44 protein-coding genes are annotated in these 51006 nt (G+C 40.1%); 10 read left to right on the forward strand and 34 right to left on the reverse strand.

All coding sequences use genetic code 11. The annotated features are described in order from the left end of the window. Positions 1–122: 122 nt before the first annotated feature. Complete coding sequence (locus tag EAF07_RS07220; RefSeq protein ID WP_121835910.1) at positions 123–3227, reverse strand: DNA polymerase III subunit alpha; 3105 nt, start codon at positions 3225–3227, stop codon at positions 123–125. 343 nt (positions 3228–3570) lie between these two features. Between EAF07_RS07220 and EAF07_RS07225 the strand changes: the two genes are divergently transcribed. From EAF07_RS07225 to EAF07_RS07235, 3 genes are read left to right on the forward strand one after another with little or no spacing between them, the layout of a single operon-like run. Next, positions 3571–3945, forward strand: a complete 375-nt coding sequence (locus tag EAF07_RS07225; protein WP_121835911.1) for a GntR family transcriptional regulator — start codon at positions 3571–3573, stop codon at positions 3943–3945. Then, the gene (locus EAF07_RS07230) at positions 3938–4636 is read left to right on the forward strand and encodes an ABC transporter ATP-binding protein (protein WP_121835912.1); all 699 of its coding nucleotides are present in this window, start codon (positions 3938–3940) and stop codon (positions 4634–4636) included. Before EAF07_RS07225 ends, EAF07_RS07230 begins: the two co-directional genes overlap by 8 nt. A 9-nt stretch (positions 4637–4645) precedes the next feature. Then, positions 4646–5434: a hypothetical protein gene (locus tag EAF07_RS07235; protein ID WP_121835913.1), complete on the forward strand. Its 789-nt coding sequence runs from the start codon at positions 4646–4648 to the stop codon at positions 5432–5434. Between the two features lie 92 nt (positions 5435–5526). On the opposite strand, the gene EAF07_RS07240 is transcribed toward EAF07_RS07235, so the two are convergent. The 4 genes from EAF07_RS07240 to eno form a co-directional block, all read right to left on the reverse strand. Next, complete coding sequence (locus EAF07_RS07240) at positions 5527–6867, reverse strand: hemolysin family protein (protein ID WP_121835914.1); 1341 nt, start codon at positions 6865–6867, stop codon at positions 5527–5529. Positions 6868–7533: 666 nt separating this feature from the next. After that, positions 7534–7740 carry a cold-shock protein gene (locus EAF07_RS07245; RefSeq protein WP_121835915.1) on the reverse strand — a complete coding sequence of 69 codons (207 nt, stop codon included), beginning with the start codon at positions 7738–7740 and terminating at the stop codon, positions 7534–7536. Between the two features lie 685 nt (positions 7741–8425). Continuing rightward, positions 8426–8515, reverse strand: coding sequence for a type I toxin-antitoxin system Fst family toxin (locus EAF07_RS10870; protein ID WP_121835916.1), 90 nt, complete (start codon positions 8513–8515; stop codon positions 8426–8428). A gap of 273 nt (positions 8516–8788) precedes the next feature. Further along, the gene (gene eno, locus EAF07_RS07255) at positions 8789–10096 is read right to left on the reverse strand and encodes a surface-displayed alpha-enolase (protein ID WP_121835917.1); all 1308 of its coding nucleotides are present in this window, start codon (positions 10094–10096) and stop codon (positions 8789–8791) included. A 183-nt stretch (positions 10097–10279) separates the two neighbouring features. On the opposite strand from eno, the gene EAF07_RS07260 reads away from it, so the two are divergent. After that, positions 10280–11065: an ABC transporter ATP-binding protein gene (locus EAF07_RS07260; RefSeq protein WP_121835918.1), complete on the forward strand. Its 786-nt coding sequence runs from the start codon at positions 10280–10282 to the stop codon at positions 11063–11065. Between the two features lie 11 nt (positions 11066–11076). Here the strand turns inward: EAF07_RS07260 and EAF07_RS07265 are convergent, their stop codons facing one another. From EAF07_RS07265 to EAF07_RS07335, 15 genes are all read right to left on the reverse strand, one after another. Then, complete coding sequence (locus tag EAF07_RS07265) at positions 11077–11364, reverse strand: bacteriocin immunity family protein (protein WP_121835919.1); 288 nt, start codon at positions 11362–11364, stop codon at positions 11077–11079. Positions 11365–11369: 5 nt separating this feature from the next. Next, the gene (gene mnmM / locus EAF07_RS07270; protein ID WP_121835920.1) at positions 11370–11924 is read right to left on the reverse strand and encodes a tRNA 5-(aminomethyl)-2-thiouridylate-methyltransferase MnmM; all 555 of its coding nucleotides are present in this window, start codon (positions 11922–11924) and stop codon (positions 11370–11372) included. 25 nt (positions 11925–11949) lie between these two features. Continuing rightward, a complete protein-coding gene (gloB, locus tag EAF07_RS07275) occupies positions 11950–12651 on the reverse strand; it encodes a hydroxyacylglutathione hydrolase (RefSeq protein WP_121835921.1) in 702 nt (233 codons plus the stop codon). A gap of 9 nt (positions 12652–12660) precedes the next feature. Next, complete coding sequence (locus EAF07_RS07280; RefSeq protein WP_121835922.1) at positions 12661–13446, reverse strand: aminoglycoside 3'-phosphotransferase; 786 nt, start codon at positions 13444–13446, stop codon at positions 12661–12663. A 55-nt stretch (positions 13447–13501) separates the two neighbouring features. Continuing rightward, positions 13502–14440 (reverse strand): tRNA modification radical SAM protein MnmL/YtqA, encoded by a 939-nt coding sequence (mnmL, locus tag EAF07_RS07285; protein WP_121835923.1) that lies wholly within the window; start codon positions 14438–14440, stop codon positions 13502–13504. A gap of 69 nt (positions 14441–14509) precedes the next feature. Then, entirely contained in the window at positions 14510–14698 is a 189-nt protein-coding gene (locus EAF07_RS07290; RefSeq protein ID WP_121835924.1) for a hypothetical protein, read from the reverse strand. 27 nt (positions 14699–14725) lie between these two features. Next, positions 14726–15679: a competence protein CoiA gene (locus tag EAF07_RS07295; RefSeq protein WP_121835925.1), complete on the reverse strand. Its 954-nt coding sequence runs from the start codon at positions 15677–15679 to the stop codon at positions 14726–14728. Between the two features lie 58 nt (positions 15680–15737). After that, positions 15738–16088, reverse strand: coding sequence for a 30S ribosome-binding factor RbfA (rbfA, locus tag EAF07_RS07300; RefSeq protein WP_161978674.1), 351 nt, complete (start codon positions 16086–16088; stop codon positions 15738–15740). Positions 16089–16336: 248 nt separating this feature from the next. Then, a complete protein-coding gene (infB, locus tag EAF07_RS07305; protein ID WP_121835927.1) occupies positions 16337–19072 on the reverse strand; it encodes a translation initiation factor IF-2 in 2736 nt (911 codons plus the stop codon). Positions 19073–19090: 18 nt separating this feature from the next. After that, complete coding sequence (locus tag EAF07_RS07310) at positions 19091–19393, reverse strand: YlxQ-related RNA-binding protein (protein ID WP_121835928.1); 303 nt, start codon at positions 19391–19393, stop codon at positions 19091–19093. 23 nt (positions 19394–19416) lie between these two features. Continuing rightward, the gene (gene rnpM / locus EAF07_RS07315; RefSeq protein ID WP_121835929.1) at positions 19417–19713 is read right to left on the reverse strand and encodes an RNase P modulator RnpM; all 297 of its coding nucleotides are present in this window, start codon (positions 19711–19713) and stop codon (positions 19417–19419) included. Between the two features lie 73 nt (positions 19714–19786). Continuing rightward, positions 19787–20980: a transcription termination factor NusA gene (gene nusA / locus EAF07_RS07320; RefSeq protein WP_121835930.1), complete on the reverse strand. Its 1194-nt coding sequence runs from the start codon at positions 20978–20980 to the stop codon at positions 19787–19789. 460 nt (positions 20981–21440) lie between these two features. Next, positions 21441–21926: a ribosome maturation factor RimP gene (gene rimP / locus EAF07_RS07325; protein ID WP_121835931.1), complete on the reverse strand. Its 486-nt coding sequence runs from the start codon at positions 21924–21926 to the stop codon at positions 21441–21443. A 130-nt stretch (positions 21927–22056) separates the two neighbouring features. Next, entirely contained in the window at positions 22057–22938 is an 882-nt protein-coding gene (gene scrK / locus EAF07_RS07330) for a fructokinase ScrK (protein WP_121835952.1), read from the reverse strand. 104 nt (positions 22939–23042) lie between these two features. Beyond that, positions 23043–24977, reverse strand: a complete 1935-nt coding sequence (locus EAF07_RS07335) for a sucrose-specific PTS transporter subunit IIBC (RefSeq protein ID WP_121835932.1) — start codon at positions 24975–24977, stop codon at positions 23043–23045. A 319-nt stretch (positions 24978–25296) separates the two neighbouring features. Here EAF07_RS07335 and EAF07_RS07340 point away from each other — a divergent pair, with 319 nt between their 5' ends. From EAF07_RS07340 to EAF07_RS07360, 5 genes are all read left to right on the forward strand, one after another. Further along, positions 25297–26730 carry a sucrose-6-phosphate hydrolase gene (locus EAF07_RS07340; RefSeq protein ID WP_121835933.1) on the forward strand — a complete coding sequence of 478 codons (1434 nt, stop codon included), beginning with the start codon at positions 25297–25299 and terminating at the stop codon, positions 26728–26730. A 3-nt stretch (positions 26731–26733) separates the two neighbouring features. Continuing rightward, positions 26734–27696, forward strand: a complete 963-nt coding sequence (locus tag EAF07_RS07345; protein WP_121835934.1) for a LacI family DNA-binding transcriptional regulator — start codon at positions 26734–26736, stop codon at positions 27694–27696. Between the two features lie 67 nt (positions 27697–27763). Then, the gene (locus tag EAF07_RS07350; protein WP_121835935.1) at positions 27764–28930 is read left to right on the forward strand and encodes a D-alanyl-D-alanine carboxypeptidase; all 1167 of its coding nucleotides are present in this window, start codon (positions 27764–27766) and stop codon (positions 28928–28930) included. Positions 28931–28945: 15 nt separating this feature from the next. Further along, on the forward strand, positions 28946–29821 hold the full coding sequence (locus EAF07_RS07355) for an RluA family pseudouridine synthase (protein ID WP_121835936.1): 876 nt from the start codon (positions 28946–28948) through the stop codon (positions 29819–29821). Between the two features lie 251 nt (positions 29822–30072). Continuing rightward, positions 30073–32856 carry a serum opacification factor gene (locus tag EAF07_RS07360; RefSeq protein ID WP_183121674.1) on the forward strand — a complete coding sequence of 928 codons (2784 nt, stop codon included), beginning with the start codon at positions 30073–30075 and terminating at the stop codon, positions 32854–32856. A 234-nt stretch (positions 32857–33090) separates the two neighbouring features. Here EAF07_RS07360 and ulaG read toward each other — a convergent pair whose 3' ends face one another. Further along, on the reverse strand, positions 33091–34182 hold the full coding sequence (gene ulaG, locus EAF07_RS07365; protein WP_121835938.1) for an L-ascorbate 6-phosphate lactonase: 1092 nt from the start codon (positions 34180–34182) through the stop codon (positions 33091–33093). A gap of 248 nt (positions 34183–34430) precedes the next feature. On the opposite strand from ulaG, the gene EAF07_RS07370 reads away from it, so the two are divergent. After that, on the forward strand, positions 34431–35291 hold the full coding sequence (locus tag EAF07_RS07370; protein ID WP_121835939.1) for a 5'-nucleotidase, lipoprotein e(P4) family: 861 nt from the start codon (positions 34431–34433) through the stop codon (positions 35289–35291). Positions 35292–35582: 291 nt separating this feature from the next. On the opposite strand, the gene EAF07_RS10790 is transcribed toward EAF07_RS07370, so the two are convergent. The 13 genes from EAF07_RS10790 to EAF07_RS07435 all read right to left on the reverse strand — a co-directional run bounded on the left by EAF07_RS10790 (position 35583) and on the right by EAF07_RS07435 (position 50795). Continuing rightward, complete coding sequence (locus tag EAF07_RS10790; RefSeq protein WP_245962711.1) at positions 35583–37487, reverse strand: transglutaminase domain-containing protein; 1905 nt, start codon at positions 37485–37487, stop codon at positions 35583–35585. A gap of 1183 nt (positions 37488–38670) precedes the next feature. Further along, entirely contained in the window at positions 38671–40332 is a 1662-nt protein-coding gene (locus tag EAF07_RS07380; protein ID WP_121835940.1) for a BglG family transcription antiterminator, read from the reverse strand. A gap of 686 nt (positions 40333–41018) precedes the next feature. Further along, positions 41019–41735: an L-ribulose-5-phosphate 4-epimerase gene (locus tag EAF07_RS07385; protein ID WP_121835941.1), complete on the reverse strand. Its 717-nt coding sequence runs from the start codon at positions 41733–41735 to the stop codon at positions 41019–41021. Further along, entirely contained in the window at positions 41735–42598 is an 864-nt protein-coding gene (locus EAF07_RS07390; protein ID WP_121835942.1) for an L-ribulose-5-phosphate 3-epimerase, read from the reverse strand. Before EAF07_RS07390 ends, EAF07_RS07385 begins: the two co-directional genes overlap by 1 nt. Positions 42599–42601: 3 nt before the next feature. Beyond that, on the reverse strand, positions 42602–43267 hold the full coding sequence (locus tag EAF07_RS07395; RefSeq protein WP_121835943.1) for a 3-keto-L-gulonate-6-phosphate decarboxylase UlaD: 666 nt from the start codon (positions 43265–43267) through the stop codon (positions 42602–42604). Between the two features lie 30 nt (positions 43268–43297). Then, positions 43298–43783: a PTS sugar transporter subunit IIA gene (locus EAF07_RS07400; RefSeq protein ID WP_121835944.1), complete on the reverse strand. Its 486-nt coding sequence runs from the start codon at positions 43781–43783 to the stop codon at positions 43298–43300. Positions 43784–43859: 76 nt separating this feature from the next. Beyond that, the gene (locus tag EAF07_RS07405) at positions 43860–44138 is read right to left on the reverse strand and encodes a PTS sugar transporter subunit IIB (RefSeq protein WP_121835945.1); all 279 of its coding nucleotides are present in this window, start codon (positions 44136–44138) and stop codon (positions 43860–43862) included. A gap of 56 nt (positions 44139–44194) precedes the next feature. Next, positions 44195–45625 carry a PTS sugar transporter subunit IIC gene (locus EAF07_RS07410; RefSeq protein WP_121835946.1) on the reverse strand — a complete coding sequence of 477 codons (1431 nt, stop codon included), beginning with the start codon at positions 45623–45625 and terminating at the stop codon, positions 44195–44197. A 297-nt stretch (positions 45626–45922) separates the two neighbouring features. Further along, complete coding sequence (locus tag EAF07_RS07415) at positions 45923–46564, reverse strand: YczE/YyaS/YitT family protein (protein WP_121835947.1); 642 nt, start codon at positions 46562–46564, stop codon at positions 45923–45925. 329 nt (positions 46565–46893) lie between these two features. Beyond that, positions 46894–48516, reverse strand: coding sequence for a chaperonin GroEL (gene groL / locus EAF07_RS07420; protein ID WP_121835948.1), 1623 nt, complete (start codon positions 48514–48516; stop codon positions 46894–46896). A gap of 164 nt (positions 48517–48680) precedes the next feature. Then, positions 48681–48965 carry a co-chaperone GroES gene (gene groES, locus EAF07_RS07425; RefSeq protein WP_121835949.1) on the reverse strand — a complete coding sequence of 95 codons (285 nt, stop codon included), beginning with the start codon at positions 48963–48965 and terminating at the stop codon, positions 48681–48683. Between the two features lie 162 nt (positions 48966–49127). Next, positions 49128–50054, reverse strand: coding sequence for a serine hydrolase domain-containing protein (locus EAF07_RS07430; RefSeq protein WP_121835950.1), 927 nt, complete (start codon positions 50052–50054; stop codon positions 49128–49130). Beyond that, positions 50055–50795, reverse strand: a complete 741-nt coding sequence (locus EAF07_RS07435; protein ID WP_121835951.1) for a CppA N-terminal domain-containing protein — start codon at positions 50793–50795, stop codon at positions 50055–50057. It abuts the gene before it with no gap. Positions 50796–51006 lie beyond the last annotated feature (211 nt).

A 51006-nucleotide genomic window follows, 5' to 3' on the forward strand; every position in this document is an offset into this window, starting at 1 on the left:
GCAATAAAATCAACCATTATAAAAACCAGTGGAACTTACCCTGACACGGATTTCCACTGGTTGTTAGAGGTTTTATCAGATTAACTTCCACTTTAACAGACGGTGGAAGTTAGTTTGGGAATTTAGCGAAAAATCGTTTTCATAACAAATGGTTTGAGCTCTTCGATTAATTTTTGAGATTTTCGGACACGGTAAGCATTACTTTGCAAGGTTTTTTTACTGTCAACGTAATGAAGAACGACTGGTATTTCACCTTCATATTTGCTCAAAATTTCTGAAATGTGCTTATCCTGTTCATGATTGGCAATCTGGAGCCAACATTTTTCAAGACTAGGTGGATTAAGGCTCTGCAAAATCATTTGTACCCTGTCGTCACGGACTTGCATGCGTCCTTTGAAAAGGAAGATTGCTCCTTCTTGTAAGGCGCTCTGCCATTTTCCATAAGTCTCAGGAAAGAGAGTAATATCGAGCTTATGGCGGGCATCGCTGACTGTGAGAAAGGCCATCTGCTCACCTTTTGTCTTGGTCCGAATAATGCGAATGGTCTCAATCTGAGCGAGGACTGTCCCTTCAGTGTCTGCGACTAATTGCTCAATAGGTGTAAAACTTCCCTGTAACTCTCTGCGCAAAGCATCAAGCGGATGAGGGCTAATCCCGACTCCTAAAAGCTCTTGCTCCATACGGTATTTTTCAGTGACAGAATAATCCTCAGCTATCAACCAAGAATAGGAAGAATCCGCAAAGAGACTACCCAATTCGTTGACAAAGGTAAAGAGGTGTTCCAAATTCACTTCAACTTTACGACGGTTAGGTTCAAACTCATCAAACAGACCAATATGAACTAAAGGCAACAATACTTCTACCTTCTGATATTTGCTCGGTAATTTTTCTAAAAAGTTTTCAATACTCTGATAAGGACGATTATCAACAATCCAAAGGGCTAAATCTCTTGGAATTCCCTTGACTGTTTTTAGTCCCAAAATAATTTGCCCATCCGAAATTTTATCGTGATAAGGCGCTGAGTTAAGCGATAATTTTCCAAGTTTAAAATCGGCTTGGAGAGCATCCGTGATATAATCACTGCTTGAATAATTCAGCATCACATCATAGAAAATATCTGGGTAATGCACCTTGAAATAAGCCAGTTGAAAAGCAAGAGCTGAGTAGGCATAAGCGTGACTGCGGTTAAAACCATAGCCAGCAAATTTTGCCATTCGTTCAAATAACTCACGCGCCACCTGTTCAGGTCTACCCAGTTCTCTCGCACCTGCTAAGAAATCAGCTTCCATTAGCTGCATCTCATTTTTATCCTTTTTAGACATAGCACGGCGCAACAAGTCTGATTTTCCTAGCGTAAATCCTGCATAAACCTGTGCAATCTGCATGACCTGTTCTTGATACAGCATGATACCATAGGTTGGTTCTAAAATAGGAGCCACAATCGGGTCAATCAAGTCTACCTGTTCACGACCAAACTTTCGCTTGATAAAATTATCAATATAGTCACTAGCTCCTGGACGGTTCAAACTGGTCGTGGCAACCACTTCCTCAAATTTTTCAGGCTTAACCCTCTTCAAGAGCGAAATAGCTCCTGGTTGTTCAAATTGGAAAATCCCCTTGGTCTTACCAGCTGCAAACAATTCTAGCGTTGCTTTATCTTCAAGGTCTATGGCTTTGATATCAATGTCCTGACCATAATCTGACAAGACTTTTTCCTGCATTTTTTGGACAAAGGTCAGATTTCTCAGCCCCAAGAAGTCCATTTTAAGCAGTCCATTGGCCTCAATAGATGGCGCATCATACTGCGTAATCATCATATCCTCGCCAGATTTCAGCGGAATGTGATTGGTCAAATCATCGTCACTCATCACGATACCCGCCGCATGGATAGAGGTCTGTCTAGGCTGTCCTTCGATTTTTTTGGCAATGGCAAAGCTTTTAACATATTCTGCCTTACTATTGATCAATTGTCTGAAAGACATATTTTTTTCATAGACACTTGTCAAGGTATCTCTGAAACCAATTTTTTTAGTCACATTGGACAATTCGTATTCTGGCACACCGAATCGTTTTAAGACATCGCGAATGGCCTGCTTAGCACCAAAGGTTGAAAAGGTCACAATCTGGGCAGAATGTTGACTACCGTAACGGTCACGAACGTAATGTAAAAATTCAGAGCGATAAATATCTGGCAAATCAATATCAATATCAGGCATAGAATAGCGTTCTTCATTGAGGAAACGTTCAAAAAGAAGGTTATTTTTAACCGGATCAATCCCTGTGATGTCTAAAGCAAAGGCAACAAGACTACCAGCTGCAGACCCACGCCCCATCCCCATATAATAACCTTGACTACGCCCAAACCACAGAAGATCCCAGACAATCAAAAAATAGTCGTCAAAGCCCATTTTATGAATAATGGAAAGCTCTTGGTCTAGACGTTCTTGGTAAATCGAACTGATCAAACCTTTCGCCACTAGACCAGCTTCCGCACGCTCACGTAGTTCTTCTACTGCTGCTCGTTCACGATTAAACCGTGGCAATTTGAGATTTCTATCAAACTCATAGGAAATATCCTTGACTAATTCTGATAAATTCTCCAATGCCGTTGGAAAGCGTTCCGCAAAAATCTGTTCCATGGTCTCTGGAGCGTATAAGCATTGATTGGCAGCTGGCGGTTCCACATCTTTTAGGGCAACATTTTCCCTAATCGCGTGTAAAACTTGTAAGGTTTCACGGTCTTCATTTGAAAAATAGCGAACGGTATGAAGAGGGATAAGTGGTTTTTCATAAGTCACTTGAGGACTATCCGCGTCCACACCAATCATATAGTCACAATTTAAAGAGGCACCAACATCCAAAAATGCCACTGGTAGGATAACCGTAACTCCCTGCAATAGCTCTGAAAAAACAGTCCAGTCCGTTTCCCCCATCATCCGCTGACTGGATATTTTCAAAAGACTATGATAGCCCGCAGTATTTTTAGCAATGAGCTTGAGAGAAATTTTCTGCTCTGCTATGACCACGGACAAGTCTAATCCTAAAACGGGAGTGAGGCCCGCTCTTGTTGCCTCCTGTATAAAAGAATAGGCACCATAAAGGCTATCTTTATCCATGACGCCGATGTGCGTATAGCCCAGTTCCTTGGCTTTACGAATGTAAGTTGGCAAGTCAACCAAACTATCTAAAAAACTATAAACGGTTTTCGTATCTAAAGGGACAAACATGCCAACCTCCTCTTTGTTTTTACTTCATTATACTACAAAGCAAGCCCCTCATAAAGTAATAGCTCACCCGTTTTGGAGCAAGACGCCACAATAGCAGTCATTTCCCCACAACTGATAATAGCCGTTCAAATAACTAGTACAATAGCGATATTATATTTGACAAATGCACTCCTAATACGTATTATAGATATAGTACAAAAATAGTTTCACTAACCCAATTATTTTATAAAAATCTAATAGAAAGGAAAGAGACTATCATTGTCTTAAGACTTGAGATTTTGAAGTATACACTTCTTATCACACAATCCCTAGACAATTTAACCATCTCTTTGTGACTTGCTTTATGGCTTGGAAATTCGACGAAAAGTCTCCTATCTATGCCCAAATTGCTCAGCATGTCAAAATGCAAATCATCAGCAATCAGGTTAAAAGTGGTGACCAACTCCCAACTGTCCGCGAATATGCTGAAGAAGCTGGGGTTAATCCTAATACTATGCAACGCGCTTTTACAGAATTAGAACGTGAAGGTATGGTCTATTCGCAACGCACTTCTGGACGCTTCGTCACCGAAGATACCGATCTCATTGCTGAAAAACGGTTAGAAGTTGCTCAATTAGAATTGAAAAACTTTGTCAATAACATGCAAAAAATCGGTTTTTCAACAGAAGATATTGTCCCTGAATTAACGCGTTTTTTGAAGGAGAATGCATATGAGTGATTTATTAAAACTACACCATGTTACAAAAACATATGGTTATCAGGTTGCTTTAGACGATGTGACCTTTAGCCTACCAGCAGGAAAAATCATTGGACTTCTCGGGCCAAACGGTAGTGGGAAAACCACTCTCATCAAACTCATTAATGGCCTACTGCAACCGGATAGCGGTGAAGTCGTGATTGACGGATACCATCCTTCAATTGAAACTAAAAAGATCATCTCCTATCTTCCTGATACGACTTATCTTGATGAAAATATGACTACCAAAGCAACACTTAATCTCTTCCAAGATTTTTATGCTGATTTTGACCGCGAGCGTGCTGAAAAACTGTTGAGCGATTTAGGGATTGATCCTAATAAACGCATTAAGACACTCTCTAAAGGAAACAAAGAAAAGGTTCAACTCATCCTTGTCATGAGCCGTCGAGCAAAACTTTATGTCCTTGATGAGCCAATCGCAGGTGTTGACCCTGCTGCTAGAGATTACATCTTGCGTACCATTATCAATAACTACTCTGAAGAAGCTTCTGTGATTATCTCAACACACCTTATCGCAGATGTGGAACAAATCCTTGATGAAGTGGTCTTTCTACATAATGGTCAAATCACCTTACAAGGAAATACGGACGATCTCCGCTTTGAACACGGTCAGTCCATCGATGCTCTCTTTAGAGAACACTTTAGAGCTTAGGGGGTCACTATGTTTGGAAAACTATTAAAATATGAAATCAGATCAATCAGCAAATGGTACCTCGGGTTACTATTCATCACCTCTTTAGTTGCTATTGCTGCAGGCAATTACTTGAAAAATTTTATTACCACTATCACCAATGCTTCTACTAACTATAGCGTTGGTTATCAATTTGGAAGCTATTTAAGAGATGAGGTCATGTTTCTTCTCTTATTAGCTACTTTATTTGGTTTAGTGATTGCAATCACGATAGCGTCTTATGTGATTATCATTCGTCGCTTCCACGCCAGCATTTTTAGCAGACAGGGTTATCTCACCATGACACTTCCTGTCTCTACCCATGCCATTATTTTAAGCAAATTACTAGTCGCAACACTCTTATTTGTCTTCTCTTATCTCATCTTTGCTATTATTATTTTAGCATTCGTCATCCCAAATATTGGATGGAATAATATTATAGAAGGATTCAAGGAAATCATGTCTCAAATTCTTCCATATTACTCCCCTCTCTGGGTTGCTCTTTGGAATCTGGATGCTTTCCTATCTACCATTGCGGCTGTTTTATTAATCTATCTTGCTATCTCTATCGGGCAACTCTTTAATAGCCATCGTACTTTAATGGGATTTGTTAGTTATGGTGTTATTATGCTAATTCATACACTCATTTCTCTTCTTCTCTCATTTACGTTCGCTGGTACCAGCTTGATTTTAGCTCAACTGGTTTTCACGATTGCACTAATGATTAGTACATACTTTGTGACACACGCTATTGTCAAATACAAACTCAATCTTGAGTAATAAACTTAACAAGCTAATAATAAAAGGCCTGTGGTCAATGTTCAAAGAAACAGTGACCATAGGTCTTTTTATAATATAAATTGTTGTTAAACTTATTTCTGACTGTCTTCTTCCAAAACTTCAATTTCGGTTAAAATCAGTTTCAACTTGGTAACACGGCCGTCTTTAACCTTATCGTTAACCAATATTAAATGCCTATTGCCGTTATCTAATTCGTAGATTTCTTTGCTCTCTTGACTTGGAATAGTTCCAACACCAGTTAGGTAGAAGCCAGCAATAGTATCCACACTATCACTCTCAAGTTCTGTTTCAAAATATTCATTAAACTCATTGAGTGTCATGTTTCCTTGAACAATGTAGGTATTTTCAGCAATTTCACGGACGAAAACTTCAGATTTATCACTCTCATCATCAATCTCACCCACAATTTCTTCTAACAGATCTTCTAAAGTCACCAAGCCAGCCACTCCACCATATTCATCTAATAAAATAGCTAACTGCCTCTGGCTATTTCTAAAAGCCGTCAAAAGATCATCAATGAAAATCGTTTCAGGGACAAAGAGAGGCTCCTGCATGATGCGACGAAAATTCAAGTTTTCAAATCCTTGATTAAACGCAGCATTGAGAAGATTTTTAGTGTGAATTAGACCAATTACCTTGTCCTTATCACCATCGTAGACAGGGACGCGTGAAAAGTTTTGCTTGAGAATTTCTTGAATGCTTTCTTGAGTGTCCGCATTAATATCAACCATGAAGGCATCCGTACGAGGTACCATCACCTCTCTTGCCAACATTTCATCTAACGAGAAGACCCCTTGAAGCATTTCAATTTCATCAGCATCCAAACTTGCCTCACTTTTAGTCAATATGTACTCAATCTCATCACGGGTCATCTGCTCATCCGCATCATCAAAATCCATCGGAGTAATACGACTTAAAAGATTGGTCGATGCCGACAAGAGCCAAACAAAGGGACTCACAATTTTACCGATAAAAAGGATAATCGGTGCGGAAATCACCGCCAGATTTTCCTTTAAATTCATGGCGATACGCTTAGGATAAAGTTCACCAAGAACGATTGAAATATAGGTTAAAAAGATAAGCGATATCGCAGAACCAAGCGGTGCAGCATATTGAAAATTCCCCAACCATCCTGCAATAACTTGACCAAGAGAGGCTGACAAACTAGCCCCTTGTAAAAGCGAAATGAAGGTAATCCCGACTTGAATGGTCGATAAAAAGTTATTCGGATTTTCCAAAACCTTGACAAGACGGATATACTTCGCCTCCCCCTCTTCAGCTTTCTGTTCAACACGAGAGCGATTAAGAGAGACTAGCGCCATCTCAGAAGCTGAGAAAAAGGCATTAAGAAATGTTAAAAAAATCAATAAAATAAATTGAATAACTAAGGACTGACTACTAGGGTCTTCCATGAAAACTACTCCTAAAAAATAATATAGTATTGTCATTATAGCATATTTCTACTATTTTTGATAATTTTTCATAGCAATAATCAGCAAAAACAACTTTTCCTTAGAACATAAATGAAACATGTAAACCACCATTAAGTGTGATATAGTGTTTTAGCTTTAAAATAGTAAACTCGTTTAAGATAAAATGTCTCAGTCACAATGAATTCTTCTTCAATATATGGTTGCTTTATAATATTTTATTGCTGATATTTTCTGCAATCATTACGAGCGACGAAGTCGCCACAACTAGCACTTTCCGCAGTGGTGATAACACTAAAACTAATAAGTTTTAGTGTGAAGGGGTTGGCAAGACCTAGGCTTGCCAAGAAGGAATGGAACTCTGTAGGAGGTCGCTTCCGCCCCACACCACATTAGGAGAAGTGCTAACAAAAATACTAAATAAAAACTAATTGACTTTAATCCCCGTTAGAAGGTACTTGTTTTTATTCTAGTGTACAAGCCAAACACAAGTTCTCAACTACGGGCTCTACCTATTGCCTCTAGCAGTCTTACTCTAAGGAAGAATACTGCTACATCAAATTGTCAAATATCTAAAAGACTGAATATTATTTTTCCCGCTTCAAACTCATCATAAAAGAGCTCAGAATTTTCTAAGCTCTCTATTGATTATTTAGCAATTTTAGTGATATTAACAGCTTGCAATCCACGTTGCCCTTGCTCAACTTCAAACGTCACTTTTTCACCATCTTCTAGGAATTTAAAGCCATCAGTTTGAATTTGTGAGAAGTGTGCAAAAACATCTGCTCCCTCTTCTTGTTGGATAAAACCAAAACCTTTTTCTTTATCGAACCATTTTACTGTACCATTTACCATTTTGAGTTACCTCTTTAAAAATTATTTGCAAAAATATTTAAGAGGAAAAACAAAAGATAACTAATACTTAAACTCAAAAAAATTATTTACATCCTCTAGTATAACGGTATATTATTTAAAAGTCAAAGATTTTACCTGTTGTGCTAATTATTTTCTTTTTTAGCAATTATCTTTGTGTGATACGGGGCTCTTCAAAGATCTGGAAGACCTTTGAAGATGGGAAATGAAGCTGGCAAAGTCAACATCAAAACCTCCTACGGAGTTCCATTCCTTTTTAGCAAGCCTAAGTCTCCTTCGCTCTCTTGTTTCTAAGCTTAGGCTGAAAGTGATGAGTGTGGCGATTTTGTCGTCCTTGATTACTACTTCTGCATATAGCTATGCTGTTTAAGTGATATCTATGTAAAATAATAGTGTTCGGCAGCTTCAGATACCTCTATTATTTGTATCGCAAGTTTGTTAAAATCAATTAAACTAGCACAATAAGTAGATTTTATCTTTATCATCTCATACTCCATTAAATAGCAATTTCTCAAATTATGAAACAGCAATCAATAATCTTTAATTATTTGACAAATAAAAGCCTTGTGGGGTATAATACAGATAAGAAAGTTGTGAAGGACGTTCTTATATAACTCAAAAAACCCCAACGTTGCAGCGTTGAGGGTTTTATTTTTGCCCCTAAGGGTTACTTGTCACGGTTATTTAACCAGTATTCAAACAGTACAATAACAATACCGCTTGATACGGTGACAAGAAAGGATGTGAAGGCATCCATATATAACTCACCTCCCTTCTAGTTTGAGGGGGCAAGGCTTATTATAACAAAACACTAACCATTAAACAATATCATATCAAGGGGGGCTTAGTCTAAAAGTTACCCTCTTACTATACCCAATTTTCGTTAGGGGTAGTAAAAAGGGTAGTAAATTATAAAAAACACCCTAGGATGACGCCCTAGAGTGTTGATTTATCAAGTTTTCTAGCCCTTTTTTACTATTCCTCACTCGCTTATTTTCAAGCTCGGGATAAAATAGTCTAACAGACTATTTTATTTTTTAAGGTTGTAGAATGATTTGATTCCTTTGTATTGAGCAACTTCACCAAGTTGATCTTCGATACGAAGCAATTGGTTATATTTAGCAATACGGTCTGTACGTGACAATGAACCAGTTTTGATTTGTCCTGCGTTAGTTGCAACTGCGATGTCAGCGATTGTTGAATCTTCAGTTTCACCTGAACGGTGTGATACTACTGCAGTGTATCCAGCTTCTTTAGCCATTTCGATAGCTTCAAAAGTTTCTGTCAAAGTACCGATTTGGTTAACTTTGATAAGGATTGAGTTAGCAGCATTTTCTTTGATACCTTTTGCAAGGTATTCAGTGTTTGTAACGAAGAAGTCGTCACCAACCAATTGAACACGTCCGCCAAGGCGCTCAGTAAGAGCTTTCCAACCATCCCAGTCGTTTTCATCCATACCGTCTTCGATAGTGATGATTGGGTATTTGTTAACCAATTCTTCAAGGTAGTCGATTTGTTCTGCAGATGTACGAACAGCAGCGCCTTCACCTTCGAATTTAGTGTAGTCATAAACACCACGCTCTTTGTCGTAGAATTCTGATGACGCACAGTCAAATCCGATCATGATTCCGTTTTCGCCAGCTTCGTAACCAGCAGCTTCGATAGCTTTAAGGATAGTTTCTACACCGTCCTCAGTTCCTTCAAATTTAGGAGCGAAACCACCTTCGTCACCAACAGCTGTAACAAGTCCGCGTTCTTTAAGGATTTTCTTAAGAGCGTGGAAGACTTCAGCACCCCAACGAAGACCTTCTTTGAAAGTAGGTGCACCAACTGGCATGATCATGAACTCTTGGAATGCGATTGGAGCATCTGAGTGAGATCCACCGTTGATGATGTTCATCATAGGAGTTGGAAGAACTTTAGTGTTGAATCCACCAAGGTAAGTGTAAAGTGGCACTTCAAGGTAGTCAGCAGCAGCACGAGCTACAGCGATAGACACACCAAGGATAGCGTTGGCACCAAGTTTACCTTTGTTTGGAGTACCATCAAGAGCGATCATTGCACGGTCAATACCTTGTTGGTCGCGAACATCGAAACCGATGATTGCTTCAGCGATAACGTTGTTTACGTTGTCAACTGCTTTTTGTGTACCAAGACCAAGGTAACGTGATTTGTCACCATCGCGAAGTTCAACTGCTTCGTGCTCACCAGTAGAAGCTCCTGAAGGAACCATACCGCGTCCGAAAGCACCTGATTCAGTGTAAACTTCAACTTCAAGTGTAGGGTTACCGCGTGAGTCTAGGACTTCGCGAGCGTAAACATCAGTAATAATTGACATGTTATTACTCTCCTTATAGGTTTTTATTTTACTTGCCTATTTTATCATAATGTGAGACTTTTAGCAAATTAAAAAAACTAGCGATAAAATTCCTGTATTTTATATTTGCCTTATTTCCCAACCTTTTTTCTGGATTATGATACAATGAGAATCAATCTATCTGAGATTTAATAGGGGTGTTTTATGGCAATTATTTCATTTGACAATGTCAGCTTTAGACAACAAGGAAAAACTATTTTAAAAAATATAGACTGGCAAGTTGAAAGCGGACAAACATGGGCTATTTTAGGATTAAATGGTTCTGGTAAAACAACTTTACTCAAACTACTTATGGCTGAGCACTGGGCTAGTCAGGGGCAAATCAGTGTTCTTGGAAAACAATTTGGTAAAGAAGATATGACTGCTATTCGGACTAAAATTGGCATTGTTGGTTCTTTCATTTCTGAGCGCCTTCCGAAACACATGATGGCCGAAAAAATTGTCTTGACAGGTAAGTACAAATCTTCTATCCTTTACAAAGCCTATGAGGATAGCGACCTTGCAGAGGCGAGAGATATGTTGATTTCGCTCGGCGGTGAGCACTTATTGGGCCGTATCTACGCCAGTCTGTCTCAAGGTGAGAAACAATTGTTACTCATTGCACGCAGTCTAATGGAAAACCCTGACATTATCATCCTAGATGAAGCGACAAGCGGTTTAGATCTCTTTGCTCGTGAACAGTTACTAGCGCAGATTGGCAATATTCGTCACCTGCCTCATGCCCCAACGATTATCTACGTGACTCATCACGCGGAGGAAATTACTCATGATATCAGCCATGTCCTTCTTTTACGTCAAGGACAGATTATTGCCAAAGGTTCAAAAAAAGATATCCTCACCGAAGATATCTTATCCGATTTTTATCAAAATCCTGTCCGTGTTATTCCTATTGATGATAGCCGAGTATATATCCATCCTCAAAAAGGTTAGGATTAGCACATTTATAAATCTTCTAGACCTATCGCAAACAGACGATAGGTTTTTTCTAATTCCAGTAGATAAGTTGACAGATTAACCAATTCCTTAGGAGCTCGTGAACCAAAGGAAAGCAACTCAGGAACGGTATAGCGATTCACACGACTGGCTAAAAGATAGAGATTCTCTTCCTTTTCTAACCCTTTGGCAAACTCTAAAATCATCTGCTTAAGTTCCTCTGAAATTTGTCCTTTAGGTAAATTGTAAACCGCACTAAGGTGTTTATAAAAATCATCTTTAGTTGCTTTAATCATAACCGTTATTCTCCTTTCAACTTCTCAATCATCACCAAAAACGGTGGGGTATTGATTTGATTTAGTGGCTGATACAGCATAGCAGTAAATGCTGTCTGGTCTAGTGTCTGCACATAATCTAGCACCGCATCTTTTTCCATATCGCCACCTTCATGACCATAATAAATCATAATCGCCACGCGCCCACCGACTTCAAGTTGTGCTAGGATTTTTTCGATGGCTAACAAGGTCGTATCAGGTTTGGTAATGACTGATTTGTCTGCACTTGGTAGATAACCGAGATTGAAAATGGCAGCGCGGATAGGTTCGGATACATAGGTGTCTATATGCTGGTGTCCATCTAAAATCAATTCTGCATTATCTAGTCCAAGCTGCGCCAAGCGCTCAGTCGTTTTCTGCACCGCTTGTTCCTGAATATCAAAAGCATAGACTTTCTTAGCTAAACCAGCAAGAAATGCTGTGTCATTGCCATTTCCCATGGTGGCATCTACTGCAATGCTATCTTTATCTAGCACCTCTGCTAAAAAATCATGCGAGAGGTGAATGGGGCGTTTTATCATCATTGGTTTCCTTAACTATTCTATATTAAAAATTGTCCCTTAAATGTCTCAGTCTTGTGAACTCAGCGACGTCTGCTGCCATAAGAAGGCGATTGACTTGTTTTTCGACCCCTATAGTGGATGGCAAACTTGGGATACCTTTGCCCACTTTGAGCTTCATTTGCTCATAGTAATCTTCAGTAAACTCGTCTGAATTTTGTGATAGGCTAAATCGCAAATTCGTCAAAGTGTACTCATGACCAGCATAGACTTTCACCTCATCTGCCAAATTTCTGAAGAAGGTCATGGATTGATACTGAGCATTATAATCCCCTGTAAAAACTCTTCCACACCCTGCTGAGAAAAGCGCATCGCCACACAAAAGATGTTCCTTATCAACAAGGTAAGAAATGTGTTCCTCCGAATGACCAGCCGTTAAAAAGACATCAATTTGCGACCCATAGAGCGCAATACCGTCACCATCTTTCAGGACAGTGTCCACCAAATGGCTAACTTCTTTGGGTCCGTAGGTTTTAACATCAGGGTATTTGGCCACAATCTCACCAATACCATCCACATGGTCCGAATGCACATGCGTGATTAAAATAGCACCCGCTGTCAGCTGATTTTCCTCCAAATAATCTAGAACAGGCTGAGCCTCTCCTGGATCAACGATAATGGCTTCGTCACCTTGTGACCATACCCAAATGTAATTATCAGCTAAAGCTGGAATTGCTGTGATGTTCATAAATTCTCCTTACCCAAACACTTCAAAATAGGCAATCGCCTCTAGTAGTTCTAAATTGATATTTTCCCGACCGTAAGAATCTAAAAAATAGTCCCGATAGCGATTGGTTTGTAAATTAAAAGCTAATGACCACACTGCCCAAAATAAATCAATATGCTTGTCACCCAAACCAGCACTGTCCCAATCAATCATAGCCTGGAACTGCCAATTGTTTAAGATGATATTAGGCAAGCAAAAGTCTCCGTGAATCAGCGTATCCGTTTCTAAATAGGGAGAGTACTCCAAAACCTTTTTATATGCACCGCTCCTATCAATTTGCTTTTGATGTGAAAACAAATAATGAGGATCAAAATTCCCTACTTGATAACCAACTTCTACAGCTTTCAAATACTCTTGTGTCCGATTTCCAACCAAGTTCTCATCAACTTCCAATGCATGCAATTGTTTCATGGTTTCTGCCAGTATTTGACAAAGCCTCTTTGGGTTTTCCAAAAATTTTTTAGAACTCGCATCGTCTCCAACAACCTTAGCAGTCAGCAGCCAATCTTGGTCATCAGACACATAATCTAAAACATTTTGAGCAAGCCCCTGCGAAGCGAAGTAGCGTGTTAGAGCCACTTCTTTCTCTAAACTTCCCTTAACTGCCCTTTTCAGGAAATAACCTTGGTCCTTGTCAATAAAATAAACACGAGCAGCTGATGAACTGCTACTATCGTAGATAACACTATTTTCCATCAAATAATCAAAAGCTTTTGGAAATCGTAATTCTTCTAACGTTATGATTCTTTTCTTCATATATTTCTGATTAATATCATTACAAGGTGAAACTGCTACCGTAGTTTTTTATTTCCTACCTCAAAATGTCCACTGGACATTTTGAACCCTGCCAGCTTCCTCGTCTTTCCATTTCTTTATCAATGGCATTGAGGACTTCCCATTTATTGAGGCTCCACATGGGGCCGATGAGCATGTCGCGTGGGGCATCGCCTGTGATACGATGAATAACCATGTCTTTCGGAATGATTTCTAGTTGATCACAGATGATATTGACGTACTCTTCCTGACTGAGAAGCTGCAGGCGCCCTTCATGGTAATCCCGTTGCATGCGGGTATTGGTCATGAGGTGCAAAAGATGGAGTTTGATACCATGAATATCGTTATCTGTTACACAGCGGCGCACATTTTCCACCATCATCTCATGGGTTTCCCCTGGAAGTCCGTTAATCAAGTGAGAGACGATTTCAATTTTTGGCGCTTGCTGGCGAATGCGTTTGACCGTCTCCACATAAAGCTCGTAGCTATGCGCTCGGTTAATCAACTCTGATGTAGCTTCATAGGTCGTCTGTAAACCCAACTCCACCGTCACATGCATACGTTCAGACAATTCTGCTAGATAGGCAATCGTTTCGTCTGGTAAACAGTCTGGTCGAGTACCGATATTGACCCCAACGACACCTGGCTCATTGATCGCCTGCTCGTAGCGTTCACGAATCACCTCTACCTTGTCGTGCGTATTGGTATAATTTTGGAAATAAACCAAATACTTTTTCACATCTGGCCACTTGCGGTGCATAAAATCAATCTCATGGTAAAATTGCTCACGGATTGGCGCATCGGGTGCCACAATGGCATCACCAGATCCTGAAACCGTACAAAAGGTACAGCCACCATGAGATACCGTCCCATCACGATTAGGACAGTCAAATCCTGCATCAATGGGGAGTTTAAAGATTTTTTCACCAAATAATTCTCTATAATAGTCATTGACAGTTCTATAACGTTTTTTCATGTTTCCTATTTTACCACAAATCACAACAAAAAAGTGCCGACTACTCGACACCTCTTAGATTTTGCTCTGCTATTTTTCAACCTTAAGCCAATCGTGGTAATGTTCCAGCAAGTTGACAGCCATTTGTGTAGCCAAAGCAACTGAAAAGGCTTCTGTACCCTCAAATTCCTCAGGCGCCACTTCAAGTTTACTTTCCTCATAAATAGCCTTGAGACTTTCGACAGACAAGGTTTCTTTAAATGCTTCAAATGATTTCATAGCTTGTCTCCTTTTTCTTTTATTGTATCACTTTATCTTGTTTTTGCAAGCGTTATCATAAAACACAGGCGGATATAAGATTTGACATTCCCTATCCTTCTGTTTTTGATAATACTGGAAAAAGGCGGAGCTAAATTGAGATAAATCGCTCCTTATCTGGCAAAATCCTTCTTTAGATTCAATCGGCCTAATTTGAGGAAAAAAATCATCAATTGACTGCGCAAGCAAATTGCCACCACAAGCATAAATCTCCGCTTGACGGGATAGCCATCTGGGATTTCGTGCCATCAACCCTCGTTGAATCACTGATAAAATTTGTTGATTTTGCCGTTTTTCATAGTAAGATAAACATTGTCGCTTATAGGGCAAACGTAAAAAATCTAAAATATCTTGTTCAAAGGAACAGGATTTCTCTAAATAAGATAAATGACCTTCTAAGTCCTCATATATCAAATACTTCAATCTGATGCAACGTTTTTTTAGGTCCAATTCCCAATAATGAAAGCCCATATTTTGACTGAAATACAGAAACTGTTTTTGCAAGCGAGACATTTTCTTGCCTAACCACAATTTTTCTCCCAATAGCCATAAGACCTGATAGCCCGCTTGATGGTAATTGTTTGTGCGTTCACGTAATCGTGCTTCTGATAAACGAGAACACTGCACTTCAAGCGCCAGCTTTTCTCCGACAAAAAGATCCGCAATCTGCCCTAAATCAGGTAAAATTTTTTCAACTTGAACAACTGCATGTTTTGATAAATTGGCAAAAAGCTCAGCCTTCAAGGTCAAATGTTCATCTGATTCGTTTTCTTGAAAAAATGCACAGGACTTTAGGTTAATATGGGCAAAGTGCGGTCGCATCACTTTACCATTTTTCAACCGAACAGATTGGTGACAAGCTGGGCAGAAAAATTCTTGTCGTTGTGGAACATCCTCTAATAAATTCACCAAATCTCCTTGACCATTTTGTGCAATTAGCATAAGCACCTCCTATCTGATTATTCGAAAAAACAACCACCTTTCTAGGCGGTTGTTCACATTAATCACGATTTTCTAGTGCACGAAGCATCTGGTCAATCTTATTTCCATACTCAATTGAATTATCTTTTTCAAAAATGAGGTCAGGAATTTTATACATGGTCAAGTTTTTACCAAGTTCACGCTTGATTGTGCCTGTGGCTTTTTCAAGACCAGTCTGCGCTTTTTGATTATCAGAAGCAAGTGTTGAATGAATGGTGTAGTACACCTTTGCTGCTGATAAGTCACCAAGCATTTGGACATCTGTGATGGTAACATCTTGAACACGAGGGTCACGAACCTTGAGACGCAAGATTTCATTGACTTCACGCTTGATTTCCATACCAACACGGTCAATACGGTGATTTGCCATTTGATTTTCCTTTCTGATAAGTATAGTCGAATGAATTAGCTTTAAGACAAGGAACTGAGAAGCAGACAGTACTTGAGTACGGCAAGTCGAAAGTAATGATGTATTAAAGTTAATTCAAATGACTATATTATTTTGAAAAAACTAGGCTATAAACCTAGCTTTTGTCTTTAGTGAATTAGCTTAGATGAGATATTGTGGAAAGGTAGGTCTAAAGCCTAGCTTTCCAACTAAACTATCTATGCTCCTCTCTATTTACGCTTAATCTCTTCCATGATGTAAGCTTCGATAGTATCATCCACTTGAAGGTCATTATAGTTTTCAATCATAAGACCACCTTCACGGCCGTTACCAACTTCTTTGACATCATCTTTATAGTGTTTCAAGCTAGCAAGTTTACCGTCATAGATAACCACACGGTCACGGATAACACGGACATTTGAGTCGCGCGTAATTTTACCTGAGATAACCATGAATCCACCGATAGTGCCAACTTTAGACACTTTGAAGGTTTCACGGATAAGAGCTTCACCAATAATTTTTTCTTCAAATTCTGGGTCAAGCATTCCTTTCATCGCGTCTTCGATTTCTTCGATAACTTTATAGATGATACTGTGTAGACGAATTTCAACATCATCGGCGTCAGCTTGAGCACGCGCTTGTGGTGTAGGGCGAACGTTAAATCCGATAACAACGGCATTTGAAGCTTCTGCAAGGGTCACATCTGACTCACTGATAGCACCTACCGCTGAGTGAACCACGTTAACTTTAACACCTTCAACATCAATCTTAAGAAGTGATGCGGCAAGCGCCTCTACAGAACCTTGTACGTCCGCTTTGATAATGACATTAACAGTCTTAACTTCACCAGCTTTAAGGGTATCAAAGAGGTTTTCAAGGCTAACACGTTGTGTGGCTTGACGTTGTTTGAGAAGGGCACGTTTCGCACGTTCTTCTCCAGCTGCACGCGCAGCTTTTTCATCTTCGTAAACCGCAAAGTGATCACCAGCCATAGGCGCTTCGTTCAAACCAGTAATTGAGACTGGCATTGATGGCTCAGCTGTTTTCACACGACGACCAAGGTCATTGGTCATGGCACGGACACGTCCGAAAGTATTACCCACAACGATTGGGTCTTGAACATTCAAGGTACCTTGTTGAACAAGGAGAGTTGCTACTGCACCTTTTCCTTTATCAAGACGAGCCTCGATAACAGTACCAATGGCACGAACTGTTGGGTCCGCTTTGAGCTCCTGAAGTTCTGCCACAAGAAGAACTGTTTCTAGCAATTCATCAATGTTTTGACCGAATTTCGCTGAGATTTCAACAAATTCTGAATCCCCGCCCCATGCTGTAGACATGATACCGTGCTCTGCCAATTCACCAATAACACGCTCAGGGTTTGCACCTGGTTTATCAATCTTGTTGATGGCAACGATGATTGGAACACCAGCAGCTTTAGAGTGGTTAATCGCTTCGATAGTCTGAGGCATAACACCATCGTCTGCCGCTACAATAAGGATGGTAATATCCGTTACTGAGGCACCACGCGCACGCATTGATGTAAAGGCCGCGTGACCTGGTGTATCAAGGAAGGTGATTTTCTTTCCGTTGGCTTCGATTTGGTAGGCACCAATATGCTGAGTGATACCACCTGCTTCACCTGTTGCGACACGTGAGTTACGAAGGGTATCAAGGAGGGTTGTTTTACCGTGGTCAACGTGACCCATAATCGTTACGACTGGTGCACGCTCAATCATTTCTTCTGGGTTTAGGTAACCATCTTCTGCGAAGAAACGTTCGATGTCGGCATTGTCCACTTCAACCTTAGCCTTAGCTTCGATACCATAATCCACCATAAGGAGTTCGATAGTATCTCCATCAAGGGATTGGTTTTGAGTCGCCATAACACCCATCATAAAGAGTTTCTTAACGATTTCTGCAGGCTCACGTTTGATACGTTTTGCAATTTCTGCGACAGTCATGCCTTCAGTATATTCAAATTCTTTTGGCAATTCATGGAATTTACGCTCTGTTACAGGAGCTGGTGCTTGATTGCCTCTACGTTTGTTTTTCTTATTGTTATTCCAGTTGCTATTACGCTGATTTCTCACTTGGTTTTGGTTCCAGTTTTTCTTATTTTTTGCTTGTTTTGGTCCGTCTTCATTTTCATTAGAGAAGTCTCTTGATTTCTCTAGACGGGCTTTTTTACGACGAGCATCGACAGTTGTTTTTTCCGTAGAAACTGCTGGCGCTACTTTAGGAGCAGATGGCACCACTTCTTTTGCTTTCTTAGCAGCTTCTGCCTTACGTTTTGCTTCTTCCTGCTCACGGAAACGCGCTTCACTTTCACGTGAATACTCTGCGTTTTGTTCAGCTTTCAAGGCTGCTGCACGTGCTTTAAAATCAATACGTGGTGCAGTTTGAGCAGGGCGATTTTGCTGACGATTACCATTGCGGTTATCGCGACGATCATTACGCGTGTTAGGCTGATTTTCATTGCGATGACGGTTTTGGTTGTCATTGCGGCGATCATTTTGGCGATTGCCGTTTTGGTTTGTTCCGCCTTGATTATGGTTTGGCTTGCGGTTGTCATTTCGGTTGTCACGACGATCATTCTGATGTTTATCGCGATTACCACCATTTTGACGGCGCTCTGCCTGTTCTTTGGCTTTTGCTTCACGCTCAGCCTTGAAATTCCTAATCTGGGGACGAACAGGGGTTGCTTTAGGAGTAGACTTCACATCCTCAGCTTTTGCTGGTTCTGCTTTTTCAGGTTTTACTTCCGCTATTTTCTCAACTTTTTGAGGTTGAGGTTTAGCAGCTCCGCTATTTCCAAAAGCCTCTGTAATACGCTTAGCTCCTGCTTCATCAACACTTGAGGCATGGGTTTTGACATCTAACCCAAGTTCAAGAGCCTTTGCGACCACTTCCTTACTCGTTTTACCAATTTCTTTGGCGATTTCATTTAAACGTTTCTTAGACAAATCTTGTCCTCCTATTCTTTAGTCCATAAGAGTCCTCATTTTCTTTGTAAATCCAGCGTCAACCACACAGACAACCTTGCGAGGTTTGCCTAGGGCCATACTTAATTCCAGCGCGTCAAACGCTGTGGAGACTTCTATTTTGTAAAATGTACTTTTATCTGTGATTTTTTTGGTCAAATTGGCTGCCGCATCATTGGCAAGAAAGACTAATTTGGCTTCTTGGTGCTGAATAGCTTTTATCACTAATTCCTCACCTGAAATAATCTTCCCTGCACGTTGGGCAAGTCCCAGCAAATTTGACAATTTTTCTTTGTTAGTCATACGTTTCCCGATTACTTGCTCTGCTATTCTAATCCTAACTCACGACGTTTAACCTTGTGGTCAACGTAAGCGATGAGTTCATCGTAGAAACTTTCTGGAACATCCATTGAAAAAGAGCGATTGAAAACCATTTTTTTCTTAGCTTGCGCTGCTTCTTCATTGTCCAGTTTAATGTAGGCTCCACGACCATTTGCCTTACCTGTCGGGTCGATAAAAACATCACCCTCTTTGGTCTTGACAATGCGGAGAAGATCACGCTTATCAATAATTTCACCTGAAACAACTGACTTGCGCAATGGGATTTTACGTGTTTTAGCCATCTTAAGATACCAAGTCCGTCTGTGATTCTAACCGATTGCTCACTTTTGACGGATTTCTTCCTTTCTGACTGAATTATGCCTCTTCTGTTGTGTCAACTTCTTCTGAAACAATTGTATCTGCTACGTTTTCTTCAACAGTTTCTACTGCCTCAGTAGCACCAGCTTCCTCTTCCCACTTAGCCATAATTTCTTCATACTCAGAAGCAGACTTGATGTCAATGCGGAAACCTGTTAGATGTGCAGCAAGGCGCACGTTTTGACCACGGCGTCCAATTGCAAGAGAAAGTTTACTATCTGGCACGACCACAGTTGCACGCTTGGCATCCTCTGGATCAAAGATAACGTAATCAACCTCAGCAGGGGCAATCGCATTATAGATAAAGTCTGCTGGGTCTTCTTGCCACTCAATCACATCAATATTTTCTTCAACCGGTACAGATAGACCTGTTTTAGCATCGACACGCATTGGGTGGAAATGGCTGATAACTTTTTTGATATTCGCACCGCCACGACCAACGATGGTACCAATAGCATCAACGTTTGGATTGTGGCTACGCACAGCAACCTTCGTACGGTCACCAGCTTCACGAGACACACTCATGATTTCAACAGTGCCATCAAACACCTCGGGAATTTCACGTTCCATAATACGTTTGATAAACTCTGGATGACTACGACTAACGAAAACATTAACACCTTTAGGGTTATTTTCAACTTTATAGACGTAAACATCAATCATGTCATGAGATTTCCATGTTTCACCAGGAATTTGGTCTTGGTGAGAAAGCTGAGCTTCTAAGCTACCAAGGTTCACATAAATGAAACGTTGGTCAAAACGCTCAACCGTACCAGTCATGATTTCACCTTGATGTTGCATGTATTCGTTATACATAATTTCACGAGTCTGTTTACGCATTTTTTCCATGATGGTTTGTTTAGCAGACTGAGCTGCAACACGACCAAACTCTTTGACTGATTCTTCAAAACGAATCTTGTCTCCAAGCTCGTAAGCAGAGCTGATAAGAAGAGCATCTTTCAAACTGATTTCAAGGCGTGAATCAAAAACTTCATCCACAACTTCACGAACAGTGAAGACTTGGAAATCACCTGTTTTTTCATTAAAGTCAACCACACAGCTTTCAGACTGACCGTAGCGGCGTTTGTATGCTGATTTTAGCGACTCAGTAACAGCGTCAATGATATCTTCTTTTTTAATGTGTTTTTCTTCTTCCAAAATCTGGAAGGCTGCTAGCATTTCTTTGCTCATAAATTAAGATACAATGGGCGTTAAGAAATCCGTATGAAAATAGGAAACTGACCGAAAATGCTCGCATCTAGGTCACGTTTATCTTTTTCACTAGGATTTTAGCCCGTGTTCAATTCCTTTCAAGTATAGTAATAGATAAAGGTGAATACGGAAAAACAGAAAACCAATCGACGACGCTTGCGTCTAGGTAACGTTTATCTTTTTGACAACGTCCGTAGCCCATATTCAATTCCTTTCTTAAACTAGGAAGACACAGCCACTTGGGCGTGTGCAATTCCTTTCAATAATAACGACTTAATCTGAAAAAGTAATAACATACTCTACAAACTATTTCACACCGCTCGTAGGGTATGTTCAATTCTTTTCAAAACATGTTAGGGCAATAGAGGCTGGAAATATTCCAACTCTTTATCTTTACTGTGGTAACTGTTTGGTGTTACCAACTGTCGTTGACAATAGACTACAACTTCACAGCAAGCCTAGCTTTCGCTACGCTACTATATGGAATTTCGACTATTTTCCGACGTGTCTTATCCAAATAGTCAATAGTTAATGTCTCGCCATCAAAATTTACTAAATCACCTTGGAAAATCTTGATTTTATCAATAGCCTGATAAAGAGACACATTGACATATTTCCCAATAGCAGCACTCAAGGCTTCCTTAGTTTTCAGTGGTCGCTCCAAACCTGGGCTTGAGACTTCCAACATATATTGTGCAGGAAAGGGATCCGGTTGAATGTTGTCTAACAGCGGACTGATAATCTCTGTCAGCACTGCTGTATCTTCAACTGTAATCCCCTCTGGCTTATCAACTAAAACCGATAAGACATAGTCGCTTCCCATTTTTTCGTATTCAATATCAACTAATTCAAATGGAGGAAGAATAGCTGGCGCTACCACTTCTGTTACCAATTCAACGATATTTGCGATGAGAATCACCTCCAATTTTTAAACATAGACAAAGGGCGTAGTTATCACTCGCCCCTTTCTTGTATATTTTATAATAGTATATCAGACTATTTATTGTATTGCAAGCAAAAAGCTCTAAAAATCACATTTAGCCTTCAATATGCGATTAGCGTTCTGATACTTGTTTAGCCAAAGCAAAGTTTCCAAGCGTTGCTGAACCATTTTCAGGAACAGCTGGTGTCACGATATATTCTGTCACATCTGGCACTGGTAGATAGCCATTTAATAGCGCTGTGAATTTATCACGAACTCGGCGAAGCATGTGTTCTTGCGCCATTACACCACCACCAAAGACAATTACCTGAGGACGGTACAACAAGGTTGCTTGCACCGCAGCTTGAGCAATATAATAAGCTTGTACATCCCAAACGTCTGAATTTTGCTCAATCAATTCTCCACGGATACCTGTGCGCGCTTCAAGTGACGGACCAGCAGCTAAACCTTCTAAACAGCCATTATGGAAAGGACAGACACCATTAAATTCATTGGAAACATCGCGTGGGTGACGGGCAACATAGGTATGTCCTGCTTCTGTGTGACCAAGACCACCGATAAACTCACCATTTTGAATAGCACCTGCACCAATACCCGTTCCAATAGTGTAATAGACTAATGATTTCACGTTCTTACGCACAAGGGCCTCACCATAGGCAGATGAGTTAACATCTGTTGTGAAATAAAATGGGATATTAAATTCTTTTTGGATTAAACCAAGCAAGTCCACATTTGCCCAGTGTTCTTTAGGTGTCGTTGTCACATAGCCGTAAGTTTGTGAATTTTGGTCAATATCAATCGGTCCAAATGAACCAATTGCAATACCAGCTAAACGGTCTTCGTAGCGTTTGAAAAATTCAACTGTTTTTTCAATCGTTTCATAAGGTGTTGTCGTTGGAAATTGTGTTTTTTCAACAACTTGAAAATTCTCATCACCAACTGCACAGACAAATTTTGTTCCGCCCGCTTCAAGGCTACCATATAATTTAGTCATCATTTTTCCTCTTAATATTTAATTTCTTCTATTATAACAAATTCCTACCAAATCACAAAGAAAGGGCTGAGATTTTACTCAGCACCTTCAATTATTCAAATGGATTATTTGACGTTAACAAGAGCTGCGCCAACAGCAACTGTTCCTGTAGCTACAGGAGTCACTTCTGCAAAGTCAGCTGTATTTGTCACGATAATCATCGTTGTGTCATCAAGACCAGCTTCAGCGATTGCAGCACGGTCAAATGTTCCAAGAACATCGCCCGCTTTAACACGTTGCTCAGCTTTAACAGTTTGTTTAAAGCCTTTACCGTCCATAGAGACAGTATCGATACCGATGTGCAGAAGAACTTCTGTACCGTTGTCGGATTTAACACCGTAAGCATGGCCTGTTTCAAAAGCGATTTGAACAACACCATCAACTGGTGAGTAAAGTGTCTCTCCGCTTGGTTTAACGGCGATACCTTTACCCATAGCACCTGATGAGAAGACTGGGTCATTAACATTTTCAAGGGCTACAACTTCACCCTCAAGTGGTGAAACGATTGTTTCTTCCGCCAAGGCAGCTGGAGCAACTGATTCCGCTACTTGAGTTGCCACCGGAGCAACCACTTCAGTTGCTTGAGCTGTTGCTGCTTCGTCTGCAAAAACTGCTGCTGCCTTAGATTTACCATAGGCGAATGTTAACCCAAATGCCACAGCAAATGCAATTAACTCAGCAACAATGTACATTGGAATTGTTGAAGCTTTGATTGAAAGGAATCCGATAAATCCTGCTGCACCAAGTGAAACTGCAATAACGTGTGTTAAACCAGCAAATACCGCACCCGCTGCTGAACCAATAAGAGCGCAGAAGAATGGGAATTTGTATTTCAAGTTAACTCCAAACAAGGCTGGTTCTGTAATTCCCAAGAAAGCAGATACCGCTGCTGAACCTGAAAGACCTTTAGTTTTAGCATTTTTAGTCAAGAAGTAAATCGCTAAAGTTGCCGCACCTTGTGCCACGTTTGCCATTGAGGCTACAACAAAGATGTAGTCACCGAAACCTGTACCATTGTTATTGTATGCTGATAACAGTTGTGTTTCGATTGCTGGGAATGATTGGTGCAAACCAGTCATTACAATAAGAGAATATGTTCCACCAAAGACACCCATTCCTAACGCACCAGTTGTATCATACAACCAAACAATAACATTTGTAATGGCATCAGAAACTGTCATCATAACTGGGCCAATTGCCGCAAATGTCAAGAAACCTGTAATTAACACTGAAAGAAGTGGGGTAAAGGTAAAGTCAACTGCTGATGGCAATTTTTTGTGGAAGAATTTCTCAAGAACTGATAGCAACCAAACTGATACAAGAACTGGAATAACTTGGTAGTAATAGTTTGCTTGGGCAATTTCCCAACCAAACACATTCCAAGTTGCTAATTCAGCTGGATTCGCTGCTGTCATGATCATTCCAAGAGCCGCACCAAGGTACATATTAGCACCAAATCGTTTTGCCGCAGAAATAGCTACAAGAATTGGCAAGAACATGAACGGCGCCGCAGACATGAATTGAATCATTTCTGAAAGACCTTTGATAGCAGGGTACATTTCTTCTAGAGACTGTGGTCCAAATAAATCTGGTGATGTCAAGAAGTTACGCAAAGCCATCAAAAGACCACCAGCAACAAGTGCTGGAATAATTGGAACAAAGATATCTGAAAGAAGTTTAATCAAATCCATCAAAGGATTGAATTTCTTATCTTTATTTGCTATTTCTTTAAGGTCATCTGTTGAAACTTCTTTTAAGCCAGTAGCTTTAATTAATTCTGCATAAACGAAGTTAACGTCACCAGGACCAATGATAATTTGATACTGTCCATTAGTACTAAATGTACCTTTTACATCTGGATTCTCATCAAGCGCAACTTGATTTACTTTAGAATCATCCTTCAATACTAAACGTAAACGAGTCGCGCAGTGAGCTGCTGCAACTAAATTATCTTTACCAACGGCTTCAATGACCTCGGAAGCCACTTTACTATAATCCATAGTAATCTCCTTATTTATTTTTCTGAAAGCGATTAACTTTCTTTTACAGGAAATAGTTTATCATGCTTACGATAATATGTCAATCGTTTTGCAGAAAATTTATTTTTTTTATGTTTTTCGTTGATTTTTCGTGTGAAAACGTTTATCATATCAAGTGACATATTTTGACAGAAAGGAACTATTCAGTTGGATCATATCTAGCTGAATATGGGACTAATTCTCTGAAACAAGCTAAAACTTGCTAGGTACAAGATACCTTCGTTAGTTTTCCGTGTTTCTAAAGAAGTTTCGCAAGCGAAAGGTCCCTTGATATCTTACTATGAATCTACCTACTGAAGTACGTTATCGCCCCTATGCAGACTGGACCGCTGAGGAGAGAGCAACTATCGCTAAAAATGTCGCTAGCTCTCCTTGGCACACGACTTACCACTTGGAACCTAAGACAGGTCTTCTGAATGACCCAAATGGTTTCTCATTCTTTAATGGAAAATTTCAACTTTTCTATCAAAACTGGCCTTTCGGTGCCGCTCACGGATTAAAACAGTGGGTACACACGGAATCAGAAGACCTCGTTCATTTTAATGAAACAGGAGTCGTCCTTCTTCCTGACCACGCGCACGATAGTCACGGTGCCTACTCTGGTTCTGCCTATGAAATTGATGACAAACTGTTCTTATTTTACACTGGAAATGTCCGTGATGAAAATTGGGTTCGTGACCCACTTCAAATCGGTGCCTGGATGGATAAAGAAGGGCAGATTGAAAAATTTGAAAATGTCCTTATCCAACAACCATCTGATGTAACCGAACACTTCCGTGACCCTCAAATTTTTGATTACAAGGGACAGTTTTACGCGATTGTTGGTGCTCAAAGTTTAGAAAAATCTGGTTTTATCAAACTCTATAAAGCAGTTGATAACAATGTTCAAAACTGGGAACTTGTCGGTGACCTTGATTTTGGCGGAACAGGCTCAGAATACATGATTGAGTGTCCAAACCTCGTTTTTGTAGATGGCAAACCGGTACTTCTTTACAGCCCACAAGGCCTTGATAAGTCTGAGCTCGCTTACGATAACATTTACCCAAATACTTATAAAGTTTTTGACCATTTTGACACAGAAGCACCAGCTTTGACAGGAAATGGAACATTAGAAAACCTAGACTATGGCTTTGAGGCCTATGCCACTCAAGGCTTTAACGCTCCAGATGGACGCGCTCTTATCGTTAGCTGGATTGGGTTGCCAGATGTTGATTACCCAACTGACCGCTACGATTACCAGGGAGCTATGAGTTTGGTCAAAGAGCTTTCTATCAAAGATGGCAAACTCTACCAAACACCTGTGGCGGCTATGGAAACTCTCCGTCAAACAACAGAAACCTTGACGAGCAAGTCTGCTACTAACAACATCTACGAACTAGAATTCACCGTTCCCGCAAACACAACTGCTGACCTTATGTTGTTTGCTGATGAGGCTGGAAATGGCTTGCGCTTGACCGTTGATACTGAGAATGGAAAAGTCATTTTAGATCGCTCTGCTTGTGGGAAACAATACGCAACAGACTTTGGAACAAGTCGTGACTGTGACATCGAAACTGCTGAAACCAGCATCCGCCTTTTTGCCGATAAATCAGTCGTGGAAATCTTTGTCAACGGTGGTGAAAAAGTCTTTACCAGCCGTGTCTTCCCAACAGAAAATCAAACTGGTTTGGTCGTTCCTAAAGGCATCACAGGCACGTACTACGAACTGGGGTAGGCTATGGTCGCAAAACTTACTGACGTTGCAGCTTTGGCAGGCGTAAGTCCTACCACCGTTTCACGTGTTATCAATAATAAAGGCTATCTCTCTCAGAAAACCATCGAAAAAGTTCGCGCAGCAATGAAAGAGCTCAATTATCAGCCAAATACACTCGCCAGAAGCCTTCAAGGAAAATCAGCCAAGCTCATTGGATTAATTTTCCCAAGCACTAGCAACATCTTCTACGCTGAACTCATTGAACATCTAGAGCACGAGCTCTTTCAAAAGGGTTACAAAGCTATCATCTGCAACAGCGAAAGTGACCCTGTTAAGGAGCGTGAGTACCTTGAAATGCTTGGTGCACATCAGGTTGACGGTATCATATCATCTAGCCATAATTTGGGAATTGATGATTATGAAAAGGTTGAAGCACCTATCGTTGCCTTTGACCGTAATCTAGCCCCAAATGTCCCTATCGTCTCCTCGGATAACTTTTCTGGCGGAAAAATGGCTGCGCAACTCTTGGAGAAAAACGGCTGCCAAAACATTATCATGATTACCGGAAACGACAATTCAAACTCTCCAACCGGACTGCGTGCGCTAGGGTTTAACTATCCTCGCAAAAATCGCCCCGTCATCAACGTTCCAAGTAATCTATCGACGCTCCGCAGAGAAATGGAAATTCGTTCTATTCTAGCCACCCAAAAACCAGACGGCGTGTTCGCTTCGGACGACTTAACCGCTATTTTGGTGATGAAAATGGCAGAGCAACTAGACCTCTCTCTCTCTACAGACCTAAAAGTCGTTGGCTATGATGGCACACAATTCATTGAAAATTACTTCCCTCAACTCACAACCATCAAACAACCCTTGCAAGAAATCGCTAGCTTAATTGTTGATGTGTTGTTGAAAAAAATTTCTGGGGAACCTACTCAAAAAGATTACATTCTGCCTGTGCAAGTCCTCAGTGGACATATCCTATAACCAAACTGCCTGATAGTAACCATTTCAACAGACTATCAGGTATTTTTATGCTATAATTAACGACGTTATGACCTTATCAAAAAACATCTTTTTAAACGTGATACTCTTTTTGAGCATTCTTGGACTAGGCTTTCTAAAAACCTCGCCAGTCTTTTCAGACGACTTTGATGTTGCTGCTAAACATGCCTTTGCTCTTGAAAGCTCGACAGGAAAAATCTTATACGCTAAGGATTCTAATACCCCAGTAGCCATCTCTGATTACGCTTATGAATTAACCTCAAATTGGGAAATCAGTAATGTTCCCATGACAAAACGCTCCTACACGGTCAAGGAACTTGTCGATGCCAGCTTACTAGCCAGTTCAAACAGCGCAGCCATTGCCCTTGCCGAACACCTAGCCGGTAGCGAGCCAGCCTTTGTTGACCTCATTAAGCGCCAATTAGAAACTTGGGGAATTACAGATACCAAACTGGTCAATGCCACTGGACTTAATAACAAGTATTTAGGCGATCACATTTACCCCAATTCCCAAAAAGATGACGAGAACATGATGAGTGCTAAAAGTCTCGCTAAAATAGCTTACCATCTGATTACGGACTACCCTGATGTTTTGACCATTACAAACCAAGCAGGCAGTAATTTTGATGGAAAGCCAATTCAAAATACCAACGCCATGCTGACAGGAATGCCTAGATATCGCAAAGGTGTCGACGGTCTTAAAACGGGCTCAACGGAACGTGCAGGTCACTGCTTTGTTTCTACTGCGACTGTTAATAACATGCGGGTGATTACTGTCATTTTAAATGCTGATAATCCCAAGGACAACCCAAATGCACGATTTGAGGCGACAAATGCCTTACTCAACCATATTGAAGCAACCTTTGAGCCTCTAACTCTTTTTTCTGCTGGAGAAAAAGTAGGAAAAGCACCAGTCAAAGATGGTGAAAAAGAAACAGCTAACGCTATTCTCAAAAATGACTTCACTGTCATCACCACAAAAACGTTGACCAATCCAGCCCCTGCAAAACTCAACTTTACCGCCAACTTAAAAGCTCCTGTAAGAGCTAATCAACACATCGGAGACCTTACTTATCAAGATATAAACCTCATCGACCAAGGCTATCTTGATGCTCCACCATCTCTACCTCTCCTAGCACAAGATACTATCGAAACCAAGTTTATCTTAGAAATTTGGTGGGAAAATCTTGTGAACTACATCAACGAAAAACTCTAACAAATTCACATAACTATGCTAACTATCTATCAAATTAATCTCCCTAGTACCATTGCTCCCTTAACTGTCAAGGAGTTATTAGAAGAACAGTGGCTCGTCCCACGTAAAATCAGGCACTTCTTACGCACCAAAAGACACCTGTTGGTCAATGATGCCCATGTGACTTGGCAAACTACTGTCAAAGCAGGGGATAGGATTACACTCATGTTTGACCCTGACGATTATCCTGAAAAGCAGATTCCCTTTGGAGATAAGCAGTTGGTTGACTGTCTCTATGAGGATGAACACCTCATTATCGTCAATAAGCCCGAAGGCATGAAAACGCACGGCAATGAACCTACAGAAATCGCTCTCCTCAATCATGTCTCCGCCTATGTTGGTTCGACCTGCTATGTGGTGCACCGCTTGGACATGGAAACCAGTGGCGCCGTCCTCTTCGCTAAAAATCCCTTTGTCCTTCCCATCGTCAACCGATTACTTGAAACCAAGCAAATTAACCGACACTATTGGGCATTAGCATACGGTCTTTTCCAACAAAAACAGGTAACTTATCGCGATAAAATTGGACGTGACCGCCACGACCGAAGAAAACGGATAGTGGATTCCAAAAATGGGCAGACTGCCATCACCCATATCACTCGCTTAAAAACCTTTAACAACGCCACTCTCGTCAATTGCAGACTAGACACTGGACGTACCCACCAAATCCGAGTCCACCTCTCCCATCACGGTCATGCTTTAATCGGAGACCCCCTTTACAACTCAAAAGTTGCACCACGGCTCATGCTTCACGCCCACCAACTCAGCTTTACCCATCCCTTCACAAGAGAACAAATTACCGTTAAAGCCAATTCTCAAAGCTTTGAAAAAGGCATCTCCTCACAACAATGACACAAGCACCATTATTGTCTATATACCCAAAAACGACTGTTTTTAGCTCTCATAAAAATGAGAAGCCGATAGAACATTCGTTTTTTATTAGGTTTCACTTTATTTACAGGTGTCTTCTCCGTCTTTTTATAGATTCTTTATGTTATCTTAAGGTTCACTTTATTTTATCTAAATAATTTTGCGGTAAAATTTTTATGGGAAGAAATAGCATCGTGTCCATATCGTCAAGACCTCTTGACGATATGGACACGATGCTTAAACAATCACTGATGCTCCCTAAATTTTATCTTTACATTAAAGGAGAAGATTATTACATGTATAAAGGAAATGTGCCTAAATTTACATTACGTAAATTATCAGTAGGAATTGTCTCTCTAGGTGCTGGAGTGGCATTGATGGGAACGACACTCACTACAACTGTTCATGCGGATGAAGCTACAGCAGGAACAGCTACAACCACATCAACGACAACAGAAGCTGATAGCTCTGAGACAGAAACAAGTCATTCGACAAGCACTGAAACTACTGCTGTTGTTTCCACGCCATTAGAAACTGAAAGTTCAGAAGCTCCTAAACAAGTAGAAGAGAAAAAAGAGGACTCCGAATTAGAATCCTCTGTAACTAAAGTTGAGAATGATACAGTAGTCACTGAGACTTTAACAAAACCTAAGACTGAGACAGAACCAAAAACAGAGATCAAGACTGAGTATAAATTGGTCAATGAAAAAAAAGAGGGCGTTTCAGACATCAAGGAAGAGAAAAAAGTTCAAGATAGCAACATCATCTCTAAGAAAGAAAAAACCGACCTCTTCGATGTGACACGTGAATCTAGCATTGATGAAACTGGTACTCTTACAGTAACAACTACCATCAATCCAAAAGAAATCGATCATGGTGCAGAAGTTATCGTCTTGCTGGACACATCACGTAAAATGGTTCAGGCAGATAGCGGAGAAGCTTTCAAAAAAGCAAAAGAGAAAATTAAAGAGTTGGTCACTACCTTGGTGGGTGAAGGAGCTACTCACGGACAACGTAATTCTGTTCGTATTATTACATTTGACAAACACGCTTCTGAACTTCATAACTTAACTGCCGATAATATTGACAAAACTCTAAATAATATAGATACTGATACTAAATATCGAAATCAGTACGGCGTTGCCCTACAAGAAGCTATCCATAAAGCACGTACAACTTTTGACAGCGAGCGTGAAAAAGCAGAAAAAAATAAAACTATCAAATACAACAAACGCCAGCATATCGTTCTCTTCTCACAAGGAGAAGCAACTTTTAGTTATGATTTAACTGATAAAACAAAAGCCACAAAACAAGATATCAATGAAGATGTCACTTACAGTTATCCAATGTGGCCATTTTATTTTGATACAACAGTATCTAAAGGAAATATTGTTACAGATGCTCAAAGCGCTCTTGAATTGTTAGGAAAATTTGGTATTAACATAGAAGATGCTAAAAAAGCTATCCCATTAGCAAACATTGTAAATAAAACTCTCGGTTTATTTGGTGCTTTCTTAGGTGCTGATAACCCCTTAGATTACCGTACTCTCAAAGAGTTTAAATACGATGGTAAAGATGCAAGCCAATTTGATTACTCTAACAAGATTGGTGAAGGATACAATTATAGAAGCTTTTCTGATATTGATACCAATAGACCCGATGGTGCTTTGGAATTTATAAAGGAAAAAGTCAAAAATGCTGTTTCAAAAGATACCAAAGCCCTTGAAACATTACAATATTATTTCCCATTTGTAAAAACGGCTACAGACGCGACAATTGACGCTGTTTTAGACCGTCTTTTCCATCCAAGAAGTTATATCTTCCATAACCACAATCTAGCAGCTAAGGCAGAAGCTAAATTAGCTCAAAATGCTGATATTAAAGTTTATTCTGTCGATGTTACAACAGATACAAATTTTGAAAAGTTTGATAACTATTTGAAGAGCATGTCTGACAATGAAAATATGCTAGAAATTTCAAAAAACAACACTGAACTAGCAACTAAATTTAGAGATACTCTCAAAAACATTACAATTACAGATACATTAAAAGATATATTAGATATTTCCACATTGGTTAAACCCGATTCTTTAAAATATGAAGATAAAAAAGAATCAAGTTGGTTTGGTACCATTCAAAAATCAATATTGACATGGTCTCTTGACAAAGATGCTATCAAGGAAGCGTTTGAGCAAGGTAAACCTTTAACCGTTACTTACAAGATTAAAGTTAAAACACCTCATAATTCAAAAAGACCAGAGACAGCAATTTCTCCTGAGTTAAAATATACAATTAACGATAAGACAGAGAAAGCATCTTATATCCTTCAAGATATTAAATTCAAACAAGTGGAATCAAAAGTTGACAAAATCGTTGAAACTCACTCTGAGGGCATTGTCGAACTTGATAGCAAACTTGCACCTATTTCAGGTAGCAACGCTGGTTCTATTGATGATCAAGTGGAAATCATTGACGACACTACTACACCTAAAAAACCTGAAAGTGGTGTGGAACCTAAGGATGAAAAACCTCAAACAGATGGCGAAACAACTCCTGAGAACGATTCAACTAACCCTCAAGGTGATGCGAAACCTGAGTTGGATACTCCTGAGAATGATAACAAAGGTAATGGTAATAACTCTGGTAAAGAAACTATGCCTGAAAAACCTGAAACTAAAGAACCTGAGGTTGAAGAAAAACCTGAAGCTAAAGAGCCTGAGGTTGAAGACAAACCTGAGTTGGATACTCCTGAGAAAGATGACCAAGGTAAAGACAGCAACTCTGGTAAAGATACTATGCCTGAAAAACAACCTGAGGCTGATAAACAACCTAAAGTTGAAAGCAAGCCTGAGACAAAAGCAGCTGCTACAAAACAATCATCAGCTTCACGTGCAAATCAGTCAAGTGCTAACCAAAAGCTTCCATCAACAGGTGATAAAGAGTTAGTTCTTGCTACACTCCTCGGTATCGAATTGATGTTTACAGCTGGACTTTGCGCACGTCGTAAAGAAGACTAATCTTAATTCTCTCACAAGGTGATCATAGAAGAGTTAATAACTCCCTGCCACATGATTTGTGATACCACTAAAGATTAAGCAATGACCTTGTTCCTCATCACAGAGGCAAGGTCATTGCTTATTCGGATAAACTTTGGGGGAGCCTAATGCCTATCCACATCAATAGGACATCACAACTATTTTTCTTAAAACACCAAAAAACCAGCGATTGCTGGTTTTTTCTGATGTATTCAATTATAGCAAGGCTTTGAATTGGATATCTGAATCTTCTAAGAAGTAATCATCAAATCCACGTGGGTGGTGATATTCGATACGGTCTTTATCTAGTGGGTAAGTATACTTACCTCCAACTTCCCAGATAAATGGATGGAATTGGTATTGTAGGCGTTCTTTACGCATCTTCCAAAGTTGAAGGATTTCATCTGTCGATGCCATAAAGTTTGACCAAATATCGTAATGAACTGGAATGATAACTTTAGCACCAAGATTTTCAGCCATGCGTAACAGGTCAATAGAAGTCATTTTATCTTGGATACCGATTGGATTGTCTCCATAGTTATTGATGGCAACGTCAATGTTAAAGTCACGGCCGTGTTTCGCAAAATAATTTGAGAAGTGAGAATCAGCACCGTGGTAAATTGTTCCACCTGGTGTTTCAAAGACATAGTTAACAGCTTTTGATGCCATCAAGTCATCCGTAACTGGGAGACCGCGCAAGCTATTGCCATTTTCCTCATATCCTTCGATTGGTAAGGTTACAAGGCAAGTACGGTCAAATGACTCTACTGCTGTCACTTTAATGTCTTTAAAAGCAAAGCTATCACCTGGTTTGACCACTTGGATACGATCTTCAGGAACTCCCCATTTTTTCCAAATCTCAGCGCATCCGCTAGGCCCAACAAATTTGACATGAGATAATTTAGGATTATTAAGGATGGCTGCCGATGTTGAAATGTCCATATGGTCAGAGTGAACATGAGATACCAAATAGTAATCCAATTCATTGATGGCAAATGGGTCGATAACCATTGGTTGAACACGAAGATTTGGTTGTAATTTACGAACTCCTGACATGTTTGCCATTTGGTGACCCCAAATCATGTCTTTGACTTTTTTCGTTGATTTTCCACGGTTTGCCCAAAGGTCCATCACCACATTGGCACCCCCTGGTGTTTTAATCCAAACGCCACAGTTTCCTAACCACCACATGGCAAAATTGCCTTCTGGCACGACTTCTTCTTCAATTTCTTCGTTTAGCCAAGTTCCCCATTCTGGAAACGTTGACAAAATCCAAGATTCACGTGTAATGTCTTGTACCTTAACCATAATATTTTCCTCCTAGCTTACGTCTAAATGTTTATTTACAAGATTAGTATAACTCTGTAAACGCTATCAAAAAAGACCAAGAAATACACAGTCCTGTGTTCATAATTGGGCTGATACCCATTGATTACCAATAAGATTATTTCTAGTAAAAACTTAATGTTCATGAACAAAATAACATAAAGTGTTGATTTTTGATTTCTTTTAAGTTACAATAACATCGAAAACTAATAACCAAGGAGGTTCTCAACATGAGATCTAATAAAAAGACTATCAATCTGCTTTGCTTAAGTCTAGCAGCATTCCTGCTTGTTGGCTGTAATAAAACTTCCAGCCAATCAAGTCAACCAACGAAAAATGAGCCTGAGAAAATCGAAACGGTTCAATACACAGACGAACAATTACGCTCGGCAGAAAACACTCTGTCGGTTGCTTGGTACCAACAATCTGCAGAAGCCAAAGCCTTGTATTTACAGGGGTATCAAGTGGCGACTGAGCGTTTAAAAGGGCTTTTAGGACAACCAACCGAAAAACCTTATTCTATTGTCTTAGATATTGATGAAACCGTCTTAGACAATAGCCCTTATCAAGCCAAAAATGTCTTAGAAGGAACAGCCTTTACACCTGAAAGTTGGGACATTTGGGTACAAAAAAAAGCTGCAAAACCAGTTGCAGGTGCGAAAGATTTTCTTCAATTTGCAGATCAAAATGGTGTTCAAATCTACTACATTTCCGATCGTCAAGAAAGCCAAATTGATGCGACAATGGAAAACCTCGAAAAAGAGGGGCTTCCTGTTCAAGGACGTGACCACTTCCTCTTTTTAGCAGATGGTATGAAATCTAAGGAAAGCCGTCGTCAAAAAGTTCAAGAAACAACAAATCTAGTGATGCTATTTGGTGATAATTTAGTGGATTTTGCCGAATTTTCTAAGTCTTCTAAAGAGGACAGAGAACAACTATTAGACCAATTGCATCTTGAATTTGGTAGCAAATTTATCATCTTTCCAAATCCAATGTACGGCTCTTGGGAAAGTACCATCTATGGTGGTCAAAAACTTGATGCCAAAGGACAGAGAGAAGCACGCTTGAAAGCCTTAGAATCTTTTGAGTAAGCAAACCTTATTGCCTTTAGTAGAAATGATGCGTTTACTTATTATTTAAGAAAAAACTCTATTACACCCTTAATACTCTAAAATGTCACTATCAGAAAGTCCTAGCCTTACTCATTCTAGGACTTTTTCTATGCTTCTATTATACTTAACCAAAATCAAACATTATCGTTTTGATATGTAGCTGCTTTATAAGCCACTGCCTTCTTCAGTCTTATACAACAAAATCCCCATTTCCTCTGATACCAATTTCTGGTTACGTCAGAGAAAAATGAGGATTTCTTTTAAATTATACTAGAATCGGTAATACGTACGTGGTCCGTAACTATAACCTTGATTACGGTAATGTTCAAGGATACGGTCACTATCACGACGGCGTGAGACTTCTGGCATTTTTAAGCTACGATCATAGCCATGATAGTCTTCATTTGAAATATTGTACACAGCATTCCAACGGTGCGTATTCTTCATAAAGTTATTTCCGCGGAGTGTGTAGGTGTGGTTTTTATTAGTCCCATCAATCGTGTCATTCCAGGTGAGGTCTAAGTGATAGAAAGCCCCGTCTACTTTAACAATATTCCAAGCGTGCAGGCTATTCATTCCCATACGAGGATCTCCAAATCCTTGAATATAGTAGACATCTAAGCCTGCTAACTGTCCCATATCTTTAAAAAGCTGCGCGTAAGCTTGGCATACCGCTTCTTTATCTTTCAAAAAGGCATATGGTGTCTGCACTGAAATACCTGTTGGCGTTAGGCTACCGACACCACTATTGGCATAGCGATAATTTGTCATGATATAATCTTGAATTTTATCAATTTTGGTAACTTCAGAATCCGTCTCATTGATATTGTCGCGTGTCCATTGACGAATATGGTCCATGTACTCTTGATGTTGAACATCTGTCATGTAATATTCAGGCTTCAAGGTTACAGTGACTTCATCAACACCTTGAAATCCATCAACTCGCCAGCTGAAGCTTTTTGAAATGCCTCGTGCATTTGGAGTATCTGAAAGGGTCTCTTTGACAAAACGACCGATACCTTCTGAAAGATTTTCGCCCATTTCCGATTGCTTCACGGTAAATTTAATCGTTTTAGTGCGTAGGCGATGTGCTTCATCCGCACGCTCTTTCAAGGTGTTTAAATCACTGATGCCACTAAGATCTGCTAACTCTTGGTTATAGGCCGTAACATTAGTATTTCGATAATCTTTGAGGTTATAGCCTTCATTTTTGAAGTGTTCTAATGTTGGGAGGTTAGGATCAATATTCGGACGAGTAGATCTGGCTGGGCGACGACGGTAATCTGCTCTATTATTATAACGACGTGTCGCAGCACGATTCATCTCGTCAATCACATTAATATTATGTCTAATCTGCTCTGCCGATTGTGCCAAAATAGCAATATTTTCATTTGATGTGTATGAACGTTGATTGATAAAGGTTACCAAGTCTTCCGTCAATACACGGATTTTGGCATTTGTAGTGTATAAATTGTCATTAATCAAACGGTAATTCTCATCACTAGGATACCAATTTTGAATCATCTTCTGACGTGACGCATCTAACTGGTCCAATTCGCTTAACTGAGCATAGTGCTGCTCGACAAAACTTCCCTTATCATCTATCTGATTTAATGAGTCACGATACTGTTGTACCTGTACGTCAAAATGTTCGATATGGGGATTATTTTCAACGTGTTTAGTACGATACTCCTGAATAGCTGATGAGGCACGCTCTTGCAAACGATCAACTTCTGCTTTTAATTCGTTTAAAGTCTGTTGCGATTCTTGCGATAACTCTCTATCATCACTAACAGCTTTCCAGCGTGAGTAGTTATCTACTAATTGTTTCCGCTCGGATTCTAGCTGATCATATTCATTACGGTCATCACGATATGGATCTTCCAATTCTGATAACACCCGTTCTGACCTTGTGTCATATGTCGTTCTCACATCATAAAATGGATATTCCTCTGTTGCGATTTCTACCATTCGATGACCGACTGGTTCTGAGTAAGTCTCTTCTAAACCAGCTGTTGCTTCAGCAGGATAACTATCTTCAACAACGGATGTTAAAAGATTTGTAGCATAGCTGCCTGTATAGCTAGTGTCAGCTTTTACATCGACTGCGCTTACAGTTGTTAGCCCAGCTGTTGTAAGAATAACACTTGCCAGTGTACGAAATGTTTTGGCCATAAATGCCCCCTTCTTAATGCCGTAAGAGATTTAAACTTCTCTTAAAAATTTAACTGAACACTTTCTATCGAAGTGTCTAGAAAATTATAACATTTCTGATAACTCAAGTAAATGATTAAATTAAAAATTCAGAAAGAAAATTAATTATTGAAAAAATTATGAAAATAACAAAATATTTATTTTATGCCATGTTTCAACGTATCTTACTAGAGTTTCTGTCAAAATATTCATCTTTTGGTTTATAATATTCTGTGAATTTTTATATTATCGTTTCAATTTTTAATTTTCAGAATAAAGGCATAACCTTCTGAAATATCTTGAAATCCTTTTCTTCGTGTGACAAAAGAGCACCCGTACGAATACATATACGCTATCTTGTTCACGCAAAAAAAAAAGACATAGCCATGCCAATCTATTGTCCACCTAGTTCGTCATTGATTAATTTTTGGGAAAATTACAGATTGATGATTTTGCAATAGGTTAGACGCTGTTGATTAGTCAATAAGCATTCATCTACTGCAAAAATAATAATACTCATCCAAAATCAAAATTAGCATTTTAGAACCTCTAATACTTTTGATGGACTACCGAACGAAGTGAGGCTAACATGTTTCTTTCGCTATAGTGGTATTCATGAGGCTGAGACAAAAATAGTTCTCAGCCACAAAAAAGCATCGAGAGTTCACTCTCGATATGAACGGATTTTTGGGAGAACTACAGAAATTGAAAGTCAATTTCATAGTAGTTCCCCCGCAAGGATGATTAGGGTGGACGCTGTCGAGTAGTCGACAAGTACATCCAATCATCTACTGCGATAGAGATAAGCTCAAATCTAGCAATGAAACTCCGTAGGAGGTTTTGATGTTGACTTTGTCAACTCTATTTCCCACCTCCAAAGGTCTCCCAGACCTTTGGAGCGTCCGCACTTTTAAGAAAGAAACAAAAAGTAATTTTTGATTTTTGTTAAGTATAAGCTCAAATCTTGATACTCATCTCAAAATAGGCCCTATAACTAAAAACAGCCCAGTATCTTACGATATCTGGGTTCATATAAACTGATAAAACTATCATGAGCTGAGCATTTTGCTTAGCTTTTTAATCCCTTTTAGCCATTAAAAAACGTTCTCAGCATATCATCCATACTCTGGATGGGATACAATCATTTTCTTGCTATTTAAAAGCGTTAAACAATGATATCCAAAAGAAATTCTTGATTGAGAACTTTTTCGATTTGACTTCTCAAGAGATAGGCTTCTGAATCGTCTTTCACATAGTGGCGAATGCTTTGATCTATGCTCGTACGAATATCTTGTTCCACATCTCGTCCTTTATGTTTCACAAAACGAATCAATCGGATCAAATCACTTTCGGATAAAATCGGATTAATTACTAAACTTGGTACAGGAGACTCTATGGCATCTGTTGTTGTTACCACAACATCCGATGTAATCAAATCTCTTACACTATGGAATTGTTCTGAGGTAAATACAGCTTCAATATGGTGTAGGGGTAAATAGGTCTGACATTGCTTTAGCAATAATTTCTGAATGGCTATCCCCTCATCACAGACTAAAATGATGCGACAATTCTTTCTTTCATTATGATGACGTCTCAGTTCTCCACCTAGATGAACCGTTAGGTAGGCAATGTCATCTGGTGTTAGCGTAATCCCCCAAGCTTTTTCAAGCATCTCAGCACAGACCTGCGTCATCGCAAAAAGCTCTGCATACTTATCTTGAATGTGCTCTGTTAGCGGATTTGTAGAAAAAATGCCATAAGTCTTTCGGTAAACCAATGCTTTGCAGTGTCTGAGCAATTGGTTAATCAATTCTTTTTCATGGGTAAATTCTAAATGAAATCGGACTTTTAACTGCGAAATAAAACCTTCAATATCGGAGCGCATCTCGTCGTAATCTCGGCTTTCTAGATGGGCATCTCGATCTTTACGATAGGCCAGCAATAGCATCGCAATCAATCCAATTTCCCCTTCATCCAATGGAAAATCACAGTCATTTTTCAAGCCCGTCGCCAAATCGATGGCTAGGCTATATTCCTTACGATGGGCAATCCGCTGAAAGTCTTGCTCTAATTGCCCTTTTTCTGTAGCCGTAAGATAAGTATTACGATAGCATAGCAATAAGTAAGGGAAGCGTTTTAGGAACAATTGACTATCTTGATAATTTAGAGTTTTCCCTAATTGCTTTCGGGATTTTTTTAGAAAATCATCAATATAACTCATCACATGTTGCGGAACATGAAGTGACAGTTCTAAATAATTTTCCATTTTATCTTGAAAAATCGTCATAAAATGCTGGCTAGTTAAACGTTCAAGGTCATCTAACAACTTGTAAAAAAATTGAAATTTTGACAAGGGATGAGTGTCAAAATAATAGCCACACGACTTCGTTGATAATAGTTTGATTTGATATTGTTCTAAAGAGAGTTGTCTTCTTATCTCATTCAAATCATTTAAAACGGTATTTCGTGAAACCCCTGTCAGCGTCATTAATTTTTCAATGGTTACCCGATCTAGTGAGGCAGCGATGTAGCTCATCATCAGCATTTGACGTTCTTCAATGCTCATCACATAGCTATAGTCATCCATTCCTTCTAATAACATGCGACAAGCATCTTTTTGTGTAGCAGTCAAAACAATACCAACTCGAGGATAGGCAATAATTTGATCAACTTCTTTAGGCAAGGCTTCGTTAATCTTATCAAGATGATAATAAATTTTGCGACGAGATTGATTCAGAGCTTTCGCAATGGTCATGACTGTTTCAGGTTCTTCCAATGCTAACAGATAATTCACCAATCCATAGCTTTTCTTGTCCAATAAGAGCATTCTTTCCTCCTCTTCTAATCACTATCCGATTTATACTTAACAAAAATCAAAAATTACTTTTTGTTTCTTTCTTAAAAGTGCGGACGCTCCAAAGGTCTGGGAGATCTTTGGAGGTGGGAAATAGAGTTGACAAAGTCAACATCAAAACTCCTACGGAGTTTCATTGCTAGATTTGAGCTTATCTCTATCGCAGTAGATGATTGGCTGTGCTTGTCGACTACTCGACAGCGTCCACCCTAATCATCCTTGCGGGGGAACTACTACGGAATTGACTTTCAATTTCTGTAGTTCTCCCAAAAATCCGTTCTTATCAAGCCAATTCCCCTCGCTTTTTGATTTCTAAGCTCAGGCTGACACTGTCCACTGGACAGTGTCACTGATATGAATACCACTATAACGAAAGAAACATGTTAACCTCACTTCGTTCGGTGGTCTATCAATGATATCAGTGGTTCTAAAATGCTAATTTTGATTTTGGATGAGTATTATACGTTAAAAACATCTATACTCATTATAACATTTTTGTGCAAACGTATGCAGTTAAAAAAACAAAATTTACGAAACTGTCCCTTGCTCTTGACTATTAACATTTCCTAGCACATCTTTATAGCTCTCTAGTATTTTAAAAGAGCGGGAAGAAAGTCTAGTATTCAAGCCACTAGCCTTCATCCCTACTCTCACGACTGTTAGTGCTGGTCACCTTTTTGTCCGTAGTAAGCATTTGGTCCGTGCTTACGGAGATAATGTTTATCCAAAATATACTGCGGTGCAGGTTCAACACGTGGGTTGATTTGCTCTGTAAAGCGGTTCATTTTTGCCACTTCTTCAAGAACTACTGAATGGTAAACAGCTTGCGCAGGTGTTTTCCCCCAAGTAAATGGTCCATGATTACGGACAACAATACCCGGTACGGCTACTGGGTTTAAGCCACGGCGTGTAAATTCTTCAATAATGACCGAACCCGTTTCTTTTTCATAGGCTGTGTCAACTTCTTCTTTAGTCAATGAACGAGCACATGGGATTGGACCATAGAAATAATCTGCATGGGTCGTCCCATAAAATGGAATGTCACGACCAGCCTGTGCCCAACCAACCGCTTCAGTTGAGTGGGTGTGAACAACTGCTTGCACCTCTGGCCAAGCCTTATAGAGAGCAACATGAGTTGCCAAATCAGATGATGGGTTCAAGTCACCTTCGACCACATTTCCATCAAGGTCTGTAACCACCATGTTTTCAGGGCTTAATTTGTCATAGTCAACACCTGATGGTTTGATGACGATGCGTCCCAATTCACGGCAAACTTCAGAGACATTTCCCCATGTGAATTTAACCAATCCGTGCGCAGGAAGAGCAACATTCGCCTCATAGACACGTTGTCGCATTTCTTGTAAATCTTTTGCCATTAGATAACCTCTGCTTTCTTCATCAGTGGGTAAAGGAAGGCCTGCGCTTCTTGGATAGCGGCACGCGTTTCTTCCACCGTTTCACAATTTTCTGACCACATTTCAATCAAAAATGGACCGTTATAGTTGGTTTTCTTAATCACTGCAAACATGTTTTCCCAATCGACACAGCCTTTTCCAAAGGGCACATCACGAAATTGACCTTTAGAGGTTTCTGTCACTGGATAAGTGTCTTTCAAATGCAAGGCAGCAATGGACTGGTGCCCAAGGTAAAATTCACTCCAAATGTCATTGTGCCAAGCTGACACATTTCCCGTATCAGGATAGACAAAGAGGTAGGGAGAATCGATTTCTTTTTCCACCGCCCTGTATTTTTCAATTGAGGACATAAAAGGGTCATCCATAATTTCAATGGCTAAGATGACTTGAGCTTCTTCTGCCCAGTCGCATGATTTTCGAAGATTTTTGATGAAGCGCTCACGCGTTTCAGGAGATTTTTCCTCGTAATAGACATCGTAACCTGCTAATTGGATCGTCCTAACGCCTAAATCCTGAGCGAGTTCAATGCATTTTTTCATTAATTCAAGTGACTTTGCTTCAATTTCAGGATCATTAGATCCTAGCGGGTAGCGACGATGACCTGAGAAGCAAATGGTTGGAATTCGCACCCCTGTCTCATAAATGGCCTTAACCACTTCTAAACGCTCTGCCTTTGTCCAGTCTAAGCGTGCCAAACGGTCATCGGATTCGTCCACAGACATTTCCACAAAATCAAATCCTAGTTCTTTTGCAAATTCAAGACGTTCCAACCAGCTAAAGTGCTTTGGGGTCGCCTTTTCATAAATACCAATCGGACGAGCCATAATCTACCCCCAGATACGACGAATTTCATCCTTGAAAGCACGCGCTGCCCCAGCTGGATCTTCTGCTTCAGTAATGCCACGACCTGCAATGAAGGTAAAGACATCAACACCTTCAAAGAGTTTCAGGGTATCCACATCAAGACCACCGGTCACTGACACACGGAAGCCCATGTCAATCAGTTTTTTCACCTTATTAAGGTCTTTTTCACCCCAAGTTTCGCCAGCAAGAAGAGCGTCACGCGATTGGTGATAAATGGCTTGAGAAATGCCTGCATCCAACCAAAGCTGAGCCTGCTCATAAGTCCAGTCTCCGTACAATTCAATCTGAATTTCACCACGATCACCACGGATTTCTTCGATAGCTTTGCGAGCTGCTTCCATGGTTGGGATGGTCGCTGAACAAATACAAGTCATCCAGTCAGCACCACGTACCGCATTGTTTTTAGCGACTGTGCCACCAGCATCCGCACACTTGGTATCTGCAACGATGATTTTTTCTGGAAACAGGTTGCGAAGAACCTCAACCAATTCAGAACCCACTTGAAGAAGACAAACTGTCCCTGCTTCAATAATATCAACTTCATGACCAACGGAAACGGCTGCCTTAATGGCACCTTTTAAATCAGAATGGTCAAGTGCTACCTGTAAATTTGGAATATGTGTTGTCATAATCGTTACCTCTTCTAACTGTTATACTTCTTAACTCTCTAAATCCAATCCTTCAAGATAAGGACTATTTTTTGATTCTTCTACCATTGCCAGTACTTCTTCTGGTGTCTTACAGTCAACCAAGCGCTGAATTGAATTTTCCAATTCAAAAAGGGCAATAATTTGTGGAATGGCTACTGTCGTATGAATGGCTGCTGACTGTGCTGCCAAGGTTAGCAAGACAGACACCTCTTTACCATCTGAGAACGTGACTGGCTTAGTCAAGGTGATTAACGAGAACGAATCGCGTGACACACCCACTCCAGCTTGAGCATGTGGCATCGCCATACCAGGCATCAAAATATAATAAGGACCATATTCTTCTGTTGATGCAATAATCGCATCGTAGTATTCCTCGGTAATCGCACCGCTCTCAATCAAAGGATCACAAGCCAGATGTACCGCTTCTTGCCAAGTCTCAGCCGTAAGCCCCAAACGAATGGAATTGTTCTCAACAAATGATTGCTTTAAATTCATGATTAAACCTCTCTGATGTCATAAAACCGAGGGAGGTTGAACATCTCGTTTCAGCCTCCCTTAGCATTTGTTTTTCCTACAAAACTTCCCCAAGTTTTGCCTTAATTTCATTGTCATCCATCAAGTTATCAAGTCCTACGAGATGACCTTTTGTGCGTCCTTCTAATTCTTTAATCAAGTGATTTGACGCCACCACAATATCATAACCTGCAGCTAAGCCTTTAGCTTCCCCAACAGAGCATGACGCTGATTGGACATCTGTTACCCCAAGTTCACGAAGGGCTTTTTCCACTTTCATTTTGATCACCATTGATGATCCCATTCCATTTCCACACGCTGTAAGCACTTTAACCATTTTTATTTCCTCCATTTATTGTTTAAAACATAGCAGAGCAGACACTCTTAGTGATGTTATTGAGCATCGCCACGATAGTAAGCTTCTTTGTCTTTTGCTTTTGCAAATTGCAATTGTGGAATCACAAGCAAGAAGAGGCAGACTAGAACATAACCAGCAATACCAAGGTATTTAAAGGCATAACCAAATGGCAACCAAGGAAGTACCAAGTCAATGTTACCGTGGTAACCACCAGTCAATCCTAAGAGACTAACTGCCACCGCACCAAGCGCTACTTGAAGAACACCTGAGAAGAATGAGAGGGCTACCGCAGCTTTCCAACCGCCACGTTTATCCGCGTAAACCGCGATCGCAGCATTATCAAAGAATACTGGAACAAATCCGGTAATAATCAAAATTGGATTTTTGAAAACAACAAGTAAAGCGATAGTAATCAATTGTCCAATCAAACCAAAGGCAAATCCTGAAAGAACGGCATTTGATGAACCAAAACCATAAGATGCTGCAACGTCAACCGCTGGGAATGATCCTGGAAGTAATTTGCTAGAGATACCTTGGAAGGCATTCGTTAATTCAGCAACGAACATACGCACACCTTGCATCAAGATAAAGAGGTAAACTGAGAAGGTAAGAGCTGTCTGAATCACATACATGAAGAATGATTTGGCAGGGTTATAAGCACCAGCACCAATCAATTCTGCATTAGACATGATTTCAGGGCCAAGAACCGCCAAGATACCACCAAAGAAGACAAGCATCAAGGTTGCTGAGGCAACGACCGTATCATGGAAAATATTAAGGAAAGAAGGCAATTTCAAGTTATCCAAATTTTCTTCTTTTTTACCGAAGAATGGCGCTACCTTGTCAACAAACCAAATCGCAAACTGTTGTTGGTGACCAATCGCAAAGCCACCGCCACCTGTTAAACGTTGGGTAGGCTCAACTGTCATATTTGAGCTGACTGCCCAGTAAAGTCCACAGATAATACCAACTGCCCAAGCGCCAGCCGCATTTTGCAACTGAGGAATAAGGAGAAGGACAAAGACTGAAATTGTCGCTGCCTGTTGCACCATGATGTGACCTGTAATAAATAGTGTTCTAACCTTAGTCACTTTACGAAGAGCAACGAGAAGAATATTTACCCCAAAGCCAATCAAGAGAGCTGTTGTGGCGACATCAATAAAGCCCATCTCTGTTAATTTTGCATTAGCCGCAGCTAGACCAAAATAAGGGTCAATAACCGCCGCTTCAAGATTAAACTTCTTAGCTAGGGCAACAAGGATTGGACGGAAAGTGGTTACCAAACCACCTGCACCAACATTCAAGATAAGGTAACCAACTGTAGCTTTCACAAAACCAGCAAAAACTTCATGAGCTGGCTTTTTGAGGAGCATATAGCCCACCAAAACTAAGAGACCAACGAAGAAAGCAGGGTTCTGCAAAATGTTAGTTGAGAACCATTGTAAGACAGCTTGTAAGATATCCATAAGATATACCTCGCTTTTGATTTAGTAATAATGTTTATTTACAAGTTCATTATAGAAAAATGTAAGCGCTTAAAAAAGACCAAGAAACACACAAGCTTGTGTTCAAAAATGTGCCCATATCAAAACACATCTCTCATCCCAAGTGAACACAATCAAAAGAGCCTATCACAAAATCGTGATAAGCTCAGCTATCTTAACTAACTTGTTTAATTATCCCATAAGCATTGATTAGAGGTATCTAAGCAATTGATTGAGGCAAATTCTATGATATCTCAGCACTGATTTATCTCCTCAAAATTAATCAATCAACCGTTGATACAGGCGTTCCGTCCAAGGATGACAGAGGGCAATTACCCGTCCAGTCAGCGCCATAGCGACTACTGTTCCTATTCCAATGCCTAAAAAACTTCCTTTGAAAAACAGTCCCAAAACAATTGAAACAGTAATTGCAATACTGTCTAGGACATTTTTCCCAAAGCCAAACGGGCGATGCAAAACCCGTCCAACTGTCTCTGCTAAAGCATCCGCAGGATTAGGAATAAGTCTCATACCAACCGTTAGTGAGGCACCAAAACCAGTCAAAGCAACACCTATAACTAATGCCAAAAGACGAATAGGCAAAGCCTGTGGTAGCACAATCAAGTCATCAAATAATTGTAAGAAAAAGCTAGAGAGAAAACTCGCTAAAATCTGAGTCAGTTGAAATCTCTGAAAAGCCCCTTTCAAGAGAAGATACTGAATGCCAATCAAGACACAGAGGTAGAAAAAGTTAATAACCCCAAACGGAACTGCCGTAATTTGGCTAATATTAAAAGCCACCGAAGTCACTGGCGATACTCCCAGAGCAGTCTTCGTATTGAGACAGACCCCAAAGGCTAAAACCACATTCCCTAACAAATAAACCAACAAGGTCTTTCCGTTAATCTTCGACCGATACATGCTATTCCTCTTTCATTATCTCTACTTCCAGTTTAACATCCTTTGTCTAAGTTCACAACCTTTTCCCTTGTCTTTCTGGTGTCTTATCTAAAAGTTCCTCTGTCTAGCTGTCCCCAAAAAGGGATTTTTCAAGGTCCTAGATTTGAAATCAAGCAACAGAAGTCTGTCAAGTGGTCACTTACGTCTCTACCACATAAGGCTAACGGTCCAATACAAATTATCAGCTGTTGATATTTAATGAGTATTAGACCATTAAAGACTGCGACAAAAAAGTTGGATACGATTTACCCAACTTTTCATTAGTTATCCTTTGTTACAACAATGTCCTTTTAGAACCCACCCATCATGCCTGAGTCCATAGCTGGCGCTACTGGAGCCGCTGCTTCTGGTTTATTGGCAACAACTGCTTCTGTGGTCAAGATAAGACTTGCCACCGAAGAGGCATTTTGAAGGGCTGAACGAGTCACTTTAACAGGGTCAATGATTCCTGTTTCTACCATGTTGACCCACTCACCTGTCGCAGCATTAAAGCCAATACCTGAGTCACTGTTTTTCAATTTGTCAATGATAACAGAACCTTCGTAACCAGCGTTGTAAGCAATCTGACGAACTGGCTCTTCAAGGGCACGAAGAACGATGTTTCGACCTGTCGCATCGTCACCCTCAAGCTCAAGCGCTGCAACTTTTTCAATCACTTGAACAAGCGCTGTACCTCCACCAGCAACGATTCCTTCTTCAACCGCTGCACGAGTTGCATTGAGGGCATCTTCAATACGCAATTTCATTTCTTTAAGAGCTGTTTCTGTTGCGGCACCGACTTTAATCACTGCAACACCACCTGCTAATTTCGCCAAGCGATCTTGAAGTTTTTCACGGTCAAATTCTGACGTTGTCGTTTCCAATTGTGACTTAATGAGATTGACACGGTTGGCAATATTTTCAGCCGAACCTGCACCTTCAACGATAACAGTGCTATCTTTGTCCACAGCAACTTTAGCCGCTTGACCAAGCGCAGCCATTGTCGCATCTTTCAATTCAAGACCAAGGTCTTCTGTAATCACTGTTGCCCCTGTCAAAACAGCAATGTCTTCAAGCATGGCTTTACGGCGGTCACCGAATCCTGGTGCTTTAACTGCCACTACGTTGAAGGTTCCACGAATTTTGTTCAAAACAAGGGTTGGAAGAGCTTCACCATCCACATCATCAGCAATAATCAAGAGCGGACGGTTTGTTTTAAGAATTTCTTCAAGCAACGGCAAGATTTCTTGAATGTTTGAAATTTTCTTATCTGTAATTAAGATAAATGGGTTCTCGAGGTCTGCCACCATTTTTTCGTTATCCGTTACCATGTATTGTGACAGGTAACCACGGTCAAACTGCATCCCTTCAACCACTTCAAGTTCAGTTTCCATCCCACGTGATTCTTCGATAGTGATGACACCATCTTTACCCACACGTTCCATCGCTTCTGAGATGTACTCACCTACTTTTTCAGAACGTGATGATACCGCAGCAACTTGTGCAATAGCTTCACGGTTTGAAACAGGTTGTGCGATAGTTTTCAATTCTTCAACAGCAGTCGCAACAGCTGTTTCAATCCCACGACGGATACCAATTGGGTTGGCACCAGCTGTCACGTTTTTAAGACCTTCACGAACGATAGCTTGTGTGAGCACAGTTGCTGTTGTCGTCCCGTCACCCGCAATATCATTGGTTTTTGAAGCCACTTCTGAAACGAGTTTCGCTCCCATGTTTTCAAAATGATCTTCTAATTCAATTTCTTTAGCAATGGTTACCCCATCATTAGTAATCAGTGGTGACCCAAAGGCTTTTTCAAGCACCACATTACGTCCCTTAGGACCCAAGGTAACTTTTACCGTATCTGCTAAAATATCAACACCACGGACCATTGCCTCACGCGCATCCGCTGAAAATTTAATCTCTTTTGCCATAATTAAGATATAGAGGGCGTTAAACGGACAATAGCAAAATAGGGAACTCAATGACGACGCTAGCGTCTAGTTGAAGTTCATCTTTTTGCAGCCGTCCGTAGCCCGTATTCAGTTAAACTCATACAGGCTACCCTCTCTCCTTTCTATCCTTTCTTATATTCTTATTATTCCACAATCGCTACAATATCTGCTTCACGGACGATGGTTACTTTCTCATCACCATCTTTGACTTCAATACCCGCACCGCTTTCAATAAGAACCTTATCTCCTGCTGCTACACTTGGTGCTACCAAATCACCGTTAAGCGTACGGATACCGTCTCCTACTGAAACAACCGTAGCGACTTTGGTCGCATCATGTGAGGCACCCGCTAGGACAAAGCCACCCACTGTTTTTTCTTCTACTTCTTCAAATTTCACGACCACACGGTCACCTAATGGTTTTAACATCTTTATCCTCCATTATTAGTCTTTTATAAAATAGCAGAGCTGCTTTCGAGCTACAATTTCATTTTTAGCACTCTATCACACCGAGTGCTAATTCTTATAAAGTCTATTCTATCACTTAGTCAGGATTAGTCAAGAAAAAAACTCCTATCTTTAGGAGCTTTTTCAATCTGTTAAAGAAGTCTTAATCACATCTCTCAGTTTCCGTCTCTTCGCAATCCAAAGAGGACGGTCATCGTATTCAAAGGTGCGGTTGGTCAAAAAGATGACGGCAGTCTGCGTTTTACGATTAACCATCACAAAAGGTCCTGTGTAACCCGTGTGGTCAATCCAATCACCATCTAAATTCCAGCCCATAGAACGTGGCTTATTGCCAAGACTGATATTGGTCCACAGATTTTCAGCAAAGTCATCTTCTAGATAATGGCGACAAAAGATTTCCAAATCTTTGACGGTTGAAAAAAGCCCTGCTGACCCTGCATGATACCCAAAAACTTTCGCTTTAGGATCGTGGACCACACCATCATGAATTCCCTTAACCGTAGGCACAGCTTCCTTAACAGGACCAAAACCAGTTTCTACCATCTGCCAAGGCTCAAAAATTTCCTGACTAAAAATCGTTTTCAGACTGGAGCCATAAATCTCTTCCAACATAAAACCCAGCAAGAGAAAATTAATATCCGTATACAGAAAGTCTTTATTATCCGTCACAGTAATGTGGTTGATTGCTTCTTTCAACTCAACCTCTGACAGTTGATCACGATTTGGGATAAAAGGGTCAATTCCTGTCGTATGGGTCAAAAGCTGGCGCAGGGTTACTGAGGCATCATGAAAGTCAGGATAATGCTTGACTAGAGGATCATCTAGCTGAATCGCTCCGCTATTTAACAAGAAAGTGCAAATCGTAGAAACCCCTACAACCTTGGAGACACTCGCCAAATCATAGGTTAAACCTGAAAAAACGGGCGCTTGCCCGTCTTGTGTTCCTAAAAAATGCTCACTCCACATGCCGTTTTGATAAATCGCCAAACTAGCGCCGTGGTAGAGGTTATCAGCTATCTGCTGATGGATTTTCGTTAGAATACGTTCCATTTATTTACTAAACCAAATTTCAATATTGCTAGTGTCTTTGATGACCACAAGTTTCTTGTCAGCATAAGCAATTAAACATCCTAGGCTCTCAAGAGTTTCTCGAAATGCTAGTAAATCCGCCTCAGCTGGCAATGTAAATTCCAAATACTCTAAATCCCAAACACTGTCAGGGTCTGCTTGTAAATCCTCCCCTTGTGCCGCTACAAAATTGACGCGCAATGGCAGTTCTAAGGTTTGGTAAAAAGCTTGCGCTATCTCAACATCTGGTACATTAAGAACAATTTCTTCAATCTCAAAATCTGACAAGCCCTTAAAATCAGGAGTTGCTGTAAACTCAGCATCCGTCACGACAGAAAGGCTTGAGCGGTTGGTTTCAGCATGTAATAAATAGGTATAACCTTGAGGCGATGTCGTTTCAAAGGCATAACCATTTTCTCCACGAAAGATAGCATCAACTGTCATACCACTTGCTAAAAGCGATTCAATATCAGAAGCCTTTTTCGCCTTAATAATCGTCTTATTATGCTTCGTTTTACCATTCACCGCACGTGTTCGATAGGTTGGTGACTCTTCAATGATAAAAGTCCGTTCAGAATTATCATAACCAGAAAAAATAGCAATGGCATTTTCTTCAGAAACCAATTTAAACCCTAGAGTGTCTTGGTAAAAAGAAATGTTAGCATCCTTATCAAACACCCTAACAACAGGCGTTTTGAAAGTTACTTTCGTTACTAATGTCATATCATTCTCCAATCCTTTCTATTGTAAAATAAAGTTGAAATTTTAGCAAGAAAATTAAAAACTTAAGAATGGTTTTAAAATGAAGGTAATTTCCCAAAGTAATTTCCACTTTAGCTTTCGAAGTGGAAATTAGTCTAAAACGGATTTTTATGGTGGAATTAAGTCTGAGACGTTTGTGTTAGAAATGAGTCCTTACTATGACAAAATATAA

It is taken from the genome of Streptococcus hillyeri (assembly GCF_003686955.1).
Taxonomy (GTDB): domain Bacteria; phylum Bacillota; class Bacilli; order Lactobacillales; family Streptococcaceae; genus Streptococcus; species Streptococcus hillyeri.

Excerpts from the sequence above, each read along its gene's own strand:
- EAF07_RS07405 (WP_121835945.1), bottom strand. The coding sequence starts at position 44,138 with ATGGTTAAAGTGCTTACAGCGTGTGGAAATGGAATGGGATCATCAATG.
- EAF07_RS07435 (WP_121835951.1), bottom strand. The coding sequence starts at position 50,795 with ATGACATTAGTAACGAAAGTAACTTTCAAAACGCCTGTTGTTAGGGTG.
- EAF07_RS07415 (WP_121835947.1), bottom strand. The coding sequence starts at position 46,564 with ATGTATCGGTCGAAGATTAACGGAAAGACCTTGTTGGTTTATTTGTTA.
- EAF07_RS07280 (WP_121835922.1), bottom strand. The coding sequence starts at position 13,446 with ATGAAGAAAAGAATCATAACGTTAGAAGAATTACGATTTCCAAAAGCT.
- EAF07_RS07230 (WP_121835912.1), top strand. The coding sequence starts at position 3,938 with ATGAGTGATTTATTAAAACTACACCATGTTACAAAAACATATGGTTAT.
- EAF07_RS07220 (WP_121835910.1), bottom strand. The coding sequence starts at position 3,227 with ATGTTTGTCCCTTTAGATACGAAAACCGTTTATAGTTTTTTAGATAGT.
- mnmL (WP_121835923.1), bottom strand. The coding sequence starts at position 14,440 with ATGAAAAAACGTTATAGAACTGTCAATGACTATTATAGAGAATTATTT.
- EAF07_RS07370 (WP_121835939.1), top strand. The coding sequence starts at position 34,431 with ATGAGATCTAATAAAAAGACTATCAATCTGCTTTGCTTAAGTCTAGCA.
- gloB (WP_121835921.1), bottom strand. The coding sequence starts at position 12,651 with ATGAACATCACAGCAATTCCAGCTTTAGCTGATAATTACATTTGGGTA.
- groES (WP_121835949.1), bottom strand. The coding sequence starts at position 48,965 with ATGTTAAAACCATTAGGTGACCGTGTGGTCGTGAAATTTGAAGAAGTA.
- EAF07_RS07355 (WP_121835936.1), top strand. The coding sequence starts at position 28,946 with ATGCTAACTATCTATCAAATTAATCTCCCTAGTACCATTGCTCCCTTA.
- EAF07_RS07335 (WP_121835932.1), bottom strand. The coding sequence starts at position 24,977 with ATGGATTATAGTAAAGTGGCTTCCGAGGTCATTGAAGCCGTTGGTAAA.
- EAF07_RS07385 (WP_121835941.1), bottom strand. The coding sequence starts at position 41,735 with ATGGCAAAAGATTTACAAGAAATGCGACAACGTGTCTATGAGGCGAAT.
- rbfA (WP_161978674.1), bottom strand. The coding sequence starts at position 16,088 with ATGGCAAATCACCGTATTGACCGTGTTGGTATGGAAATCAAGCGTGAA.
- ulaG (WP_121835938.1), bottom strand. The coding sequence starts at position 34,182 with ATGGTTAAGGTACAAGACATTACACGTGAATCTTGGATTTTGTCAACG.
- EAF07_RS07235 (WP_121835913.1), top strand. The coding sequence starts at position 4,646 with ATGTTTGGAAAACTATTAAAATATGAAATCAGATCAATCAGCAAATGG.
- EAF07_RS07350 (WP_121835935.1), top strand. The coding sequence starts at position 27,764 with ATGACCTTATCAAAAAACATCTTTTTAAACGTGATACTCTTTTTGAGC.
- EAF07_RS07245 (WP_121835915.1), bottom strand. The coding sequence starts at position 7,740 with ATGGTAAATGGTACAGTAAAATGGTTCGATAAAGAAAAAGGTTTTGGT.
- rnpM (WP_121835929.1), bottom strand. The coding sequence starts at position 19,713 with ATGGCTAAAACACGTAAAATCCCATTGCGCAAGTCAGTTGTTTCAGGT.
- nusA (WP_121835930.1), bottom strand. The coding sequence starts at position 20,980 with ATGAGCAAAGAAATGCTAGCAGCCTTCCAGATTTTGGAAGAAGAAAAA.
- EAF07_RS07295 (WP_121835925.1), bottom strand. The coding sequence starts at position 15,679 with ATGCTAATTGCACAAAATGGTCAAGGAGATTTGGTGAATTTATTAGAG.
- EAF07_RS07240 (WP_121835914.1), bottom strand. The coding sequence starts at position 6,867 with ATGGAAGACCCTAGTAGTCAGTCCTTAGTTATTCAATTTATTTTATTG.
- EAF07_RS07290 (WP_121835924.1), bottom strand. The coding sequence starts at position 14,698 with ATGAAATCATTTGAAGCATTTAAAGAAACCTTGTCTGTCGAAAGTCTC.
- EAF07_RS10870 (WP_121835916.1), bottom strand. The coding sequence starts at position 8,515 with ATGGATGCCTTCACATCCTTTCTTGTCACCGTATCAAGCGGTATTGTT.
- EAF07_RS07340 (WP_121835933.1), top strand. The coding sequence starts at position 25,297 with ATGAATCTACCTACTGAAGTACGTTATCGCCCCTATGCAGACTGGACC.
- EAF07_RS07400 (WP_121835944.1), bottom strand. The coding sequence starts at position 43,783 with ATGAATTTAAAGCAATCATTTGTTGAGAACAATTCCATTCGTTTGGGG.
- EAF07_RS07310 (WP_121835928.1), bottom strand. The coding sequence starts at position 19,393 with ATGACTAACAAAGAAAAATTGTCAAATTTGCTGGGACTTGCCCAACGT.
- EAF07_RS07410 (WP_121835946.1), bottom strand. The coding sequence starts at position 45,625 with ATGGATATCTTACAAGCTGTCTTACAATGGTTCTCAACTAACATTTTG.
- EAF07_RS07265 (WP_121835919.1), bottom strand. The coding sequence starts at position 11,364 with ATGATTAAAGCAACTAAAGATGATTTTTATAAACACCTTAGTGCGGTT.
- eno (WP_121835917.1), bottom strand. The coding sequence starts at position 10,096 with ATGTCAATTATTACTGATGTTTACGCTCGCGAAGTCCTAGACTCACGC.
- EAF07_RS07260 (WP_121835918.1), top strand. The coding sequence starts at position 10,280 with ATGGCAATTATTTCATTTGACAATGTCAGCTTTAGACAACAAGGAAAA.
- EAF07_RS07345 (WP_121835934.1), top strand. The coding sequence starts at position 26,734 with ATGGTCGCAAAACTTACTGACGTTGCAGCTTTGGCAGGCGTAAGTCCT.
- EAF07_RS10790 (WP_245962711.1), bottom strand. The coding sequence starts at position 37,487 with ATGGCCAAAACATTTCGTACACTGGCAAGTGTTATTCTTACAACAGCT.
- mnmM (WP_121835920.1), bottom strand. The coding sequence starts at position 11,924 with ATGATAAAACGCCCCATTCACCTCTCGCATGATTTTTTAGCAGAGGTG.
- groL (WP_121835948.1), bottom strand. The coding sequence starts at position 48,516 with ATGGCAAAAGAGATTAAATTTTCAGCGGATGCGCGTGAGGCAATGGTC.
- EAF07_RS07225 (WP_121835911.1), top strand. The coding sequence starts at position 3,571 with ATGGCTTGGAAATTCGACGAAAAGTCTCCTATCTATGCCCAAATTGCT.
- scrK (WP_121835952.1), bottom strand. The coding sequence starts at position 22,938 with ATGACTAAATTATATGGTAGCCTTGAAGCGGGCGGAACAAAATTTGTC.
- EAF07_RS07395 (WP_121835943.1), bottom strand. The coding sequence starts at position 43,267 with ATGACAACACATATTCCAAATTTACAGGTAGCACTTGACCATTCTGAT.
- EAF07_RS07360 (WP_183121674.1), top strand. The coding sequence starts at position 30,073 with ATGCTTAAACAATCACTGATGCTCCCTAAATTTTATCTTTACATTAAA.
- EAF07_RS07380 (WP_121835940.1), bottom strand. The coding sequence starts at position 40,332 with ATGCTCTTATTGGACAAGAAAAGCTATGGATTGGTGAATTATCTGTTA.
- EAF07_RS07390 (WP_121835942.1), bottom strand. The coding sequence starts at position 42,598 with ATGGCTCGTCCGATTGGTATTTATGAAAAGGCGACCCCAAAGCACTTT.
- EAF07_RS07430 (WP_121835950.1), bottom strand. The coding sequence starts at position 50,054 with ATGGAACGTATTCTAACGAAAATCCATCAGCAGATAGCTGATAACCTC.